The organism is Aeromonas sp. Y289-2, assembly GCF_027705925.1.
GTDB lineage: Bacteria > Pseudomonadota > Gammaproteobacteria > Enterobacterales > Aeromonadaceae > Aeromonas > Aeromonas veronii.
The window spans coordinates 278434-334749 of sequence record NZ_JAPDCH010000002.1 but is presented as its reverse complement, the minus strand read 5'-3'; the positions used below and the strand labels follow the sequence as shown (position 1 = coordinate 334749).

Annotated in this window: 53 protein-coding genes, 3 tRNA genes and 1 pseudogene (1 of these 57 only partly in view); 33 read left to right on the top strand and 24 right to left on the bottom strand. The window is 59.9% G+C overall.

All coding sequences use genetic code 11. From position 1 onward, the window contains the following. Positions 1–166 carry the 3' portion of a LysR family transcriptional regulator gene (locus OKC43_RS05850; RefSeq protein WP_270656678.1) on the top strand. Its footprint begins 677 nt before the window's first position, so 166 of the gene's 843 nt are visible here — the last part of the coding sequence; the start codon falls outside the window, past its left edge; its stop codon occupies positions 164–166. Positions 167–242: 76 nt separating this feature from the next. On the opposite strand, the gene rsmS is transcribed toward OKC43_RS05850, so the two are convergent. Both rsmS and OKC43_RS05840 read right to left on the bottom strand, forming a co-directional pair. Next, positions 243–398: a pleiotropic regulatory protein RsmS gene (gene rsmS / locus OKC43_RS05845; protein WP_270658412.1), complete on the bottom strand. Its 156-nt coding sequence runs from the start codon at positions 396–398 to the stop codon at positions 243–245. Positions 399–492: 94 nt separating this feature from the next. Beyond that, positions 493–960: an acyl-CoA thioesterase gene (locus OKC43_RS05840; protein ID WP_041208541.1), complete on the bottom strand. Its 468-nt coding sequence runs from the start codon at positions 958–960 to the stop codon at positions 493–495. 148 nt (positions 961–1108) lie between these two features. On the opposite strand from OKC43_RS05840, the gene OKC43_RS05835 reads away from it, so the two are divergent. Beyond that, a complete protein-coding gene (locus OKC43_RS05835; RefSeq protein ID WP_041208540.1) occupies positions 1109–1747 on the top strand; it encodes a tellurite resistance TerB family protein in 639 nt (212 codons plus the stop codon). A 69-nt stretch (positions 1748–1816) separates the two neighbouring features. On the opposite strand, the gene OKC43_RS05830 is transcribed toward OKC43_RS05835, so the two are convergent. After that, complete coding sequence (locus OKC43_RS05830; RefSeq protein WP_270658413.1) at positions 1817–3235, bottom strand: aminotransferase-like domain-containing protein; 1419 nt, start codon at positions 3233–3235, stop codon at positions 1817–1819. A gap of 122 nt (positions 3236–3357) precedes the next feature. Between OKC43_RS05830 and OKC43_RS05825 the strand changes: the two genes are divergently transcribed. From OKC43_RS05825 to OKC43_RS05790, 8 genes are all read left to right on the top strand, one after another. Continuing rightward, complete coding sequence (locus OKC43_RS05825; RefSeq protein WP_270658414.1) at positions 3358–4929, top strand: cytochrome ubiquinol oxidase subunit I; 1572 nt, start codon at positions 3358–3360, stop codon at positions 4927–4929. Continuing rightward, on the top strand, positions 4929–6068 hold the full coding sequence (cydB, locus tag OKC43_RS05820; protein ID WP_236271150.1) for a cytochrome d ubiquinol oxidase subunit II: 1140 nt from the start codon (positions 4929–4931) through the stop codon (positions 6066–6068). The genes OKC43_RS05825 and cydB overlap by 1 nt, the downstream gene beginning before the upstream one ends. 16 nt (positions 6069–6084) lie before the next feature. Continuing rightward, positions 6085–6195, top strand: a complete 111-nt coding sequence (gene cydX / locus OKC43_RS05815) for a cytochrome bd-I oxidase subunit CydX (protein WP_005337572.1) — start codon at positions 6085–6087, stop codon at positions 6193–6195. A 128-nt stretch (positions 6196–6323) separates the two neighbouring features. After that, positions 6324–7283 carry an MBL fold metallo-hydrolase gene (locus OKC43_RS05810; RefSeq protein ID WP_076493680.1) on the top strand — a complete coding sequence of 320 codons (960 nt, stop codon included), beginning with the start codon at positions 6324–6326 and terminating at the stop codon, positions 7281–7283. After that, positions 7276–7605, top strand: a complete 330-nt coding sequence (locus tag OKC43_RS05805) for a hypothetical protein (RefSeq protein ID WP_201906346.1) — start codon at positions 7276–7278, stop codon at positions 7603–7605. Before OKC43_RS05810 ends, OKC43_RS05805 begins: the two co-directional genes overlap by 8 nt. After that, positions 7593–8450, top strand: a complete 858-nt coding sequence (locus tag OKC43_RS05800; protein ID WP_236271151.1) for a DUF692 domain-containing protein — start codon at positions 7593–7595, stop codon at positions 8448–8450. The genes OKC43_RS05805 and OKC43_RS05800 overlap by 13 nt, the downstream gene beginning before the upstream one ends. After that, positions 8443–9237 (top strand): HvfC/BufC family peptide modification chaperone, encoded by a 795-nt coding sequence (locus tag OKC43_RS05795; RefSeq protein ID WP_236271152.1) that lies wholly within the window; start codon positions 8443–8445, stop codon positions 9235–9237. The genes OKC43_RS05800 and OKC43_RS05795 overlap by 8 nt, the downstream gene beginning before the upstream one ends. After that, positions 9234–9842 carry an HvfX family Cu-binding RiPP maturation protein gene (locus tag OKC43_RS05790; RefSeq protein WP_236271153.1) on the top strand — a complete coding sequence of 203 codons (609 nt, stop codon included), beginning with the start codon at positions 9234–9236 and terminating at the stop codon, positions 9840–9842. The genes OKC43_RS05795 and OKC43_RS05790 overlap by 4 nt, the downstream gene beginning before the upstream one ends. 114 nt (positions 9843–9956) lie before the next feature. Here the strand turns inward: OKC43_RS05790 and OKC43_RS05785 are convergent, their stop codons facing one another. Continuing rightward, complete coding sequence (locus OKC43_RS05785; protein ID WP_236271154.1) at positions 9957–10628, bottom strand: NAD(P)H-dependent oxidoreductase; 672 nt, start codon at positions 10626–10628, stop codon at positions 9957–9959. A gap of 167 nt (positions 10629–10795) precedes the next feature. Continuing rightward, on the bottom strand, positions 10796–11974 hold the full coding sequence (locus OKC43_RS05780; protein ID WP_204483780.1) for an MFS transporter: 1179 nt from the start codon (positions 11972–11974) through the stop codon (positions 10796–10798). A gap of 351 nt (positions 11975–12325) precedes the next feature. On the opposite strand from OKC43_RS05780, the gene OKC43_RS05775 reads away from it, so the two are divergent. Then, complete coding sequence (locus OKC43_RS05775; protein WP_236271155.1) at positions 12326–13336, top strand: HAD family hydrolase; 1011 nt, start codon at positions 12326–12328, stop codon at positions 13334–13336. Between the two features lie 161 nt (positions 13337–13497). Here OKC43_RS05775 and dkgB read toward each other — a convergent pair whose 3' ends face one another. From dkgB to OKC43_RS05750, 5 genes and pseudogenes are all read right to left on the bottom strand, one after another. Further along, positions 13498–14301 (bottom strand): 2,5-didehydrogluconate reductase DkgB, encoded by an 804-nt coding sequence (dkgB, locus tag OKC43_RS05770; protein WP_236271156.1) that lies wholly within the window; start codon positions 14299–14301, stop codon positions 13498–13500. Between the two features lie 65 nt (positions 14302–14366). Beyond that, a complete protein-coding gene (locus tag OKC43_RS05765) occupies positions 14367–14663 on the bottom strand; it encodes a putative quinol monooxygenase (protein ID WP_236271157.1) in 297 nt (98 codons plus the stop codon). A 199-nt stretch (positions 14664–14862) separates the two neighbouring features. Beyond that, a complete protein-coding gene (locus OKC43_RS05760) occupies positions 14863–15453 on the bottom strand; it encodes a HEPN domain-containing protein (protein ID WP_082044030.1) in 591 nt (196 codons plus the stop codon). Positions 15454–15717: 264 nt separating this feature from the next. Then, positions 15718–16080, bottom strand: a pseudogene (locus OKC43_RS05755) (VOC family protein). A gap of 389 nt (positions 16081–16469) precedes the next feature. Then, positions 16470–16838, bottom strand: a complete 369-nt coding sequence (locus tag OKC43_RS05750; RefSeq protein WP_076493666.1) for a DUF6404 family protein — start codon at positions 16836–16838, stop codon at positions 16470–16472. Positions 16839–17033: 195 nt separating this feature from the next. Here OKC43_RS05750 and OKC43_RS05745 point away from each other — a divergent pair, with 195 nt between their 5' ends. Beyond that, on the top strand, positions 17034–17936 hold the full coding sequence (locus OKC43_RS05745; protein ID WP_005350862.1) for a LysR substrate-binding domain-containing protein: 903 nt from the start codon (positions 17034–17036) through the stop codon (positions 17934–17936). 171 nt (positions 17937–18107) lie between these two features. On the opposite strand, the gene OKC43_RS05740 is transcribed toward OKC43_RS05745, so the two are convergent. The 4 genes from OKC43_RS05740 to OKC43_RS05725 form a co-directional block, all read right to left on the bottom strand. Next, the gene (locus OKC43_RS05740) at positions 18108–18341 is read right to left on the bottom strand and encodes a hypothetical protein (protein ID WP_159143940.1); all 234 of its coding nucleotides are present in this window, start codon (positions 18339–18341) and stop codon (positions 18108–18110) included. A gap of 193 nt (positions 18342–18534) precedes the next feature. Beyond that, a complete protein-coding gene (locus tag OKC43_RS05735; protein ID WP_236271158.1) occupies positions 18535–20511 on the bottom strand; it encodes a methyl-accepting chemotaxis protein in 1977 nt (658 codons plus the stop codon). A 225-nt stretch (positions 20512–20736) separates the two neighbouring features. After that, positions 20737–22239: a glycerol kinase GlpK gene (glpK, locus tag OKC43_RS05730; RefSeq protein WP_005337546.1), complete on the bottom strand. Its 1503-nt coding sequence runs from the start codon at positions 22237–22239 to the stop codon at positions 20737–20739. A gap of 54 nt (positions 22240–22293) precedes the next feature. Continuing rightward, complete coding sequence (locus OKC43_RS05725; protein WP_005337544.1) at positions 22294–23142, bottom strand: MIP/aquaporin family protein; 849 nt, start codon at positions 23140–23142, stop codon at positions 22294–22296. A 489-nt stretch (positions 23143–23631) separates the two neighbouring features. Between OKC43_RS05725 and glpT the strand changes: the two genes are divergently transcribed. The 9 genes from glpT (at position 23632) to OKC43_RS05680 (ending at position 33544) form a co-directional block, all read left to right on the top strand. After that, on the top strand, positions 23632–24990 hold the full coding sequence (glpT, locus tag OKC43_RS05720) for a glycerol-3-phosphate transporter (protein WP_005337540.1): 1359 nt from the start codon (positions 23632–23634) through the stop codon (positions 24988–24990). 102 nt (positions 24991–25092) lie between these two features. After that, complete coding sequence (locus OKC43_RS05715) at positions 25093–25851, top strand: DeoR/GlpR family transcriptional regulator (protein ID WP_005337538.1); 759 nt, start codon at positions 25093–25095, stop codon at positions 25849–25851. Positions 25852–26168: 317 nt separating this feature from the next. Continuing rightward, positions 26169–27656 (top strand): glycerol-3-phosphate dehydrogenase, encoded by a 1488-nt coding sequence (gene glpD, locus OKC43_RS05710; protein WP_236271159.1) that lies wholly within the window; start codon positions 26169–26171, stop codon positions 27654–27656. Positions 27657–27762: 106 nt separating this feature from the next. After that, on the top strand, positions 27763–28851 hold the full coding sequence (glpQ, locus tag OKC43_RS05705; RefSeq protein ID WP_236271160.1) for a glycerophosphodiester phosphodiesterase: 1089 nt from the start codon (positions 27763–27765) through the stop codon (positions 28849–28851). A gap of 218 nt (positions 28852–29069) precedes the next feature. Beyond that, entirely contained in the window at positions 29070–29552 is a 483-nt protein-coding gene (eco, locus tag OKC43_RS05700; protein ID WP_005337529.1) for a serine protease inhibitor ecotin, read from the top strand. Between the two features lie 298 nt (positions 29553–29850). Continuing rightward, positions 29851–30222 carry a DUF413 domain-containing protein gene (locus tag OKC43_RS05695; protein ID WP_005350885.1) on the top strand — a complete coding sequence of 124 codons (372 nt, stop codon included), beginning with the start codon at positions 29851–29853 and terminating at the stop codon, positions 30220–30222. Beyond that, a complete protein-coding gene (gene hdfR / locus OKC43_RS05690) occupies positions 30222–31094 on the top strand; it encodes an HTH-type transcriptional regulator HdfR (protein WP_005337525.1) in 873 nt (290 codons plus the stop codon). The genes OKC43_RS05695 and hdfR overlap by 1 nt, the downstream gene beginning before the upstream one ends. 172 nt (positions 31095–31266) lie before the next feature. Further along, a complete protein-coding gene (locus OKC43_RS05685; protein ID WP_236271161.1) occupies positions 31267–32208 on the top strand; it encodes a hypothetical protein in 942 nt (313 codons plus the stop codon). 145 nt (positions 32209–32353) lie between these two features. Next, complete coding sequence (locus OKC43_RS05680) at positions 32354–33544, top strand: amino acid aminotransferase (RefSeq protein ID WP_005347039.1); 1191 nt, start codon at positions 32354–32356, stop codon at positions 33542–33544. 114 nt (positions 33545–33658) lie between these two features. Here the strand turns inward: OKC43_RS05680 and OKC43_RS05675 are convergent, their stop codons facing one another. Both OKC43_RS05675 and OKC43_RS05670 read right to left on the bottom strand, forming a co-directional pair. Further along, on the bottom strand, positions 33659–34162 hold the full coding sequence (locus tag OKC43_RS05675) for a DUF2062 domain-containing protein (protein WP_005359699.1): 504 nt from the start codon (positions 34160–34162) through the stop codon (positions 33659–33661). Further along, a complete protein-coding gene (locus OKC43_RS05670) occupies positions 34156–34674 on the bottom strand; it encodes a DUF2062 domain-containing protein (protein ID WP_005350890.1) in 519 nt (172 codons plus the stop codon). Before OKC43_RS05670 ends, OKC43_RS05675 begins: the two co-directional genes overlap by 7 nt. A gap of 27 nt (positions 34675–34701) precedes the next feature. On the opposite strand from OKC43_RS05670, the gene OKC43_RS05665 reads away from it, so the two are divergent. The 11 genes from OKC43_RS05665 (at position 34702) to OKC43_RS05615 (ending at position 44907) form a co-directional block, all read left to right on the top strand. After that, positions 34702–36903: a DNA internalization-related competence protein ComEC/Rec2 gene (locus OKC43_RS05665; protein ID WP_236271162.1), complete on the top strand. Its 2202-nt coding sequence runs from the start codon at positions 34702–34704 to the stop codon at positions 36901–36903. 104 nt (positions 36904–37007) lie between these two features. Then, positions 37008–38771 (top strand): lipid A ABC transporter ATP-binding protein/permease MsbA, encoded by a 1764-nt coding sequence (msbA, locus tag OKC43_RS05660; RefSeq protein ID WP_236271163.1) that lies wholly within the window; start codon positions 37008–37010, stop codon positions 38769–38771. Then, positions 38771–39766, top strand: coding sequence for a tetraacyldisaccharide 4'-kinase (gene lpxK / locus OKC43_RS05655; RefSeq protein ID WP_236271164.1), 996 nt, complete (start codon positions 38771–38773; stop codon positions 39764–39766). The genes msbA and lpxK overlap by 1 nt, the downstream gene beginning before the upstream one ends. Before the next feature lie 120 nt (positions 39767–39886). After that, positions 39887–40075 carry a Trm112 family protein gene (locus OKC43_RS05650; protein WP_005347033.1) on the top strand — a complete coding sequence of 63 codons (189 nt, stop codon included), beginning with the start codon at positions 39887–39889 and terminating at the stop codon, positions 40073–40075. Next, on the top strand, positions 40072–40821 hold the full coding sequence (kdsB, locus tag OKC43_RS05645) for a 3-deoxy-manno-octulosonate cytidylyltransferase (RefSeq protein WP_236271165.1): 750 nt from the start codon (positions 40072–40074) through the stop codon (positions 40819–40821). The genes OKC43_RS05650 and kdsB overlap by 4 nt, the downstream gene beginning before the upstream one ends. A gap of 212 nt (positions 40822–41033) precedes the next feature. Then, positions 41034–41678, top strand: a complete 645-nt coding sequence (uvrY, locus tag OKC43_RS05640) for a UvrY/SirA/GacA family response regulator transcription factor (protein ID WP_005337448.1) — start codon at positions 41034–41036, stop codon at positions 41676–41678. A 127-nt stretch (positions 41679–41805) separates the two neighbouring features. Further along, a complete protein-coding gene (gene uvrC, locus OKC43_RS05635; RefSeq protein WP_236271166.1) occupies positions 41806–43659 on the top strand; it encodes an excinuclease ABC subunit UvrC in 1854 nt (617 codons plus the stop codon). Between the two features lie 199 nt (positions 43660–43858). Beyond that, a complete protein-coding gene (gene pgsA, locus OKC43_RS05630; RefSeq protein WP_031227442.1) occupies positions 43859–44413 on the top strand; it encodes a CDP-diacylglycerol--glycerol-3-phosphate 3-phosphatidyltransferase in 555 nt (184 codons plus the stop codon). Positions 44414–44594: 181 nt separating this feature from the next. Continuing rightward, positions 44595–44670 (top strand) — tRNA-Gly (locus OKC43_RS05625). Positions 44671–44705: 35 nt separating this feature from the next. Then, positions 44706–44779 (top strand) — tRNA-Cys (locus OKC43_RS05620). Positions 44780–44820: 41 nt separating this feature from the next. Continuing rightward, positions 44821–44907 (top strand) — tRNA-Leu (locus tag OKC43_RS05615). Between the two features lie 402 nt (positions 44908–45309). Here OKC43_RS05615 and OKC43_RS05610 read toward each other — a convergent pair. The 5 genes from OKC43_RS05610 to OKC43_RS05590 form a co-directional block, all read right to left on the bottom strand. Then, entirely contained in the window at positions 45310–45834 is a 525-nt protein-coding gene (locus OKC43_RS05610) for an acyloxyacyl hydrolase (protein WP_236271167.1), read from the bottom strand. A 247-nt stretch (positions 45835–46081) separates the two neighbouring features. Next, a complete protein-coding gene (gene asnB, locus OKC43_RS05605; protein WP_181224282.1) occupies positions 46082–47746 on the bottom strand; it encodes an asparagine synthase B in 1665 nt (554 codons plus the stop codon). 192 nt (positions 47747–47938) lie between these two features. Beyond that, the gene (locus OKC43_RS05600; protein WP_236271168.1) at positions 47939–48307 is read right to left on the bottom strand and encodes a cupin domain-containing protein; all 369 of its coding nucleotides are present in this window, start codon (positions 48305–48307) and stop codon (positions 47939–47941) included. Positions 48308–48437: 130 nt separating this feature from the next. Further along, the gene (locus tag OKC43_RS05595; protein WP_236271169.1) at positions 48438–50012 is read right to left on the bottom strand and encodes a cation:proton antiporter family protein; all 1575 of its coding nucleotides are present in this window, start codon (positions 50010–50012) and stop codon (positions 48438–48440) included. Between the two features lie 54 nt (positions 50013–50066). Next, entirely contained in the window at positions 50067–50816 is a 750-nt protein-coding gene (locus OKC43_RS05590; RefSeq protein ID WP_005337281.1) for an HAD-IIA family hydrolase, read from the bottom strand. Between the two features lie 197 nt (positions 50817–51013). On the opposite strand from OKC43_RS05590, the gene OKC43_RS05585 reads away from it, so the two are divergent. Continuing rightward, positions 51014–52078 (top strand): adenosine deaminase, encoded by a 1065-nt coding sequence (locus tag OKC43_RS05585; RefSeq protein ID WP_236271170.1) that lies wholly within the window; start codon positions 51014–51016, stop codon positions 52076–52078. Positions 52079–52178: 100 nt separating this feature from the next. Here OKC43_RS05585 and OKC43_RS05580 read toward each other — a convergent pair whose 3' ends face one another. From OKC43_RS05580 to OKC43_RS05570, 3 genes are all read right to left on the bottom strand, one after another. Beyond that, positions 52179–53165, bottom strand: coding sequence for a zinc-binding dehydrogenase (locus OKC43_RS05580; RefSeq protein ID WP_236271171.1), 987 nt, complete (start codon positions 53163–53165; stop codon positions 52179–52181). 146 nt (positions 53166–53311) lie between these two features. After that, entirely contained in the window at positions 53312–54433 is a 1122-nt protein-coding gene (locus tag OKC43_RS05575; RefSeq protein ID WP_236271172.1) for an alkene reductase, read from the bottom strand. A 195-nt stretch (positions 54434–54628) separates the two neighbouring features. After that, positions 54629–56164 carry a TerC family protein gene (locus tag OKC43_RS05570; protein ID WP_236271173.1) on the bottom strand — a complete coding sequence of 512 codons (1536 nt, stop codon included), beginning with the start codon at positions 56162–56164 and terminating at the stop codon, positions 54629–54631. Positions 56165–56316: the final 152 nt, after the last annotated feature.

The following is a 56316-nucleotide window of genomic DNA, read 5'->3' as shown; positions in this document are numbered from 1 at the left end:
GTTGCCCAAGCGGCTGATGCCCGCCGATCAGCTGGCCCTGACCCAGTGGCCCAAGGTGGCATCGGTGGAGCTGGCGCTCCATGCGGCAAAGGATGGGGGTGAACCGCTCAGCCGCTTGAGTTCGGCCCTGATCGCCCTCTGTGACGAGGTGATGGGGCCGCAGTGAGTGGCTATGTGGTGAAAAACTTCTGTGGGGAAAAACTGACGTCGGCAAGATAAGGCGGAAAACGTGCGGGGAGGGATCAGTGATCCTTCCCCTCCGCCAGCTTGCGATCGTAGTCATTTTTTACGATGGCCAGCGCCGCCAGCACCAGCTCGGGGGCCAGCTCATTGGTTTCCAGCAGTTCAATCAGATCCACCGCGAGTTTTATCTCGGGCGGGGCAGTTTCCAGTGACATGGGCAGGGTTCCGGTTGCGGGAAGAGGGGGGATTATACAGGGGCGCCGCCGTTGGCCGAAAGCGCCCGCTCTATCGGGCAGGGCGTCACCAAAATCAGAGGTGCTGACGCATCTCCTTGTCGATCTCCTCGCGCAGGGCGATGAGCTTTTTGGCGTACTGCTGCAACTGCAGATCGCTCTCGCTCAGTGGTTGCCACTGGGGCACCGGGGTCGGTTTGCCCTGCTCATCCATCGCCACGAAGATGATGATGCAGTGGGTGGTTTTGTGGCGCTCGGTCTCGGTGGGATGGCGGCTGTAGACATCCACCGCCAGATGCATGCTGGTGGTGCCGGTGTGGATCACCTGAGCGTGCACCTCCACCAGCTGGCCAATCTGGATGGGGCGCAAAAAGCGGATCCCCCCCACATAGACGGTCACCGCATAGCCGCCGCACCAGCCCGCGGCGCAGGCATAGCCCGCCTGATCGATCCACTTCATCACCATGCCACCATGCACCTTGCCGCCGAAATTGACGTCAGAGGGTTCGGCCAGAAATTGCAGGGTCAGTTCGCGATTGGGCACAGTCACATCCTTATTGCCTGAAGAGTTTCCCTGAGCTTTGCCCCATCGGCCTGCCCGGTCAAGGGTTCATCCCCGATTCAGGGGGGCGGGGTCACTATCTGGCTCTATTCATCCCGATTTCACTTTTTTGACCCGCAGGAGTGACACCATGAAACAGATGCTGGAACAGTTGCTGGGGGCTGGCAAAGGCTGGCTCAACGAAGGCGGAGACAAGCGCAAGGGGCAGATGCAGGGGGCGCTGGCCGGCGGTGCGCTCGGTCTGCTGCTGGGCAACAAGAAGATGCGCAAATATGGCGGCAAGGCCGCTGCCGTGGGCGGCGCCGCGGCCCTTGGCGGACTGGCCTACAAGCTCTATCAGGATTGGCAAGCCCAGCAGGCGGCGCCCGCCCAGCCGACCCATCCCGTCAGCACTCTGGAAGGCAATGCGCTGGATGCCCGCTCGGCTCTCTTGGTGCGCGCCATGGTGGCGGCAGCCCGGGCCGACGGCCATATCGATGGCGCCGAGCGCCAGAAGATTCAGGAGTACCTGACCGAACAGGGCCAGAGCGATGCCGCCCGCTGGATTGATGCCGAGCTGGCCCGCCCCCTCGACCCTCACGCGCTGGCGCGGGAAGTGACCGATATGGAGTTGGCCACCGAGGTCTATCTCGCCTCCCTGCTCGCCATCGAGGTGGATCACTTTATGGAGCGCGGTTATCTCGACGAGCTGGCGCGCGCCCTCAAACTCGATGACAACCTCAAGGGGAGCATCGAGCGGCAGGTAGCCCAGCTTAACGCCCCCGCCTGATACCCTCACCGCCATGGATTGCCGATAACGCCCCGCTCAAGGGGCGTTGTTGTTTCTGCGCTTTGGCGATCACCCCTCTGTTGCCAGCTGCCGGTTTATCAGGCCCGCAAGCTGGTGGAGCGCCTGCTCCAGCTGTTCGCTCCAGGGATGGGAGCTGTTGAGGCGCAGGCAGTGGTTGTGTTGCCCCTGACTGGAAAAGAGGGCGCCGGGGGCCACTGAAAAACCGCTGCCCAGAGCCTTGGCATGCAGGGCGCGGCTGTCGAAATGGGCAGGCAGCGCCAGCCAGAGGAAGTAGCCGCCATCGGGGGAGGAGATCCGCACCTCGTCCGGCAACAGCCGTTGCAGGGCCGCCCGCATCTGCTGCTGGCGCTGGGCCAGGGTGTGGCGCAGGCGGCGAAAGTGGGCATCGACCCCGCCCTGGCGCAGCATCTCGGCCAGCGCCAGCTGGCTCGGTACATTGGTGGAGAGGGTGGACATCAGCTGCAGCCGCTGCACCCGCTCGGCATGGGGCCCCGCCACCACCCAGCCGACCCGAAAGCCCGGTGCCAGACACTTGGAAAATGAGCTGCAGAGCAGGCTGTCGCCACGCTGATCCCAGTGGCGGATCGGCTTGGGGCGCTCGCGGCCGAAGTAGACCTCCGCATAGACGTCATCCTCCACCAGCGGCACCCCGTGGCTGTTGAGCAGTTCCATCAGTTGCGCTTTGTGACCATCCGGCATGGTGTGGCCCAGCGGGTGCTGTACATTGCCCATCAGCCAGCACGCCTTGACCGGAATGCGGGTGAGGGCGTCTTCCAATAGCGTCAGATCGATACCCACCCCCGGAATGACCGGGATCTCCACCGCCTTGAGTTTCAGCCGCTCGATGGCCTGCAGGGCGCCATAGAAGGTGGGGGACTCCACCACCACCCAGTCGCCGGGCTCGGTCAGCACTTGCAGACTGAGGGAGAGTGCCTCCATGGCGCCTGTGGTGATGATGATCTCCTGCGGATTGACCGCCACCCCGTCGCTGGCGTAACGCTGGGCGATGGCGCGGCGCAGCGCCTCGTTGCCGGGGGGCAGGTCGGCCACCGTGCTGAAGGGATCGAGCTTGCGCATGCAGCTGGCTAGGGCCCGCCCGAGCTGGGGATGGGGGAACAGGGTCGGATCGGCCACCGACATGCCAAGGGGCACCAGATCCCGCGATTTGCTCGCCTGCAACACCTCGAACACCAGATCGTTGATATCCACCGAGCCGCTGTAGTGGGTCTGGCTCGGCGTGTGCTGCACGAGCTGTGGTGAGGCGGCTTTGACGTAGTAGCCGGACTGGGGGCGGGCGAGGATCCGCCCCTGACTTTCGAGCAGTTGATAGGCCTGCAACACCGTCATGGGGCTGAGCCCGTGGGTCTTGCAGCTCTGGCGAATGGAGGGGATGCGCTCCCCCGGTTGCCAGATGCCATCGTCAATCTGGCTTTGCAGGCGGTCGGCCAACTGCTGGTAAAGGGACATGATCTGGATCAACTGTTATAGGTGTAATTCAATATAACTGCATCTGTTATAGGTGTCATGCTCCGTGATGTACTTGTCACGCACGAAACGTGCAAGGCAAATACAACAAAAGAGAGTGACGCATGATCAATCCGGATGACGTGGTCAGCCTGTCTCGCCTGCAATTTGGCGCCACGGCCCTGTTCCACTTCCTGTTTGTGCCCCTCACGCTGGGGCTGTCCTGGATCCTGGTGATCGCCGAGTCGGCTTATGTGATGACCGGCAAGGTGATCTATCAGGACATCACCCGCTTCTGGGGCAAACTGTTTGGCATCAACTTCGTCATGGGGGTCACCACGGGGATCACCATGGAGTTTCAGTTCGGCACCAACTGGGCTTACTACTCCCACTATGTGGCGGACATCTTCGGTACCCCGCTGGCCATCGAGGGGCTGATGGCCTTCTTCCTCGAATCGACCCTGGTGGGGCTTTTCTTCTTCGGCTGGGACAAGCTCTCCCGTGGCAAGCACCTGCTGGTGACCATGCTGGTGGCTCTCGGCTCCAACCTCTCGGCGCTCTGGATCCTGATCGGCAACGGCTGGATGCAAAACCCGGTGGGAGCCGAGTTCAACCTGCTGACCCAGCGCATGGAGCTGGTGGATATCGCCGCCGTGCTGTTCAACCCGGTGGCGCAGGTGAAGTTCGTTCACACCGTCGCGGCGGGCTATGTGGCGGCCTCCATGTTCGTGATGGGGGTGAGCAGCTGGTATCTGCTGCGCAAGACGGAAGTGCAGTTTGCCCTGCGCTCCTTCGCCATCGCCTCCGGCTTCGGGCTGGCGGCCATCCTCTCGGTCATTGTGCTCGGGGATGAGTCGGGCTATCGCACCGGCGAGGTGCAGAAGGTGAAGCTCGCCGCCATCGAGGCGGAGTGGGAGACCGAGCCGGCCCCTGCGTCATTCACCCTGTTCGGCTTCCCGGATCAGCAGGCGCAAACCACCCACGCCGCCATCAAGATCCCGTATCTGATGGGGATCATCGCCACCCGCTCCATCGACGAGGCGGTGACCGGCCTCAAGGATATCAAGGTGCAGAACGAGGCGCGCATCCGCAGTGGCATGGTGGCGGCCGAGGCCCTCGACCAGATCCGGCAGGGCGCTGACACCCCGGCCAACCGCGCCCGCTTCGAGCAGCACGGCAAGGATCTCGGCTACGGCATGCTGCTAACCCCCTATGCCAGCAATATCGCCAAGGCGGGGGAGGCGGAGATCGCCAAAGCGGTCGATGACTCCATCCCGCCGGTGGCACCGCTCTTCTGGGGCTTTCGGGTGATGGTGGGGCTTGGCGTCACCATGCTGGGGCTGATGGTGGTGAGCTTTGTTCAGCTCTGCCGCAACCGGCTGCAAGACTCGCCACGGCTGCTCAAGACCCTGCTCTGGAGCATTCCGCTGCCCTGGATTGCCATCGAGGCGGGCTGGCTGGTGGCCGAGCTCGGCCGTCAACCCTGGACCATCAGCGATGTGCTGCCGGTCTCGGCCTCGGTCTCTTTGCTTCAGCCGGGCCAACTCTGGTTCAGCCTCATCGCCATCTGTTCCATCTACACCCTGTTGCTGGTGGTGGAGCTGTTCCTGTTGCGCCATGTGATCCGCAAGGGGCCCGCCATTCTCCATACCGGCCGCTACAGCGGTGAACAACCCGAACTTGCGAGGATCGCCTGATGGATTACGCAACCCTGAAACTCATCTGGTGGGCGCTGGTGCTCTTCATGATGGTCGGTTTTATCGTGATGGATGGCTTCGATCTCGGCATCGCCATGCTGCTGCCGGTGGTGTCGAAAGATGACGACGACAGCCGTCTGGTGATCAACAGCGTGGGGCCGGTGTGGGAGGGTAATCAGGTGTGGCTGATTGCCGGTGCCGGTGCCCTGTTCGCCGCCTGGCCGCTGGTTTATGCCGCCGCCTTCTCGGGGCTCTACATCCCCATGGTGGTGCTGCTGCTCGGGCTATTTTTGCGTCCGGTCGGCTTTGACTATCGCAGCAAGCTGGCCGATCCGGTGTGGCGCCGCTGGTGGGATCGGGCGCTGGTGGCAGGTGGCCTGATACCGGCGCTCATCCTCGGTGCTGCTATCGGTCTGGTGATGGAGGGACTGCCGTTTCGCTTCGACACGGCGCTGCGTCTGCACTACGGCGCCTTCGACTTCCACTGGGGCTGGCTGCTCTCGGTGCTGGCCACTGCCATCAGCCTGTTGCTGCTGCACGGCGCCGGTTTTCTGCAAGCCAAGGTGACCGGCACCCCTGCGCTGCGCGCACGGGGGATCGCCATCCTGCTGGCCCCGCTGGTGACCCTCTGCTATCTGCTGGCCGGCTGGCATCTGGTGGATCTGCAAGGGTTTCAGCTGACCGGTGTCGGCACACAACCCTTTGACCCGAATGCCGCCATCAGCCCGCTGATGAAGGGAGTGATCCCGCACGCCGGAGGCTGGCTGCGCAACTATTTTGACTATCCGCTGCTGTGGCTGGTGCCGATCATCGGGACGCTGGCGCCGCTGGTGAGCGGGATTGCCTCCTGGCTGGAGCGGGGCCGAATTGCGCTGCTGGCCAGCGCCATTGCCTGCGTCGCCATGCTCTGCTCGGTGGCCATCGCCCTGTTCCCCTTCGTGCTGCCCTCATCCCTCGATGCGGTCAGCAGCCTGACCCTGTGGGACAGCACCTCCAGCTACAAGACCCTGGCCATCATGTTCGGCCTCGTGCTGGTGCTGATGCCGGTCAACCTGGGCTACACCGGCTGGGTCTATCGGGTGGTGCGCGGCAAGCTCGACCGTGCCCGCATCAAGCGCGACGGCCATAAACTCTACTGACCTCAAGGGATCTGCTATGTGGTACTTCACCTGGATTTTGGGCCTCGGATTCGCCCTGCTGCTGGGCTTGTGCAACCTGCTCTGGCTGGAAGCACGCTGGCAGGCGGACGAACGGGACGGTAACTGACGGCGGGGCTCGCGCCCCGCCACGGCCGGTGGTTGGCGTTCATACGTCGCCGTCGGCCCCTCTCTCCCCCTCTTTAAACGACACAAACGACACACTTTCAACCGACAACCAACCGACAGGTAATTGTGATGAAACAGAGATTGAAAGCGGTGGCGCTGGCCATCGGGTGCGCGCTCACCGTCGCCCCGGCCTGTGCCGAACCGGTGCAACTGACGCCACTGGATAAAACCTTCACCCTGCAGGTGCTCGGCAGTGGTGGCCCCATCTCCGACGATCTACGCGCCTCTTCCAGCGAGGTGATCTGGTGGAAGGGGAAATCCCGCATCCTGATCGATGCCGGTGGCGGCGTCTACCTGCGCTTCGGCCAGGCGGGGGCCAAGCTCGAAGAGGTCGATTTTATCGGCATCACCCACTTTCACACCGACCATGTGACTGACCTGCCCGCCCTGCTCAAGGGGGCCTACTTCTTCGAGCGCAGCGATCCGCTGGATCTGGCGGGGCCAGAGGCCGGCTCGGCCTTCCCCAGCATGAGCGGCTACTTTGATGCCCTCTTCAACAAAGACAAGGGCGCTTATGCCTACCTGAGCGGTTTCAAGGATGGCACCGATGGCCTCTTCCCCATCACCCTCCATGATGTGCCCTACCAGAGCCCGCAGCCTCACACCGTCTATCAGCAGGATGGGCTGACCATCACCGCGCTCGGCATCCCTCACGGTGACGTACCCTGTCTGGCCTATCGCATCGAGAGCGCCGAGGGGACCATCGTTATCTCGGCGGATCAGAACGGCAGCAACCCGGCCTTTGTGCCGTTTGCCAAGGGGGCAGACATTCTGGTGATGCCGCTCGCCATCCACGAAGGGGCCGACCCGGTTTCGGCGACGCTTCATGCCAAGCCATCTGTGGTGGCCAAGATTGCCGCCGAGGTGAACCCCAAGCTGCTGGTGCTCAACCACTGGATGGGGGTTGGTCTCAATCACAAGAAAGAGGCGATGGCCATCGTCAAGCAGCAGTTCCACGGTCAGATCGTAGCCGCCCGCGATCTCTCCAGCTATCCCGTTTCATCCGTCAAGGAGTCCGCTCATGAGTAACTCAAGCAGCAACAAAACCACCGGCAAACTGACCCTCTCCATCGCCATGACCAGCCTGATTGCCCTGACCCCGGGACTTGCGCTGGCGGCCACCCCGAGCGATGCGCCGGTCAAGGCCGCCCCCAGCGAACAGCACGGCGGCAAGTGCGCGGCGGGCAAGTGCGGCACCGAGAAGCGCTTTGAAAAGCAAGCCCTCGACAGTGATCCACAGGGGCGGCTGGTGCGCGCCCGCGATGGCAAGTGTGGCGTGGCGGGCGAGGGGATTGATGGCGACAGATCTAGCAAGAGCAGCAAGATGACGGAGGGGGTATGCGGCCAATAAGCTCCCGCAGTCGGGGGATCGGGCTGCGCCAGGAGCATCTGGATGCGCTCTGCTCCGGCCCCGTCCGCCCCGGCATCGACTTTCTCGAGCTGGCGCCGGAGAACTGGATGGCCATCGGCGGCGCCAAGCGGGCGCAGCTGCATCAGCTGGCCGAGCGTTACCCGCTGGTGGCCCACGGCCTCAGCCTCTCTCTCGGCGATTGCCAGCCCCTCAATCGCACTTTTCTCAGCCAGATCCGCACCTTTCTGGATGAGTTCGGCATCGAGATCTACAGCGAGCACCTGAGCTTTTCCCGCGACCAGCAGGGGTATCTTTACGAACTGCTACCGGTGCCGCGCCAGTGGGAGAACATCCCCTATCTGGCCGAGCGGATCGCGCAGGTGCAGGAGGCGCTGGCCCGCCCGCTGGTGCTGGAAAATATCTCCTACTACCACGGCTATGACCACGAGATGCCGGAGGAGGATTTTCTCGCCGAGCTGGTGGCGCGCAGTGGCTGCGAGCTACTGCTCGATATCAACAACGTCTTTGTGAACAGCCGCAACCACGGTTACTGCCCCAAGCGGATGATCGCCGGGCTGCCGGGCAATGCGATCCGCTACTTCCATATCGCCGGTCATCTGGAAGAGGCGGACGGCACTTTATTGGATACCCATGGCAAACCGGTGTGCGAAGAGGTGGTGGCGCTGGCCTGTTATACGGTGCAGACCCACGGCCTGCGTCCCCTGCTGCTGGAGCGGGATCACCATCTGCCGTCGTTGCCTGAGCTGGAAGCCGAGCTGGCGCGGGTGCACGGCGCCTGTTGCGAGGCGATCGACAGTCAGGTGCGGGAGGTGCGCTATGGATAGACGGTTATCCCTGATCACTGCGCCCAAAACGGCACCGCAGCGGATGCAGCAGCAGACCGCCTGGCTGGCGAGCCGGGTGCGGCTGCCGCAGGATGGCATCGCCAGCCACTATGCTCGCAGCGTGCGTGCCAATGTGGAGTCGGTGCTGGAGAGTACCTTTCCGCTTACCCACGCTCACTGGGCACCGGTGGACAGGTGGCAACTGGTGGAGGGCTTTGTCATCGCACACGGCGCCGAGGCCCCCGAGTTTCACCATATCGCCACCGAGTTTGTCCGCTATGTGCAGCATCGCCACAGTGAAGGCTCTCTCAACTGGCCCAAGCAGCGGCTGGCGTTGCTGGAGTACGAGTGGGCCTGCCTCTGTGTCGAGATTGATGAAGGGGTGGTGCCGCAAGTTTTGCCGGGGGAGGAGGTAACGGCGGAGAGTCCGCTTGTGCTCAATCCCACCCTGCAACTGCTTGAGCTCCCCTTTGCCATTCGTCGCAGCGGCGTGGTGCCGACCCGGCAGGGCAGCCACTTCTATGGCCTGTTTCGCAGCCCGGATCATCAGGTGGTGACCCAGCGCTTGCGCGAATGGGACGTGGCGCTGATCCAGTTGCTGCAACAGCAACCGGGGATCACCCAAGCCGCGTTCCAGCAACAGGTGCAACAGGTTCGCAGTGATTTTGATCTGAGCGAGTGGGCGCGCCATTTTCACCGGCTGGGTCTGCTTACCCTGCCCGTTGGTGAGCGCCAGCCCGGCGCCCCCTTGCCCCCATTTAGCAAACACCAAGGAGAATTCCCATGAACAACACCCTGATCCAGTGGTACGAGCGGGCGGTGGCCCAGTGCAAGCGGCTCGATTTTCTGGCCCTGCTGGCCATTCGTCTCTATCTCATTCCGGTCATCTATGTGGGGGCCCACTCCAAGGTGATGGGCTTTGCCGGCACCGTCGCCTGGTTTGGTGCGCCGATCTCGGAAGGGGGGCTCAACCTGCCGTTCCCGACCCTGCTCGCCTTTCTGGCGGCGGGCACCGAGGTGCTGGGCTGCATCTGCATTGCCCTTGGCCTCTTTACCCGCATCATGGCTATTCCCACCATCTTCCTGATGAGCGTGGCGAGCGCCATGGTGCACTGGAAGCACGGCTGGGATGCCATCGCCACCGGCAGCATGGAGGCTACCTTGCGCCTCAACGGCTTTATCGAGTGGCTGGCCGCCAACTTCCCCGGTCGCTACAACTACATCACCGAGCTCGGGGATCCCGTGATGCTCAACAACGGGATGGAGTTTGCCGCCACCTATTTCGTGATGCTGCTGGTGCTGCTGGTTTACGGCGGGGGCCGTTACGTCAGCCTCGACTACTGGCTCAAACGTGCCGTGACCGGCAAAGCAGGCGTGCAACAGGCGGCATAAGACCCGCCAACGGATAACAAAAACCATAACGACAGAGCGTGAAAAACAGCGAGCGGCCGGGGGCCGCTCGCTGTTTTTGTGCTGTGTAGGGGGGAATGTCAGCTGCGTCAGCCGTTACTGGTAGCGGCCGACCGCGATGGGGGACTCCTGCTCAATCTGGCCAAGGCGATCGGCCCACTGGGCGAGCCAGGCTTCCCGCTCTTCTTGCGAGACCCGCACCGGGGCATAGCAGATATGGGGGCGCAGCACGTCGAAGCCGACAAATTGCAAGATCCCGCGCTGGATGGGGCGCAGCACCCCGTCGATATCGCCGTTGAAGCCGTCGGACAGATAGGTCTCGGCAGGGCCGCCGGTGGTCAGGCTCAGCAGGGCCCGCTTGCCGCGAAACTTGCCGCTCTCGTAGATATGGCCCTGACCGTAGACCCGTCCCATGGCAAAGACTCTATCCACCCACCCCTTGAGGATGGCGGGCAGGCCAAACCACCAGAGCGGAAACTGGAAGATCAGCAGATCGGCCGCCTCCAGCTTTTGCATCTCCTGCTCCAGCTGCGGGGCGAAGCTGCCCTGCTCGGTGGCAGCCAGCTCTTCGAGTTGCAGCTTGAGAAAATCGGGATCGCTGGCGTCAGTGAAGTTGCGTCGATCCGAGACGGGATCAAAGCCCATGGCATAGAGATCGCTGGTCATCACTGTGTGACCCGCCTGCTCCAACGCCCTGATGGCGTGGCAGAAGAGGGCACCGTTGAAGCTTTTGGGTTCGGGATGGGCATAGACGATAAGCACCTTCATAACAGACTCCGTGGCAAAGGATGCGAGGGTGACAGGCTTGGTTGCTGAAAAAGTCACTGAAACAGTTGCTGAAATAGTTGCCGGGTTGGCGCTGTGTCACAGCATAGAAGCCTGCCGCGCCGATTGCAGCAGGCGCCACGTCTTTGCGTGACGCCTGCTGGCGCAGCTTATGCCTGACAGGCGGCGAGCCGGAGGGCTTCGCGGCGCTCGCTGACATGGGTCAGCCCGTAGGCCAGCAGCACAATAAGGGCGCCGATCCAGGGGGTGTGCATCAGGCCGAGGTGCTCTACTACAAAACCACCGACCACAGATCCCAGCGCGATGCCGACGTTGAAGGCGGCAATATTGAGACCCGATGCCACATCCACTGCCTTGGGGGTGTGCAGTTCGGCCTGCTTCACCACCAGTACCTGCAGACCCGGCACGTTGCCGAAGGCAAAGGCGCCCCACACCAGCACGGTCAGTACCGCCAGCACCGGATGGGGGGCGGTGAAGGTAAGGGCCAGCAGCACCAGCGCCAGACCGGCAAACAGCAGCTTCAGCGCGGGCAGGGGACCCATCTTGTCGGCCAGCTTGCCACCCCAGATATTGCCGACGGCAACCGATACCCCGTAGACCAGCAGGATCAGGCTCACCGCACCGGCGCTAAAACCGCTCACCTGCTGCAGGATGGGGGCGAGGAAGGTAAAAGCCGTGAAGGCACCGCCATAACCGAGGGCGGTCTTGGCGTAGACCAGCAGCAGCGGCTTTTTGGTCAGTACCGAGAGCTGTTCGCGGATGGTCGAGGCTGCTCCCTTGGGCAGGTTGCCCGGGATCAGTAGCAGGCTACCCACCATGGCGACGAGGCCGAGCAGGCTCACTACCAGAAAGGTTTCACGCCAGCCAAAGACCTGACCAATCCAGGTGCCGAGCGGTACGCCGGTTACCAGCGCCACGGTGAGGCCGCTGAACATGATGGCGATGGCGCTCGCCGCCTTCTCTTTGGCCACAAGACCCGTGGCGATGGTGCTGCCCACCGAGAAGAAGACCCCATGGGCCAATCCGGTCAGGATACGGGCCACAATCAGGCTCTCGTAACCGGGGGCCTGCCAGGCCAGCAGGTTGCCGGCGGTAAAGAGCGCCATCAGCCCCACCAGCAGCCACTTGCGCGGCACCTTGCCGGTGAGCGCCGTGAGCACGGGGGCGCCGATGGCCACCCCAAGGGCATAGAGGCTGACCAGAAGGCCCGCGGAGGGGAGCGAGACATTGAGCTGCTCTGCGATGGTGGGGATAAGCCCCACAATCACAAATTCGGTGGTGCCGATCGCAAAGGCACTCAGGGTAAGGGCAAATAACGCCAGTGGCATAACAACTCCTTGGTTAGGGACTCCCGACGGGAGAATGGCGCCAGTATGCCGATGGGTTTTGTTGGCAAAAATGACGGTGACATCAAATTACTTTTGCCAATTAAGCAGCAATAACGCTGAGTGGGAGGGGATTGTGCTGCCCGCTGCGTGAGCGCAACGCAGTGATCTGCCTCGCAAAACGGGATGAACGCTGCTCCTTTTCTGAGCTTGCTTAAGCTCCAGTACAAGCTGGCAGCCATAGGATTTTCCCTGTGAAACCCGTGTGTGTTGAACCCATGCGCGCCGGTGTTGTGATGGCCGTGCGCTTTCATCGACAGGCAATAGACAGGCAATATCCAGCTGACAGGTAACATGATGACATTGAATCGACTCTCCTCTCTTTTGCTGCTGTGCGGCGCCTTTGCGGTACAGGCTGGCCAGAGCGATCCCCTCTCTGCCTGGAACGACACGGCGGCCAAGCAGGCGATCACCCGCTGGGTGACCAATGCCACCGATCAGCAGCAGGCGACTTTTATTCCGCCAGAGAAGCGCCATGTGGTGTTTGACAATGACGGCACCCTCTGGCCTGAAGCGCCCATGACCTATCAGCTGCAGTTTACGATGGACGAGATCAAGCGCCTGGCGCCGGAACATCCGGAGTGGAAGGCCGACCCCATCGTCGCGGCAGTACTGAACAATGATCTCAAGGCTGTGGCCAAATCGGGGGAGAAGGGGCTCGCCAAGCTGGTGGGACTGACCCACAGCGGCATGACTACCACCGAGTTTGCCGAGCGGGTCACTCGCTGGATCAACAGCAGCAAGGATCCGCGTTTTGGCTGCCACTACGATCAGCTCGGTTATCTGCCGATGAAGCAGCTGCTGGGGTATCTGCGGGATAATGGCTTCCAGACCTGGATTGTCTCCGGCGGCGGCGTCGATTTTATGCGGGTGATGTCCGAGCAGATGTATGGCATCCCGCCCCAACAGGTGATTGGCTCCTTTACCCTCGGCGAGTTTGCCCTGACCGGGGAGGGCAGCGAGATCCGCAAGACCATGAACGGCGCCTATTTCGATGACAGCAAGGCGAAACCGGCCGCTATTCACCTCTTTATGGGGCAGCGTCCGGTCGGCGCTTTTGGTAACAGCGATGGCGACGTGCCCATGCTGCAATACACCTCGACCAACCCGGATTACCACACTTTTGGTCTGTTGGTGCACCACACCGATGCCAAGCGCGAATACGCCTACGACAGCCATCCGCCAGCCAGCGGCAAGCTGATCGACGGGCTGGCACAGGCAAAAGCGCGGGGCTGGGTGGTGGTCGATATGAAATCAGACTGGAAGCAAGTGTTCGATCCTGCCCTTTGCCAGAACGCGCCCTGATTGCGGCGCTGTATCTGGCATCAATGTGGCGACTGGACGTTCAGCAAGCGCGGCAAAGCGTGAGGCAAGAAAAGAGACAGGGAGAGCATGATGCTCTCCCTGTTTAATTTGGCTTGCTGGCGAGCCAGCCTTTCTTTCGCGTTAGTCTCACGCCTTTCGCGTCAGTCCCACGCGGGGGCAAAGTCGGGATTGGCGCAGCGCTCGCCCCGATCCAGCGTAGCGATGGCGGCCATCTCCTCGCTGCTCAAGGTGATATCGAGAGCGGCCAGATTGGCGGCCTGATTCTCCCGCTTGGTGGAGCTCGGGATCACTGTCATGCCCTGTGCCAGCAGCCAGGCCAGCGACACCTGCGCCGCCGATACCCCGTGGCGCTGGCCAATCTCCATCAGCAGCGGCTCGCTCAGCACCTTGCCATAGGCGAGCGGCATATAGGCGGTGACGGCGATACCCTGGGCTTTGCAGAACTCGACCACCTTGCGGTTTTGCAGCAGGGGATGAACCTCGATCTGCTGGTGAGCGATGGCCCCCGGCCCTAAAATCTCGATAGCCTGTTTGAGCTGGGCCACGGTGAAGTTGGAGACCCCGATCTCCCGGGTCAGGCCTTGTGTTTTGGCCTCGGCCAGCTGCTCCAGATAGACTGCCATCGGCACCTCATCCTTGGGGGAGGGCCAGTGGATCAGCGCCAGATCCAGATAGTCGGTGCCCAGTTTTTCCAGGCTCACCTCAAGGCTCGGGATCAGCTTGCCCGGGCCAAACTCGCTGGTCCACACCTTGGTGGTCAGGTAGATCTCGTGGCGGGCAACAGTGCTGCGGGTCAGCACGGCACCGACCTCGGCTTCATTGTCATAGATCTGGGCGGTATCGATATGGCGATAGCCCAGCTCCAGACCGTTGGTCAGGGTGGCAAGCAGCGGCTCGCCCTTCAGGCGGAAGGTGCCCAGACCCATGGGTGGCATATTGATCATCTCGTTCCTCAATGGGGTGGTGGTTGGCCCTTGATGGGCTGAACAGAAACAGGCTCTAGGGCCAGTCAGGCGCCCAGTGGCTGATAGCGGCGAATGGTGCTGCTGGCAAACCAGGGCTCGGCCTTGGCGACAAACTCGGTAAAGTGGGGTTGGCCCTGATGGGCGGTGAGGGCAGCTTCGCTCTCCCACACCTCGTAGAGCATCCAGCAGTGTGGATTGTCCAAGTCCTGATGTAGCTGATAGCGCTGGCAACCCGCCTCTTGCAAGGTGGCCGCAATCAGCGGCTCAAGGGCGGCGCGAAACTGGGCGGCGAATTCGGGTTTGGCTTCAAGCTGGGCAATCACAATCACGGGTGATGACATCTGAACCTCCTTGGCAAAAACGAAGAGTCAGTATGCCTGCCGTGACTTGCTGGAAACAGGGCGCTGGTCGCAAAACAGTATTGAGGGGAGAGCAGCAATGGGAACCGATAAATGACACCGACAAAGTCGGTGTCAAGTGATAGTTAGATTTGCGTAGTTAGTATGGAATCGCCAAGATACAGCACTATTTTTCAGTTGTTTAGCTTGATATCTGATGCTGTCTCTCAAAAACAGAAGCATGGTGCTGATCTATCTTTTCATTGACATAGTTGTCGGTGGCCTTCACCAAGTCTTTTATAAATCTGATTACTTTTTCAAGTTCGTCACGTTTAATCAAATGAGCTGATGGAATTCCTGAATTTATAGGTTTTGAGCGATGGGCTGCATCCCCACGCTTCTTAATCCATTGATTCAATGTTGATCTGGCTTTATCTGGCTCGTAATTTGACCACCGCCATCCTTCAGTGACATCAAACCCTAAATAGTCTTGAAAAATTCGTTTTGTTTTATCGGAGCTAGGGTTGTGGAATGTTTTCAAATCTGTATGAAGTTTTTTTAATATAAAATCACCAAGATAGCTACCTTGAACAATCGCAAGCTTTTTATGCATTTCTTCGACAACACGATCTTCTACATAGGTTTCCCATGCAGTGAGTGCCATTACAAGTCCTGCTCGTTTTAGTACTTCGCTGTTTGGTGGAGGTGGGTTTGCATTTACACTATCAAAATGGGCTAATAACTCTTCAGCATCCTTTATTGCGTATTCAAATCCTTGAATGGCTTTTGACATAATCCCTTCCAGATAAAACGGTATTTAAATATTGTATGGTTGGTATTCAATGTATGGATATGAAAAACATATATACAAGAGCAGCATCATGCTAATAACAGACATTAGCATTGAATGTCGATGATACTTCATTTTTTCCAAAAAATTGCATCGGCAAGATCACAAAACAAGTTATTAATTAGTATTTTTAGATATTTGTATGAGATCACGGCTGATTATGGATATTGTTGGGGCCATCGTGTGGATGCTTCTCCCACTAACCCATCACGCACAGGCCGGTTCAGCCCAGACTGCAAACTCATTGCCGCTGGGCTCAACGAAGTGGAAACGGCGGCCACCGGGGAAATCGAAAAGAGGGCGGTTGATGGTGCCACCGTGTTGGCTCACCTTGGCTTGAGTCGCTTCAATATCCGCGCTTTAGAACACCAGCAGGGCGCCGCCCTGAGCGGTCAGGTTGCACTGATCCGCACGATAGAATCCGCCATCCAGCCCTTCATCGGCAAAGGCGCAGTAGTCGGGGCCGTAATCGACAAATTGCCAGCCAAATACGGCCTGAAAGAATGCCTTGGTCGCGGCGAGATCCCTGGCCGCAAACTCCACATAGTTCAATTTTTCATGGGCTTTCATAAAGTTATGCTCCCTGCTGATGTATTGGGCATGATGGCAGAGATAGCTGCGCCAGCCTACTGACACCTCTTGCGTTTATTCTGGTCTGCTTCTCAAGAGAGCGCAGCCACGATATGTGGCTTGAGCAACAAGGCTGCGGATGTGCTGAAGGGAATAAAAAAAATCAGTGGAACCGGATCCTTGCTGCGTTGGAAGGTTCGCCAACTGCAGTTGTGGTGGCGAATTATACGGTAGCCGAGCAGTAGACTATGGATGAAAACAGTCAGAGTAAAAATGACGATAGATTCCAGCAATTGAAGACTCCATTCAGGTAAAAGGTGGGTTGTACAGGTATGGATTCGTCATGTCTAGACCCGTATGGAGATTCATTTTCGCTCAGCTTGTTCTTGTTACCGTTGATGTGGTTTTTGTTCCAGTTGCTCCCAAGGGGTCAGTTTAAGCTGCTTGCGCCGTAGCCAGAGCCAAGATGCCATGGTCAGGCCGCAGAATCCCGCAAACAGGGCTGTTTGGCGCAGGGCAAACAGCGGATCTATCCCCATGGGGTGCCAACTGAAAAACCACATCGCCATGCCCCATACCAGACCAATGCCTACCCCGAATACCAGAACGTTGGTTAGCCAGCCCTCATAGTGAGGCGGTTTAACTGGATAACCGAACCTGCGCAGCAGCCTGCACAGCGGGGGATTGTAGTTGGCATGCCATACCCCTTTGTTAGCCAGCTCCTGATGGGCGGCGGCCAGCCGCTCTTCAAATGTCATGGTATTCATCCTTGTGAAATAAGTGGTGCCATACGGTGCTTTTCTGGCTGCATTGTACTGACAAATCGCGGGTATGATGTGGGCTCGCGGTCACGTTCTTTCTCTGTAGAAAAAAAGAACTGGCCTCACCGTACGCTTGCCAATCCACAGCGGCTGCGCCTATAAAGGCCCATTACTCTTGTCCGGATAACAGCAATGAAGACCCATTCTGATGAACTGACCCTGTTTGTGGCGGTGGTGGAGGCGGGCAGTTTTCGCCAGGCGGCGGAGAACCTTGGCATGGATAACTCGGTGGTGAGTCGCGGTATCAAGCGGCTGGAGGAGAAGCTCTCAACCGTGCTGCTCAATCGCACCACCCGCCGGGTCAGCCTGACCGAGGAGGGGAGCTGGTTCTATCAGCGGGCGGTGAAGATCCTGACCGAGATGAGTGAGGCGGAGGGGCATCTGCTGATGCGCCGGGAACAACCCGAAGGGGTGTTGAGAGTCGATGCCGCTACCCCCTTTATCCTGCACCGGCTGGTGCCGATCATCGGCGAGTTTCGCCGCCGCTACCCCGCCATAGAGCTACAGCTGCACAGCTCGGAGGGCTTTATCAATCTGATGGAGCGGCGGGTGGACATGGCCATCCGCATCGGCGAGTTGACCGACTCCTCCCTGCGTGCGCTGCCCCTTGGTCGTTCGCGGTTGCGGCTGCTGGCCTCTCCCGGCTATTTGAGCGAGCGTGGCACCCCGCGCCAACCGGCGGATCTGCTGAGCGGTCACGAGCTGCTCGGCTTTTTGCATCCCGATCACCTCAACCACTGGCCGCTGCTCAGTGCCGAGCAGGGGGATCGCTTTGCCATTACCCCCAGCCTGCGAGCCAGCAGCGGCGAAACCTTGCGTCAGCTGGCGCTGGCGGGGCAGGGGATTGTTTGTCTGTCGGATTTCATGACCGGGCCGGATCGGGAGAGCGGCGCGCTGGTGGAGGTGCTGGCCCGCAGCAACAGTGGCGCCTCGCGCCCCATCAACGCGGTCTTCTACTCCGATGCCCAGCGGGATATCCGACTGCGGGTCTGGCTCGACTTTCTTAAAGAGCAGCTTGGCAGCCATACCCTGTAGTGCAGGTTGGTTTGTACGGTTTGTTTGAACGGTTAGTCGCTGCGGTTTGCTTGGCGAAGAACAAGCCGCGACTTCGTTGCGGCCAATCAGCATTAGCCAGTTGGCAGATAAACAGACGGCCGACTTGAGGGTCGGCCGCCGGTTCGGGAAGGTGTGTGAGGTGAAGCGCAGTTAGCGGGGCAGTTTGCCCCATATCCGGCTGAGCAGGGCGCCGCCGATCACCGGCGGAATGGCCAGCAGCAGGGTCCACTGCCAGGAGAGGCCGCCGACGGTGGCGGCCAGTACGATGCAGGTGAGCACCACTAGCTGGGCCACCATCATCAGGAAGGTGCCTTCGCGGGGGGTCAGGGTCTCTTTTTGAGTGGCGACGTGGGCTACGGGCGCTTGAGTGGTGGTCGGTTTCATGGCGATATCCCTCTGTTGAGTCTGATATCACTAAGCAATGGCTGTTCCACATTTTTTCATGTTAATTATCAATGTCTTGCGAGTTTTGTCGTCATTCCCGTTTCGAGAGCGCAGGCAAAATGATTTGCAAAATGAAAACGCCACCCGGTGGTGGCGTCTTGGTTATTGAGAGGGAGAGGGGGAAGCGCCGTGTCTAGCCAATCCGGTATTGGCGGATCTGCTCGTCGATGGCCTTGGCCAGTTCGAACAGTTCGCGGCTGGCGGCATTGCTCTCCTGCGCGTGTTCCCGCTGGTGTTCGGCCACCATGGCCAACTCGTCGAGCGCCGTTCTGGCTTGCCCCATCTGTTGATTCTGCGCCTGCGCCAGCGCGCTGATCTCGTTGATCTCGAGGGCGGTCTGGTTGATCTGGCTGGTGGCATCAACCAGCACCTCTCTGGCCTGATTCATCCGGTTGTATCCCTCTTCGCTCAGGTTGCGGGAGTCTGCCATCGAGCTGCTGGCCTGCCGGGTTCCCTCCTGCAGGCGCAAGATAAGATCCTGCACATCCTTGGTGGCAGTCTGGGTACGCACCGCCAGCTGGCGTACCTCGTCGGCCACCACCGCAAAGCCCCGCCCCATATCCCCTGCCCGGGCCGCTTCGATGGCCGCATTGAGGGCCAGCAGGTTGGTCTGGTTTGATACATCGCGGATGAGGTTCATGATCTGGGTGATGTTGTTGCTGTCTTTCACCACCTCATCGAGCAGGGCCGAGGAGCTGCCGATGCTGCTGCGCAAGGTGTCGAGTTGCGCGGCGCTCTGGGTCACATCCTGCTCGATGCTGAGCATATGGTTGGCGATGCGTTGGGTTACGTCGTTGACCCCTTCAGAGCGGCTGGCGATCTGCTCGGCGTTGTCACCGATGGTGGTGACCACAGTGGTCAGCTCCTGAATGCTCTGGGCCTGCTGACACGCTTCTCCTGCCAGTGCCTGGGCCTGCTGCATGGATTGGGACGACTGCGCTGAGAGGGCGCTGCCTGACTGCTGGAAGCGGGAGAAGCTCTGGTTCAGGCTCTGGATCAGCTGATTGAAACTCTGGGCCATCATGCCCAGCTCCGACTCATCAGAGAAGTCGAGGCGGGTCGCCAGATCCCGATCGGCGGTGATGTGGTGCATGCCATCGGCTGCCTGACGAATCGGGCGACTGATGGAGTGAGCCAGCCAGGCGGAGGCCAGCATGGCGATCCCGCCGATGGCGAGCGACACCATGATGATGAGCTGGCGGGATTCCTGCAGTCCCTCTTCCAGCTCGGCGCTGTTGATCTCGCCAATCAGCAGCCGGTTGAGGGTGGGGATGTAACGCACCGCGATGAGGTAGGTTTGCCCCTCCAGTGTTAGCGCCTCTACGGCCACCTGTTCCCGGGCATTGGGAATAAGCCGTTTGACGGTATCGAGGAAGGATTGCTGGTGGTGGGCGGCTCCCTCCACCTCCTGCTCGGGGTGGATCTCGATATTGCCCTCCATGTCCGCCAGATAGACCTGACCGCTCTTGCCGATCCGATAGCCGCTGATGAGTTTGCTCAGGGCACTCATGTCGATGGAGGTACCTGCCACCGCCAGGGTCTTGCCCTCGTGGGTGACGGCGGTGTTGATATAGAGGGAGGCGCGCTTGTCAAAATCCGAGATGTCGAGGTTCAGCTCATAGGGTTTGCTGCGTTTGAGAAAGCCGAAAAACCACCCATCTTTCGGGTCTGATTCGCTCAGCGATTTCTGGGCGATGGGGCCGCCGCTGAAGTTGATCAGGGTGTTGCTCTGGCGGGGGGCGATAAAGACGTTGCCGCCGATCCGCCGTTGCAGATCCTGAAAGTAGCGCTCCATGGCGGGCCACTCTTGTTCTGGCATGCCAGCGGTCAGCCAGTCGATGACAAAACGGTTGCTGGCTAGCGCCTGCGCCTCGGTCAGGTGCTGGATAAGCTGCGCTGTCAGCTGGTTGGCAATGCGATCCACGCTGCTTGGCAGCTCGTAGCGTTCGACCCGCTGCTGGGCCTGACTGTGGGATATCTGCTCGAGGATCAAGGTGATGCAGCTGATGGCGATGGCCATCAGTATCGCCACGCCAGCGAGGATCCGGGTGCGGATCCCGAGCCCTGACCAGAGTGAGTGCAGTGTAAAACGGTGTATCGTCCTCTCCATATCGCTCTCCTCATAAATAAGGTCGCATATGCGACCCAGATGATGATTATAGATAGAGAACTCAATTGCGTTGTGGCGGATGGTGACAACAGAGGGCGGCAGAAAAAGGGAGGGAGCAGTTAGCGGGGAAGGGGGCAGAAAGCGGCAAGGGAAAGCATAAAAAGAGAGGCCGACATTGTGGTCGGCCTCTTTGTTGTTTATCTCAACGGAATGTCGGGTGCCCGATCAATCCTCTTCAGCCCAACGGCGTGAACGTTCAACCGCTTTTTGCCAGCCGCTGTAACGTTTGGCGCGATCGTCTCTGTCCATCTGCGGGATAAACTCGCGGTCCACGCTGAACTTGTCTTCCAGCTCGTCCGAGCTCTTCCAGAAGCCGACGGCCAGACCTGCCAGGAAGGCGGCACCCATGGCGGTGGTCTCGATACGGGTCGGACGTACCACCGGGGTGTGCATCATGTCAGCCTGGAACTGCATCAGGAAGTCGTTAGCCACAGCGCCACCGTCTACTTTCAGGGCTGCCAGCTTGATGCCGGAGTCCTGCTGCATCGCATCCAGCACGTCGCGGCTCTGATAGGCGATGGATTCCAGCGCGGCGCGGATGATGTGGTTGCGGTTGGCACCACGGGTCAGACCAACCATGGTGCCGCGAGCATACGGATCCCAGTAGGGCGCGCCCAGACCAACGAAGGCCGGTACCAGATAGACGCCGTTGGTATCGCCCACCTTGGAGGCGAAGTAGTCGGTGTCGCGGGCATCGTGGATGATCTTCAGCTCGTCACGCAGCCACTGGATGGTGGCGCCGCCCATGAATACCGCACCTTCCAGCGCGTAGTTCACTTCCCCTTTCGGGCCGATGGCAACGGTAGTCAGCAGGCCGTTGCTGGAGCGAACCGGCTCGGTGCCGGTGTTCATCAGCATGAAGCAGCCGGTGCCGTAGGTGTTTTTGGCCATCCCTTTTTCAAAGCAGAGCTGGCCGAACAGGGCAGACTGCTGGTCACCGGCAATACCGGCGATGGGGATGCGGGAGCCGCCGCCACGGGTGGTGTAGCCGTACACTTCGGAAGAGGGTTTCACTTCCGGCAGCATGGACATGGGGATGCCCAGCTCGTCCAGCATCTTCTCGTCCCACTTCAGCTCGCGGATGTTGTAGAGCATGGTACGGGAGGCGTTGGTCGGGTCAGTGACGTGAACTTCGCCATTGGTCATCTTCCAGACCAGCCAGGTGTCGATGGTGCCGAACAGCAGTTCGCCGTTCATCGCCTTCTCGCGGGCACCTTCCACGTTGTCGAGGATCCACTTCACCTTGGTACCGGAGAAGTAGGCATCCAGCACCAGACCGGTGTTCTCGCGAACGTACTCTTCCAGACCGCGCGCTTTCAGCTCCTCGCAGATGGCGGCGGTGCGGCGGCACTGCCAGACGATGGCGTTGTAGATGGGCTTGCCGGTGGCCTTTTCCCAGACAACGGTGGTTTCACGCTGGTTGGTGATACCGATGGCGGCGATCTCTTCGCTGCGCAGGCCGGTCTTGGCCAGCACTTCGGTAAAGACGGAGGATTGGGTCGCCCAGATCTCCATCGGGTCGTGCTCTACCCAGCCCGCTTTCGGGTAGTGCTGGGTGAATTCGCGCTGGGAGGTACCGACAATGTTGGCATCCTGATCAAACACGATGGCGCGGGAAGAGGTGGTTCCCTGGTCCAGAGCGACGACATATTTCTTTTCAGCAGACATGATGTTCTCCACGTTTCAATTTTCCACGTTTTTATACGTTGGAGGGGGCCGCTCTTATGCGGCAGCCTCTTCTTTGGCGGTTTGGGTCGCTTGCTCGGTGGTGACGACACGGTTGCCCGGGACGCAGGGAGCCAGCACTTTGACATACAGAGCGGTACCAATCTGGGCGCCAACGATGGGGCCAAGGATCGGAACCCAGAAGTAGGGGTTGTCACGACCACCGGTCAGGGCAACATCACCCCAGCCAGCAAAGAACGCGAACAGTTTCGGACCAAAGTCACGAGCCGGGTTCATGGCAAAACCGGTTAACGGGCCAAGGGAGGCGCCGATCACCGCGATCAGGATACCGATCAGCAGGGCGGCCGCGAAACCTTTGGGGGCGCCATTGTTGTTGTCACCCAGCGCCATGATGCCCAGCATCAGGACGGCGGTGATCACCAGCTCGACGGCAAAAGCTTGCATATTGGTCAGCAGGGCATTGGGGTAGGTGGAGAAGATCCCGGCGGTGCCGAGGCTCTCGACGCTGCCGCGCACCACGTTATGGGTCACTTCCCACTGGGTGAAAAGGTTACCATAAAGGAAGTAGACAAGGGCTGCGAAGCAGAAGGCACCGGCTATCTGGGCGATGATGTAGGGCACCACCTTGCGCTTGTCGAACCCGCAGAAGGTCATCAGCGCCAGGGTTACAGCCGGGTTCAAGTGGGCACCTGAAATGCCACCGGTCACATAGATGGCAATGGCCACACCCAGACCCCAGGTAATGGAGATTTCCCACTGCCCGAAGTTGGCGCCTGCCAGCACCAGTGCCGCCACACATCCGACGCCGAAAAATATCAGCAGGCCGGTTCCGATAAACTCGGCGATGCACTCGCCAAGCAGGGTATTGGGTCTTTGTATGCTCATACTTTTGTTCCTTATATCCACCCGTAGAGGTTTGATGTTCCGTTTTATCTTTTTGTGTCTATCCGTTGCTGCCGAAAACGTTTCCTTGTTGTTTTTGCGTCTTGCGCAAACGTTATGCTCGTTTACGCTCGTTATCGGTCGTGACAGAAAATAACCCTTCCCAATAATTTCACCATCCCCCCTCCATAGGAAATGTGGACAAGATCCCACTCATTGCTAAGAAAATGTGACGTAAAGCATCTTGATAACCGCCAGTTACCACTTAGGGGGTAGCTCGCAACCCTTGCCACACAAGGGCTAGCGCTTGCTGAGCGATTTCTCATTTGGAGCTTTTATTTGTAATAAAACTGCAATATTTGAGCATGCATCACAGATTAAATGAGCGCATATGAGCACAATAGGCTCGCTTACGAATCAGCGGACTCACATGATTCGTCGGAATGGTCAGGGCATCCTCAACCGCCCATAACAACAATAAGGAAGCAGAACATGCTTAGTCTCTTCAGGCCTGCGGCGCACATCGACAGGCTCCCGGCTGACAAGGTCGACCCCTTCTACAAACGCATGCGTTGGCAGGTGTTTTTCGGGATCTTCTTCGGTTACGCCGGCTACTATCTGGTACGGAAAAACTTCAGTCTGGCGATGCCCTATCTGATCGAGCAGGGCTTCTCCCGTGGTGATCTCGGTTTCGCGCTCTCCGGGGTCTCCATCGCTTACGGTTTGTCCAAGTTCCTGATGGGGAACGTCTCTGACCGTTCCAACGCCCGTTACTTCCTCTCCGCCGGTCTGCTGCTCTCGGCTGCCATCATGTTCATGATGGGTACCATGCACTGGGCCACCTCCAGCATTGCCATCATGTTTGTGCTGTTGTTCCTGAACGGTTGGGCACAGGGCATGGGCTGGCCGCCCTGCGGTCGCACCATGGTGCACTGGTGGTCACAGAAAGAGCGCGGCGAAGTAGTTGCGGTCTGGAACGTGGCGCACAACGTGGGTGGCGGCATGATTGGCCCGCTGTTTATCCTCGGGATGGGCTGGTTCAACGACTGGCGCAGCGCCTTCTATGTGCCTGCGGCAGCGGCGGCCGCCATCGCGGTGATCGCCTTCTTCGTGATGCGTGATACCCCGCAATCGGTCGGTCTGCCTCCCATCGAGGAGTACAAGAACGACTATCCGAAGGATTACAACGAGAGCCACGAGCAGGAGTTCTCCGCCAAGGAGATCTTCGTCAAGTACGTGCTGCACAACAAACTGCTGTGGTACATCGCGATCGCCAACGCTTTCGTTTACCTCATTCGTTACGGTGTGCTGGACTGGGCGCCAACCTACCTGAAAGAGGCCAAGCACTTCACCGTTGACAACTCCTCCTGGGCTTACTTCCTCTACGAGTGGGCCGGTATCCCGGGCACCCTGCTGTGTGGCTGGATCTCTGACAAGATGTTCCAGGGCCGCCGTGCACCGGCCGGTATCCTGTTCATGGTGCTGGTGACCCTGGCTGTACTGGTTTACTGGTTCAACCCGGCCGGCAACCCGACCATCGATATGATGGCGCTGGTGGCTATCGGCTTCCTGATCTACGGCCCTGTCATGCTGATCGGTCTCTATGCTCTTGAGCTGGCACCGAAGAAAGCAGCCGGTACTGCGGCCGGTTTCACCGGTCTGTTCGGTTATCTGGGCGGCGCCGTGGCAGCCAACGCCATGCTGGGTTATACCGTTGACCACTTCGGTTGGGATGGCGGCTTCATGGTGCTGACCGTCTCCTGCGTGCTCTCCATCATCCTGCTGGCGATGACCCTCAAGCATGAGAACATTGCCGTTGCGGCCAAGAAAGCGGCTGCCCATAAGGCATAAAACGTGATCCTCAGCTTATTGATCCCAAAGGGGATCAGGTAAACTGCCAAAAGGCCCCGCATCTGCCGGGGCCTTTTTTTGTCTCATCATCGGAGTGCAAGCGTGAAGCAAACCCAACGACATCTGGAGATCCTGGACGTCCTGACGCGGCAGGGATTTGTCTCGACCGACGATCTGGTGACCCACTTTGACGTCAGCCCCCAGACCATTCGCCGGGATCTGAACGATCTCGCCGAACAGAACAAGATCCGGCGCCATCATGGCGGTGCCTCCCTGCATTCGAGTACCGTCAATACCGCCTACAGCGCCCGTAAAGTGATGCAACTCAAGGAGAAAGAGCGCATCGCCCGCGAGGTCGCGGCCAATATTCCCGACGGCTCATCGCTCTTTATCGACATAGGCACCACCACCGAAGCCATTGCCCGCGCCCTGCTCGATCACCGCGAGCTGCGCATCGTCACCAACAACCTCAACGTGGCCAGCATTCTGACGGCCAAGGATGACTTCACCGTCATCATTGCCGGCGGCGAGATCCGCAACCGCGATGGCGGCATCGTGGGGGAGGCGACCCGCGACTTTATCGGTCAGTTTCGCATGGACTATGGCGTTATCGGGATTTCGGGGATCGACAACGACGGCTCCCTGCTCGATTTCGACTATCACGAGGTGAAGATCGCCCAGGCCATCATCGCCCACTCCCGTCAGGTCTTTCTGGCCGCCGACCACACCAAGTTCGGTCGCAATGCCATGGTCAATCTGGGCAATCTCAGCCAGATCCACGCCCTCTTTACCGATCAGGAGCCACCGGAAAAGCTGGCGCGATTGATGGCGCAACACCAGATCGCCTGCCACATCTGCTGACGGCGAAACACGCCAAGGCTGTGCCGGTCGCCCGTCAGGGCGGCCTCCTTTCTCTTTCTCTCCCCCATCCCTGCACCCATCTCACCCCTTTATAGGTATTGCCAAAACCACTATTCAATCTGGTTTTTTTGGCTATTAACCCACCGATTTTGGCCCGACGCCATTTGCTCCGCTGACCAGTCCCCTTTGCCACCTCTGGCGGGCTGTGGCGATCACACTTTCATCATAAAATGTTCGTTTGTTGTATTTTCATGTTCTAAAATGAGCGAAATCAAACATTGCTGTTATAGCAATCATAAAAATGAAAGTAGGTGAACATGAGCGAACATTATGATCTGGTCGTCGTCGGTGGCGGCATCAACGGGGTCGGCATCGCAGCCGATGCGGCAGGACGGGGTCTGAAGGTTGCCCTGTTTGAGGCGCAAGATCTCGCCTCTGCCACCTCGTCCAACTCCAGCAAGCTGATCCACGGCGGTTTGCGCTATCTCGAGCATTACGAATTCCGGCTGGTGAAAGAGGCATTGGCGGAGCGTGAGGTGCTGCTAGGTATGGCGCCTCACATCGCCCGTCCCATGCGTTTTCGCCTGCCGCACCGTCCACACCTGCGTCCGGCCTGGATGATCCGCGCCGGTCTGTTCCTCTATGACAATCTGGCCAAGCGCGACAAGCTCAAGGGGAGCTGTGGCGTGCGCTTCCTGCCGCAAGATGGCTTGACCGCAGGGATCAACAAGGGGTTTGAATACTCGGACGCCTGGGTCGACGACGCCCGGCTGGTAGTACTCAACGCCATGATGGCCCGTGACAAGGGGGCCGATGTGCAGACCCGCACCCGCTGTATCAAGGCGGTGCGCGGTTCCAAACACTGGACGCTCACTTTGGAGCGGGAAGGGGGCGAGCAGTTCACCGTCACCTGCCGTGGTCTGGTCAATGCGGCGGGCCCCTGGGTTAAGACCTTCTATGACGAGAGCCTGCACGAGAAATCCCCCCGCGGCATTCGCCTTATTAAAGGCAGCCACATGATAGTGCCGCGCATCCATGAGCGCGAAGAGGCCTATATCCTGCAAAACGAAGACAACCGCATTGTCTTCGTCATCCCTTATCAGCAGGACTACTCCCTCATCGGCACCACGGATGTGGAGCACCACGGCAGCCCGAGGGAAGCTAAGATCAGCGAGGCCGAAATTACCTACCTGTGCAAGGTGGTCAGCGCCCACTTCACTCGCCAAATTGCGCCGAAAGATGTGATCTGGACCTATGCCGGGGTGCGCCCGCTCTGTGATGACGAGTCAGACTCGCCGCAAGCGGTGACTCGTGACTACACCCTCGAACTCTCTGGCGAGTCTGACGGTGCGCCGCTCTTGTCGGTGTTTGGCGGCAAGCTCACCACCTATCGCAAGCTGGCACAGGCCGCCTGCAACAAGCTCAAGCCCTGGTTCAGCCAGATGGGGGATGACTGGACGGCGACCAGCCGTCTGCCCGGCGGCGAGTTTGACTGCTCGGTACGCGAGCTGGCCCGCGCCTTTGCGCTGGAGTTTGACTGGCTCGATGATCGCAGCGCCCTGCGCATTGCCGAGGCCTATGGCGCCCATGCCCGTCTCTGGCTGAAAGAGGATCGCGGCATTCACTTCGGTGGTGGCCTCTACGAGTCGGAAGTGCGCTATCTCATCGAGCGGGAGTGGGCCTGTTCACTGGACGATATCCTCTGGCGCCGCAGCAAGCTGGGGCTGCGCCTGAACGACTCAGAACAGCAGATGTTGCAGATCTGGCTCGACCAATACCATCAGGCTCTGCGCAAGGCGAGCTGATGTGTGACGGTGGGCAGTGCGCTGCTGCCCACCGCTTTCCACCGTAAATATGCAACAAACCTCTGATAGAACAATTACCTACACACAATAATAAAGAGCATCACATATGAAAAAACTCGCCGTTTCCCTCATCGCCTTGAGCCTTGGGGCATCCCTCTCATTACCCGTGTTGGCTGCCGATGAAGGCAAGGTGGTGATCGCCCACCGTGGCGCTTCCGGCTACCTGCCCGAGCATACCCTGGAGTCCAAGGCGCTGGCTTATGGCATGGGGGCCGACTATCTGGAGCAGGATCTGGTGATGACCAAGGATGACCAGCTGGTGGTGATGCACGATCACTTCCTCGATGGTATCACCGATGTGGCGGCGCGCTTCCCCGGCCGTGCCCGTCCGGACGGCCGTTATTATGTGGTGGATTTCACCCTGGACGAGGTACGTTCCCTGCGTATGACCGAGCCGTTCCAGCTGGTGGATGGCAAGCAGGTGCCGGTCTATCCGGCCCGCTTCCCGCTCTGGAAGTCAGGCTTCAAGATCCACACCTTCCAGGAGGAGATCGAGATGATCCAGGGGCTCAACAAGAGCACCGGCAAGAACATCGGCATCTACCCGGAGATCAAGGCGCCCTGGCTATTCCGTCACGAAGGCAAGGATATCTCCAAGGCGGTGCTGAAGGTGCTCAAGGAGTACGGCTACACCGGGAAGGATGACAAGGTCTATCTGCAGTGCTTCGATGCCGATGAACTCAAGCGCATCAACAGCGAACTGATGCCCGCCATGGGTATGGATCTGAAACTGGTGCAGCTGATGGCCGAGACCGACTGGAACGAGACCATGGTCTACGATGCCAAGGGCAAGGCGACCCCCTACAACTATGACTGGATGTTCAAGCCGGGAGCGATGAAAACCATCGCCAGCTATGCCGAAGGGATTGGCCCGTGGAAGCCGATGATCGTCACCGAGCCAGGCACTTTGGGCAAGCCGGTCTTCACCGGCATGGTGAAAGAGGCCCACGCGGCGGGCCTGAAAGTTCACCCCTATACCTTCCGACAGGATGAGGGGCAGATCCCAGCCTATGCCAAGGACTTCACCGATCTCCTTAACATCTTCCTCTATCAGGCCGATGTGGACGGGGTGTTCAGTGACTTCCCCGACAAGGCGGTGGCCGTCATCAAGGCCCATCAAGAGGCGGCCAAATAGCACTCTGGCGCCATTTGAATGCAAAGCGAGGCCAATTGGCCTCGCTTTTTGTTTCAGGTTCCCGTAACGGGAGTGTGCGCCCTGTCAGAAAATAGCCAGATCACGTCATGGTGTGCCGGATCTGCATCATTTTACGCAGTTTTTACGTAGCAGATCGCTGGCATGAAATCGGCAGAGCGGTTAGTCTAGCGGCGTTGAACCAACCCCATGAGGTACAGATGAAAACCGTATTGCGTTTTAGCCTGCTGGGCGCCTTGTTGCTGGGTGGCCATGCCTTCGCCGCCGAGCCGAAAAAATTTGATATCAGCATGTTCCCAGCCGCTGACGTGAATCAGGAACGTGTGGTGATCCGCCTGCCTGAAGTCGAGAAAGAAGCTGACATGATGGTCGAGCTGCAGGTCGGCAAAAAGATGATGGTTGATTGCAACGTACCGCGTTTTGCAGGCAACCTGGAACAGCACAGCGTCAAAGGCTGGGGCTACAACTACCTGAAACTGGGCAAAGTCTCCGACCCCATCAGCACCCTGATGATGTGCCCGGATAACCAGCAGAAAGAGACCTTCGTCCAGATCTACGGTCAGGGCTTCTTCGTGAACTACAACTCAAAACTGCCGTTCGTGATTTACGTGCCGCAGGAGTATGAAGTGCGCTACCGTCTGTGGCGTGCCGACAACCTGGCCCAACCGGCCATGATTGAGTAAGCATGTTTGAACCAAAGGTTCAGCTGGTTCACCTGATGTGATAAATAAAGCGCCGTATGGCGCTTTATTTTTGCCTGCGCAGTCCAAAAAGTGACGTGCAAATTGGCTGTACGTTTACATAAGTTTATTATTTATCAACGTTTTTTGTGTGTTATGCCACAAAATCGGCGTCAGCTATGGGGCAAAGTGACATCGATAAAAGATATTTATTAACATAGTGAGAAAATTGATTTTGCACTCGGCGATGGCCTGATGATACTTGCCCGCAAAGGTCAAACTAACCAGAAAAAAGAGCACTATGAGCTTCGAATCAGACAAGCGTTTCAACGACTTCAAACATTTTCCCCGTGGCCTGCGTCGCAGTGGCGAATTCACTGTGGCCGAAGCGGACAGTCTGGAAAAATATGGTACCGCCATGCTGGCACTCTACCAGGGCAACCTTGCACCCCGTGACGATGTTGAGTCCGCCTTCGTCGAGCAGGTCAAATCCGGCGAAGCCGGTGCCAACCCCCATGCCAAGGTGTGGTTCAAATACCTCAAGGTGATCGGTCCCAAGCGCGTTCATCGCCTCTGCACCGTCGTTGGCGGCGCCAGCGAAGAGAGCAGCGGTGGCGGCAGCTTTGATGTCGGTGGTGGCAGCGGTGGTGGCAGTGACGAGTCCATCGATTAATGGATACCGAGCTGCTTCGGACCTTTATCGAGGTGAGCAAGACCCGGCATTTTGGCCGGGCTGCTGAAAATCTCTACCTGACCCAGTCGGCGGTGAGTTTCCGGATCCGCCAGCTAGAGCAGCAACTGGGTGTCAGTCTGTTTGCCCGTCATCGTAACAACATCCGCCTGACCGCCTCCGGTGAGCGTCTGCTGCCCTACGCAGACGCCATCTTGCACACCCTTGGTCGTGCCAAGCAGGATGTGGCGCTCTCGCCAGGATTCAGCCAGCAGTTGGCCATCGGCGCGCCCGCGGTGTTCTGGGAGCTCGATTTCAACGACTGGCTTAATCACATCTATGCGCTGGCGCCCGGTTTGGCGGTGCGGCTGGAAACAGCCTCCCGTGAGCATCTCTGCCGCCAGTTGCTGGAGCGCTCCCTCGATCTGGCCCTGCTCTCCGAACCCACCAAGATCGACGAGATTGCCCTGCATCCCATCGGTGAGCTGGTGTTCGAGCTGGTGAGCCGGGATCCGGCCGCCAATGCCGACAACCTGATGCAGATGCCGCACATCCACCTAGACTGGGGCACCAGCTTCGAGCCGCAACCCAGCCGTTTGCAGAGTCTGCAAAAGACCCCGGTGCTGCACTCCAGCTCCGCCAGCATGGCGTTGCAGTTCGTGCTGGCCAACGGTGGTGCTGCCTACCTGCCACGGCGGATGGTCAGCCCCTTCCTCGAGAAGGGGGCGCTCCATCTGGTGGAGGGGGGCCAGCCGCTGAGCCGTCCGCTCTATCTCGCCTATCTGGAGAAATCCGATCGCCGAGAGCTGATCGATCAGCTGTTGACCCTGCCACTGGGTTGGCACGACGCCGAACTGCGCCTCAACGTCGAATAAGCGTCGAGTGTTATCCAAGGAAGAGCCCACCCTATGGTGGGCTCTTCTGTTTGGGGAAAAATTGCAGGGAGCGGGGTCACGTAATTGGCGCGGGAGGCTTGGCGTCATCGGCCTGTAACGGTACCTTTTCAGGCTGTTTATCCGATTGAGCACTGACAGGGATGGATTGTAATTGATCGACTTTAGTCACCCCGAATGGCGGGCACTGGCGCAGCAGTTGCTGAGCCACTCACCTGTGGTGATCCGTGGCCGCCAGTGGCAACCGCTGGTGGGCCTGCTCAAGGATAACCAGCTGCTGCTCGCTCATGGCAGCCACAGCTATGAGCTCACCCCGGCCGGACGGCGCTATCTCACCCGCGAGCTGATGCTGGCCGAGATCGCCATCGCTCCTCCTGAGCCCGAGGAGTGGTTGCATGCTCAGGGCTGGCAATTGGGGGAGCAGGTCAACGAACGGGTGCTGGCGGCGCTCTATCGCAAGAGCGAGGTGAACTTCACCCCCAACGAGCAGATCGATTTCGAGGACAAGGGGATCCGGCTCTGCGCCGACCAGCTGTTGCGCTTGCGCGCAGCCCAGCCGTTCAGCCTTTTTTTCAGCGGCGGCACCCTGATCGACGCAGCCCCCTGGTTGCAGGCGCTGGGGGAGGTGGCCCTGCCCGAGCGCACCCTGGCGGGTCTTGGCAAGATCCTGTGGGGGGAGGGGAGTATCGAGCGGGTGATCACCACAGACAGCGTCGGCGCCTTTGCCGAGTTGCCCCTTGATGCTGGCACCTTGCTGGTGTGGGCTCCCCCATCGGCTCCCCTTGCCTTGCAGCAGGTGGTGGCCGCCTTGCCTCCCAATGTGCTGTGGAGTCATCTCACCGCTCTCGACCCCGCCGGGGTGGATCGGCTGCAGGCGCTGGCCCAGCGCTTGGGGCGTCCGGCCAGCTGGTGGTTGCCCCGTGATCTGGCCCCCATTCTCAGTGCGTATGCCCAACCTTTGACCGAGGCTAGGCCGTGGGAACCGAGCCGGATCCCCAAGTCATTGTTAGCAGTTTGTAGCGGTTTGGTTGAGTCCAATGGTGGCTTGTCGGCCGAGGTGTGCGCACTGGCGCCAGCGTGGCATGCCGTTGGTTGAAATTGGTCTGAAAGCGAGCCAAAAAGCGGTTTTCCCTCATTGAACGCGGTGATATAAAGAGTTGACGAAGCGCTCGCCAGATGAGCGCTTTTGTTTATCAAGCCGCTTTGCCACCCAACGAACTCAACGGAATACAGGGAATACCATGTTTGAAAAGGTTGTTGCCGCCCCAGCGGATCCGATCCTGGGCCTGACCGAAGCCTTCCGCGCTGACTCTCGCAGCCACAAGATCAATCTGGGCGTAGGGATCTACAAGGACGAGTCCGGTGCCACCCCCATTCTTCACTGCGTCAAGAAAGCCGAGCAGAAGCTGCTGACCGACGAGAAGACCAAGAACTACCTCGGTATTGAAGGCAATATCGAATATGGCCGCATCGTGCAGCAACTGCTGTTCGGGCAGCACTCTGCGCTGGTTGCCAGCGGCCGCGCCAAGACCGCGCAAGCGCCGGGCGGTACCGGTGCCCTGCGTATCGCGGCCGAATTCGTGGTGCGCAACGGGCTGGCCAAGACCATCTGGATCTCCGATCCCACCTGGGCCAACCACGTCAGCGTGTTCCAGGCCGCGGGCCTGACCGTCAAGTGGTACAAGTACTACGACGCCGCCACCAAGGGGCTCGACTTTGCTGCCATGCAGGCCTCGCTGGCCGAAGTGCAGCCGGGTGAGCTGGTGCTGCTGCACGGCTGCTGCCACAACCCGACCGGTATCGACCCCACTAGCGATCAGTGGCGCGCGCTGGCCAAGCAGAGTGCTGCCGCCGGCTGGTTGCCGCTGTTTGACTTCGCCTATCAGGGTTTTGCCCGTGGTATTGAAGAGGATGCCGAAGGCCTGCGCATCTTCGCCGAGTGCCATGACGAGCTGCTGGTGGCGAGCTCTTTCTCCAAGAACTTCGGCCTCTACAACGAGCGGGTCGGCGCCTTCACGCTGGTGAGCGCGACCAAAGAGATCGCCGATGTGGCCTTCACCCAGGTCAAGACCGTCATTCGTGCCAACTACTCCAACCCGCCGTCACATGGCGCCGCTGTGGTCACCGCCGTGGTGAGCGATCCGGCTCTCTATGCCGAGTGGGTCGAAGAAGTGGCCGCCATGCGGGTGCGTATTCGCGAGATGCGCGAGCTGCTGGTAGAGAAGCTGGCTGCCCTCGGCGTGAGCCAGGATTTCAGCTTTATCCGAGAGCAGAACGGCATGTTCTCCTTCTCCGGCCTCTCCAAGGATCAGGTTGAGCGCCTCAAGAGCGAATTTGCCATCTATATCGTCGGCTCAGGCCGGATCAGCGTGGCCGGGATCACCCGCGCCAATATCGATCCCCTGTGCGAGGCGATCGCCAAGGTGCTGTAATCGCATCACCTTGCGCTCTGGTTCTATGCCATGAAAAAGCCCGTCACCTTGGTGACGGGCTTTTTTGATCGCCAACGGCTGATCGTCAAACAGTCAAACAATGGGAAGGGGGACTCACTGGTGGCGGGCACCTTGCCACAGCTTGCGCAGTTGCAACAGCAGCGCGGTCAGGGCGCCGCCGCTTAGGGCGGTGAGTACCGCCAGCAGCAGGCTGCCGAGCAGGAAGGGAGGCACCAGGGTGGCAGCCTCCTGCTCCAGCCAGTGCAGGGTCCAGCTGAGGTGGAAAGGCTCCGGCGTCTGGTGCAGTACCAGACAACCGGTGCGATAGGCGTAGAGATACATGAACGGCAGGGTCAGCGGATTGTTGAACCAGACCGCCAGCAGTGCCAGCGGCAGGTTGAGGCTGAATGCCAGCGCCAGACCGACTGCGATGAGCGAGTGCATCGGGATGGGGAACCAGCAGGCGAAGATCCCGGCCGCCACCGCGCCACTCAGGGCGCGAGTGCCCCCTTGCCAGAGGGCTGGGGCAAGCAGCCGTTCACCAAACAGGGCAAACCACTTCTGCTGGCGCAGGGTGTCGGGATCGAGCTTGAAGCGGGCAAACCAGCGACTCAGCATGGGCGGGCCATCTTGCGTTTTTGCCACTGGCGCACCGTGCTGATCCGCCAGAAGGTGCGGATCAGGGTGTAGCCGATAAGGGAACTGAGCAGGGCCAGGATCAGCGAGCCCAGCAACAGCGGTGGTGCCACTGTGCCGAGTACCGAGACCAGCCACTCCCAGGTGAACTCAATCTCTATCTGCTGCGCTGAATGTCCCAGCAGCTGGCAACCCACCAGATAGGCACCATAGAGCAGGGGCGGCATGGTAAAGGGGTTGGAGAGCCAGACCAACGCCACCGAGAGCGGCAGATTGACCCGGCACAGGATGGCGCCACCGGCGGCCAGCAGCATCTGGCAGGGGAGCGGCACCCAGGCCATGAAGAGGCCCACCGCAAAAGCCCCGGCGGCTGACCGCCGGTTGAGGTGCCAGAGGTTGGCATCGAGCAGCAGTTTGCCGAACAGCCGCAGGTGCTTGTGTTCTTTCAGGGTTTGCTGATCGGGCATCCAGCGTTTAATGAGTCGTTTGGGCATATTGAAACCTTGCTAAATACTTGCTCCATGGATCTGCGTCTGTTGTCGTTTGCCCTGGGGGCAAGCTCCTCACTGTTCTGGCCATGGTTACCTTCACTCGCATGGGGGGGCCTGTTGCTGTCCCTGCTGATCCCCCTTGCATATTGCCGTACCTGGCGGTGGCTGTTTCTCCTGCTCGGCATCCTCTGGATGCAGGCCAATCTTGCCTATCGGCTGGCCTGGCTGGAGCGGTTGGGCGATCAGACGAGCCACATGATAACCGCACAGCTGCAAAGTGCAGAGCCCGAGGGGGATAAATTTGTCCGGCTGTTGCTGCGGGTGAGCATCCTCGACGAGCAACCGGTGACACCTGAGCCCCTTATCCGGGTCAATGCCTATCAGGCATTGCCCGCCATGACGGTAGGTAGCCGGATCACCCTGGTGACCTCGTTGAAACCGGCTCACGGTCTGGCCAACGAGGCGGGGCTGGATGGGCGGCGTCTGCTGCTGGGCAAGGGGATCACCGCCACTGGCAATTTGCGGCGGGTGATCGACATTCAACAGGTACCTGCGGGTTGGCGCGAACGCTGGTTGGGGGCGGCGACCGAGAGTTGGCGCCCGCTTGACCATACCTCCTTGCTGGCGGCGCTCACTTTTGGCGAGCAGAGTGGCATTACGGATGCCCAGTGGGAGCTGTTTCGCGGTAGCGGCCTGACCCATATCATCGCCATTTCAGGGCAGCACATTGCGCTGGTAGCTGTGCTCGGGTGGTGGTTGGGCAGGCTGTTTGGCCTGCGTGGCGCCATTATCACCTCCCTGCTGTTTGCCGCCGTCTACAGCGCGTTGGCAGGGTTTGCGGTAGCCACCGAGCGGGCCCTGATCATGGTGCTGGTGTGGAGTGTGTTGCGCTGGAGTCGGCGAGAGTGGCCGGCCTGGCGCATCTGGCTGTGGGCCTTTGTTGTGCTGACCCTCTGGGATCCCTTCGCACTCTATTCGGCCGGCTTCTGGCTTTCGTTTCTGGCGGTGGCCATCTTACTGCTGGTGGGATATCTCCACGACAAGCCGGGACTGTGGCAGATCCAGCTCTGGCTGCTGCTCGGTCTGCTGCCGCTGCAGCTGGCGTTGTTCGAGGGGATAGCGCCCCTTGCCATGGTGATCAACCTTTTGGCGGTGCCGCTCTTTTGTATCGCTATCATTCCGCTGGCTCTGATCGGTGTGCTGCTGGCGCCGCTCTCCACCTCGCTTGCCTATGTCCTGTTCTGGCTGGCGGATTTGGGGCTCGGGTGGGTGCTGACGCTCCTGAACTGGCTGGCCGATCAACTGCAACTGTGGTGGCCACTGCCCGGCTGGTGGCTGCCGCTCTGCACCCTGCTGTTGCTGCTCTGGTTTGCCGCAAAGTGGCGCTCGGCACGCTGGCTCTGGTTACCGGGCTCCCTTGCGCTGGTGTTGGCGTGCTGGCCAGCTCCGGTCCGCTGGCAACTGCGGGTGCTGGACGTGGGACAGGGGCTGGCGGTGCTGATCAGCAAGGGGGAGCGTGCCATCCTCTATGACACCGGCGATCGCTATCCCGGAGGCTACAACATGGCGGATGCGGTGATCCTGCCCCAGCTGAGCCATCTGGGGATCCGGGTCATCGATCGCCTCATCATCAGCCACAAGGATCGGGATCATGCCGGCAATCGCAAGCGACTGCTCAGCGCCATGCCGGTGCGCCACGAGCTCTCCTCTTATCCCTTCAGTGAGGGAACGACGCTCTGCCAGCGTGGGCAACAGTGGCGCTGGCAGGGGCTCTCGTTTGCAGTGCTCTGGCCCGAGCGCCCCGGTGGCGGGCGCAATAACGATGGCTGCGTGGTGCGTATCAGCGATGGGCAGCGCAGCGTGCTGCTGAGCGCCGATATCGAGCGGCAGGCCGAGCAACGGCTGGTGGCGCTGGAGGGAGAGGGGTTGGCCAGCACATTGCTGGTGAGCCCCCATCATGGCAGTCGCACCTCCTCCACGCCCCCGTTTGTCGCGGCGGTGGCGGCAAAGGATGTGATCCACAGCGCCGGCTTTATGAATCAGTGGGGCTTTCCCCGTCCCGATGTAGTGGCCCGCTATCGGGATGCCCGCCAGTGGATCACCGGTCAGCAAGGGGCAGTACTGGTCGAACCCACTGCTGCGGGCTTGAGCGTCACCGCCGAGCGAGATCTGGGGCCTTGGTACCGGCGCAGTGGCGAGTGGTGGAGACCGCGAGTGTGGTTTGAGCAATAATCGGCCATTTCTGCCGTGTAGGAATGCGATATAGGTGGCGGCGCTTGGTGTAAGCCTGCGCTTTGGCTAGAATAGCCCGTCATTTCCATTACTAACGGCTATTCATGCAACAAGAAACCTCACAAGAGAGCTGGCCAGTATTCAAACGCCTGCTTGGTTATGTCCGTGATCGCAAGCTGGGCCTGGTCGGTGGCATCATCGGGATGCTGGGCTACGCCGCCGTGGATACCACCTTTGTCTACTCCATCAAGCCGCTGATCGATCAGGGCATCAATGGCAACGACAGCACCGTTCTGAAATGGATGCCCTTCTTCGTCCTCGGCATCGTGGCCCTGCGCGGTGTCGCCAACTTTCTCTCCAATTACTGCATGGCCTGGGTCGGCAACCACGTTGTGATGCGTCTGCAACAGCAGGTGTTCAATCACATGGTGGCAATGCCGATGAGCTTCTTCGACCGTCAGAACACCGGTCATCTGCTCTCCAAGGTGACCTATGACGCCAGTCAGGTCTCCTCGGCGGCGAGCACCACCCTGGTGACCCTGGTGCGGGAAGGGGCGACCGTGGTCGGCCTGCTCGGCCTGATGTTCTGGCACTCCTGGCAGCTGTCAGTGATCTTTTTGGTGGTTGGCCCGCTGGTGGGCATCATCATCGGCCTTATCAGCCGCCGTTTCCGCCAGATCAGCCGTCACATCCAGCAGGCGGTAGGGGATATCACCACCTCCACCGAGCAGATGCTCAAAGGGCACAAAGAGGTGCTGATGTTTGGTGGCCAGAAGGTGGAAGAGAAACGCTTCTTCCAGGTCAGCAACAACATGCGCCAGCAAACCATGAAGATGGTCGCTGCCGATGCCATCGGCAGCCCGGTGGTGCAGATGGTGGCCTCCATCGCGCTGGCTGCCTTCCTCTATGTAGCTACCATCGACAGTGTGCGCAGCGAGCTGACTGCCGGTACGTTTACCGTCATGATCACCTCCATGATGATGCTGCTCAAGCCGCTGAAAAGCCTGACCGACGTCAACAACCAGTTCCAGCGAGCCATCACCGCCTGTCACAGTCTGTTTGGCCTGCTCGACACCGAGCCGGAGCAGGATACCGGCACCCGCACTCTGGAGCGTGCCCGCGGCGAGATCGAGTTTCGCAACGTCACCTTCACCTACCCGACCAAGGACACCCCGGCGCTGCACAACGTCAGCTTCAAGGTGGAGGCGGGTAAATCGGTGGCGCTGGTGGGCCGTTCCGGCTCTGGCAAGAGTACCATTGCCAGCCTGTTGACCCGCTTCTACGACATCGATCAGGGCGAGATCCTGCTGGACGGCATCAACATCCGCGAATACAAGTTGAGCGAGCTGCGCAAGCAGTACGCGCTGGTCTCCCAGCATGTCCACCTGTTCAACGACTCGGTGGCCAACAACATCGCCTACGCCGCAGAAGACAAATACAGCCGCGACCAGATCGTGCAGGCCGCCCGTATCGCTCATGCCGACGAATTCGTCAGCAAGATGAGCAATGGGTATGACACTGTGGTTGGCGAGAACGGTGCATCCCTCTCCGGTGGTCAGCGCCAGCGTGTGGCCATCGCCCGCGCTCTGCTGCGCGATGCGCCGGTTCTGCTGCTGGATGAGGCCACCTCGGCTCTCGATACCGAATCCGAGCGCCACATTCAGGCGGCCATCGACGAGCTTTGCAAGGCGCGTACCTCGCTGGTGATCGCCCACCGTCTCTCCACCATCGAGAAGGCAGACGAGATCCTGGTGATCGACGAAGGCCATATCGTCGAGCGCGGGAACCACGAAGCACTGATGGAGCAGCGCGGCACCTATGCCCAGCTGCGCGCCATTCAGTTTGGCAACGCGGGAAGCAAGGTCTGATGCTGGAACGGCTCTGGTATCGCAAAAGTGGCTGGCGCTGGTTGCTGGCCCCCTTTGCCCTGCTGTTTGCCATCATCAGCGGCACCCGCCGCTACGCCTATCGTCACGGCTGGCGCAAGGGGTATCGCGCCTCCTTGCCGGTGATCGTGGTGGGCAATATTTCGGTGGGGGGCAACGGCAAGACGCCGGTGGTGGTCTGGCTGGTGGAGCAGTTGCAAGCCCGTGGCTATCGCCCCGGGGTAGTGAGCCGTGGTTATGGTGGCAAGGCGCCCCATTACCCCTATCGGCTGGATGAGACCAGCACCACGGCGCAGGCCGGAGATGAGCCGGTGCTGATTGCCCGGCGCTGCGGCTGTCCGGTGGTGGTAGCCCCGAAACGGGCCGATGCGGTCCGACCGCTGGAGCAGAGCGGTGAGGTGGATATCATCATCACCGACGACGGTCTGCAGCACTACGCGCTGGCCCGTGACATCGAGCTGGTGGTTGTGGACGGCGCCCGCCGTTTTGGCAATGCCTGCCTGCTGCCGATGGGGCCGCTGCGCGAGCCGGTCACTCGTCTCAAACGGGTGGACGCCATCATTTGCAACGGCGGCGAGCCGGGCAAGGGGGAGTACCCCATGCAACTGGTCGCCGACACCCCGCGCCGGGTGCGCGACGATGCCCCGCTGGCCGCCCCCTTGTCGGGGCCGGTTGATGCGCTGGCGGGGATTGGTCATCCGCCCCGCTTCTTTGCCACCCTGGAAGGGCTCGGCTACCAGCTGGATCAGCAGGCCGCCTACGGCGATCATCACCCCTTCGATCGGGATGAGCTGGTGGGCCGCTTTGCCAGCAAGCCGCTGCTGATGACCGAGAAGGATGCGGTCAAGTGTCGTCCGTTTGCCCTCGAAAACTGGTGGTATCTGCCGGTCAGCGCCGAGTTGCCCGCCTCCCTGCTCGATGCCCTGCTGCACAAGCTGGGGGCGAAGGCGAAGGGCGCGACCAAGGCGCAAGATTAATCTCTCTCGCCTCGGCGGGGGAGCAGGGGGGAGTATGCCCCGCATGGAATAGCTGGTTGCTCGACATCCATCGCTGGCGTGATGAAGCCGCCAGCGCGACATCGTTGAAGGAGTATCGTTTTGGCTTTGGACATCAAGTTGCTCGACATCATCGCCTGCCCGGTCTGCAAGGGTAAGCTGCATTACAACAAAGCAGTTCATGAGTTGGTCTGCCGCTTCGACAAGCTGGCCTATCCGCTGGAAGAGGGGATCCCGGTACTACTGGAGAACCGTGCCCGTCCGCTCAACAGCGATGAGCTGCCGTCATGAGTTTCGTCGTCGTCATTCCTGCCCGCTATGCGTCAACTCGTCTGCCGGGCAAGCCGCTGGCGGATATCCATGGCAAGCCCATGGTGCAGCACGTGGTGGAGAAAGCTCTGCAATCGGGGGCCGATCGGGTGATCGTTGCCACCGATGACGAGCGGGTACAGCAGGCACTGCAGAGCACCGGCGTCGAGGTGTGCATGACCTCACCGGATCACCAGTCCGGCACCGAGCGTCTGGCCGAGGTGTGCCGTCACTACGGCTTTGCCGCCGATACCATCATCGTCAATGTGCAGGGGGATGAACCGCTCATTCCGCCCGCCATCATTCGTCAAGTGGCGGACAATCTTGCCGCTGCCACGGCGCCGATGGCGACCTTGTCGGTGCCGATCCAGGATGCCGAAGAGGCGTTCAACTCGAACGCAGTGAAAGTGGTGACTGACAAGGATGGCTACGCCCTCTACTTCAGTCGCGCCAGTATTCCCTGGGATCGTGATCGCTTTGCCAAGAGCCATGAGCAGATTGGTGACCACTACCAGCGTCATATCGGTATCTACGCCTATCGCGCAGGCTTTATCCAGCGTTACGTAGACTGGGCACCGAGCGTGCTGGAGCAGGTCGAGGCGCTGGAGCAGCTGCGGGTGCTCTGGTACGGGGAGAAGATCCACGTCGCCCAGGCCCTTGAAGCGCCGCCGGTCGGGGTGGATACCCAGGCCGATCTGGAGAAGGTGCGCGCCTTTTTGGCCAAGTGATGGCCACAACACTCAAGTCATGAAAAACGGTGTCGCAAGGCACCGTTTTTTGTTTTGAAAATTTATATAATTATTTGATTTTAAACGCTAAACATGGGTTTTCTCAAACTTTTGGCGTGCATGGTTTGCCAAAGCGACGAGTTTGGTTATGATGCAAGACGCCCTGTTAACCCTAACCGGGCGGCTAAAACGAGATAAAACGGGGTGTTTGGGTGATAAATGTATTCCTGGTCGATGATCATGAGCTGGTGCGTACAGGGATAAGACGCATTCTTGAAGATGTGCGTGGGATCAAGGTGGTGGGCGAAGCACAGAGCGGCGAGACAGCAGTCACTTTCTGTCGCCAACACCATCCGGACGTGATCCTGATGGACATGAACATGCCGGGTATTGGTGGTCTGGAAGCGACCCGCAAAATTCTGCGGATCCGCCCCGATGTGCGCATCATAGTGCTGACCATTCATTCAGAAAATCCGTTCCCCACCAAGGTGATGCAGGCCGGCGCCGCCGGTTACCTGACCAAGGGGGCAGCCCCCGATGAGATGATCCAGGCGATCCGGCTGGTGCACTCCGGTCAGCGCTACATCTCCCCGGAGATTGCCCAGCAGATGGCCCTCAGCCAGTTTGCCTCCGCTGACGAGAATCCCTTCAAGTCCCTTTCCGAGCGCGAGCTGCAGATCATGATGATGATCACCAAGGGGCAGAAGGTGACCGATATCTCCGAGCAGCTCAACCTGAGCCCGAAGACGGTCAACAGCTACCGCTATCGGCTGTTCAGCAAGCTTGGGATCAACGGTGACGTGGAACTGACCCATCTGGCCATTCGCTATGGCATGCTGGATGCCGATACCCTCTAATCGGGTGGCGTGTGGTCTCAAAGGCGGCGAGTGCCGCCTTTTTGCTTTTTTGCCCCTTTGCTTTTCGGGCGGAGGGGGCAGTATGCTCTGCCCGTCAATTTTTGCCTTTGTGTGAGCCGAGTAGCTGATGACCTTCTCTCCCGAACCTCTCTTCGACAGCAAGGCGTTTCTGAGCGCCGTCACCCATCAGAGCGGCGTTTACCGCATGTATGACAGCAGTGGCACCGTGATCTATGTGGGCAAGGCCAAGGATCTGAAAAAGCGGCTCGCTTCCTACTTTCGCACCAACGTCGACAGCATCAAGACCCGCACCCTGGTGCGCCAGATCGCCGATATCCAGGTCACCGTCACCCACACCGAGACCGAGGCGCTGATCCTCGAGCACAACCTGATCAAGCAGTACCAGCCCCGTTACAACGTGCTGCTGCGGGACGACAAATCCTACCCCTGGATCATCATCACTGCGCACCAGCATCCACGCATCGGCGTCCATCGCGGTGCCCGCAAGGTGAAGGGGGAGTACTTCGGCCCGTACCCCTCTGGCGGCGCGGTGCGCGAGAGTTTGCATCTGATGCAGAAAATATTTCCGGTACGCCAGTGCGAGGATGCGGTCTATGCCAACCGCACCCGTCCCTGCCTGCTCTATCAGCTCAAGCGCTGCGCCGGCCCTTGCGTACCTGGATTGGTGAGCGAGGCCGAATATGCCCAGCAGGTGGAGCTGGCCAAGCTGTTTCTGGCGGGCAAGAACCAGCAGGTAATAGGCGAGCTGGTGGGCAAGATGGAGTCCGCCAGCGGCGATCTGCGCTTTGAAGAGGCAGCCCGCTATCGGGATCAGATCCTGGCGCTGCGCCGGGTTACCGAACAGCAGTCGGTGAGCGGCAACGTGCTGGACGAGCTGGATGTGGTGGGGGTCGCCTTCGAGCAAGGCGCAGCCTGCATCCACGTGCTCTTTATCCGTCAGGGCAAGGTGCTCGGCTCGCGCAGCTACTTCCCGAAAGTGCCGGCCGATACCCAACTCGACGAGGTGGTGCAATCCTTCCTGCTGCAGTTCTATCTGTCGGGGCAGGGGGGGCGGCAGATCCCGAGCGAGGTGCTGCTCGATGTGGCCCTTGAGGACGAGAGCGTCATCGCCGAGACTCTGAGCCAGACCGCAGGCTACAAGGTGCGGGTGGTGAGCCGTACCCGCGCCGAACGGGCCCGCTTTATCAAGCTCGCCTCCATCAACGCCGAGACGGCGCTGCGATCTCGGCTGGCTCACAAGAGCACCATCACCGCCCGCTACGACCAGCTGGAAGAGCTGCTGGAGCTGGAGCGCCCCATCGCCCGCATGGAGTGTTTCGATATCTCCCACACCATGGGGGAGCGCACCGTGGCCTCTTGCGTGGTGTTCAACCGGGAGGGGCCGCTCTCATCGGAATATCGTCGTTTTAATATCGACGGTATCACCGGCGGCGATGACTACGCGGCCATGGAGCAGGCGCTGGAGCGCCGCTTTGGCAAGCAGCAGGAGCCGGACAAGGTGCCTGATGTGCTGTTTATTGACGGTGGTCTCGGCCAGTTGCGCCGCGCCGAAGAGATCCTGGCCCGTCAGCTGGAGTTCCTCGGCGGCAAATATCCGCTGCTGGTGGGGATTGCCAAGGGGGTCACCCGCAAGGCGGGGTTGGAAACTCTCATTATGGGGGAAAGTCACGAAGAGTTGCATTTGCCGGCAGATATGCCCGCTTTGCACCTTATTCAGCATATTCGCGATGAATCCCACCGTTTTGCCATTACCGGCCACCGGGCCAGACGGGCCAAGGCCCGCACCAGCAGCAGTCTGGAGGATATTCCGGGGGTGGGGCCAAAGCGGCGGCAGGCACTGCTCAAATATCTGGGCGGCCTGCAGGAGGTCAAAAAGGCGAGCGTGGATGAACTGGCCAAGGTACCTGGCATCAGTCAGGAGCTGGCCCAGACCATCCACGATGGCTTGCACAGCGCCTGAGCAGGATTTGCGGCATGGCAAAATCGCTAACTCCTTGATGCACAAGAGCCGTGACGCGGGGGGGCCGTAAATGCCATAATGGCCCTCGCATTTTGAGAAGATTGATGGATTAAAAAGACCAAGACGGGCGCCAGTGCGGTTGCATCGCAAATCGGCTTTGGCGCACTATGTAGCGACGTACAAGAAGTGGCTGAAAATAATGACAAACATACCTAACCTGTTGACGTTTTTCCGGATTTTGCTCATTCCCGTCTTCGTCATCCTGTTCTATCTGCCTTATCAATGGTCCTATCTGGCTGCCGCCATCATCTTTATTCTGGCCGCTGCCACCGACTGGTTTGATGGCTATCTGGCTCGCAAGCTCAATCAGTCCACCGCCTTTGGCGCCTTCCTTGACCCCGTTGCCGACAAGATCATGGTTGCCGCCGCGCTGGTGGTCATCGTCGAACACTACAACACCATCTGGGTTACTATCCCCGCCATGACCATGATTGGCCGCGAGATCATCATCTCCGCCCTGCGTGAGTGGATGGCCGAGCTCGGTAAACGCTCCTCGGTGGCGGTCAGCTGGATTGGCAAGTGGAAGACCATGATCCAGATGGTGTCGCTCACCGGTCTTATCTGGCAATACAACGTCTGGATGGTGTGGCTCGCCTATGTGATGCTCTATGTCGCTACCGTGCTCACCTTCTGGTCGATGTTCCAGTACATGAAGGCCGCTTGGGGCGATTTGACCCACCACGCCAACCTGTGAGTCACTTGCGCCGCAAGGTGAGGTTTCCGCTGATTTGAGACAGGAAATGAGCAAAGGCGCTAAAACTGTTCAAAAAGGGCAAAAAATGCCCGAACGATCAGGTAATTAAATATTTCTGGTTGACTGGACGAGGAACATCGCTAGAATGCGTCCTCGTAGTCAGGCAGTCAGCCAGACCAATGCGGGAATAGCTCAGTTGGTAGAGCACGACCTTGCCAAGGTCGGGGTCGCGAGTTCGAGTCTCGTTTCCCGCTCCAAATTCAGACAATAGAGAGCCAACTCTCTTTTGCATGGCGCGTTAGCAAAGCGGTTATGCAGCGGATTGCAAATCCGTTTAGTCCGGTTCGACTCCGGAACGTGCCTCCATATTGACAAGCCCGCCACGCGAGCTTGATACCGATTGCGGTGCCCGAGTGGTGAAATCGGTAGACACAAGGGATTTAAAATCCCTCGACGTTCGCGTCGTGCCGGTTCGATTCCGGCCTCGGGCACCATTAAAATCAAAGAGTTACGAAAGGCCACTAGAAATAGTGGCCTTTTTCTTTTTCCTAAATGGCGCCAAAGTGGCGACAGCGCTTTTATAGGCGGTTCACCCTTCCTGTAATGTTGAGCAACAGGATCTTCTTGTATGATGCCGCTCTGCCTGACGGCGCACTTCATGCGGCGACTTTCCCTGGCCATGTTTCGGTGTGCTGTCAGACAGAAATGAGAATGGCCCCACATTGTGGGGCCATTCTCGGATGCAGTTATCACTCCTGCGTTTCTTCTAGCTGCACGTCGATATTCTTCTTCTGGGTGGCATCGCCGTTGGTGAACGATGTTATCGTCTGGTCGTTTTGGACCATGCACACCTGTATTCCGTTGCGTAGTCTACAGACCAAGGCATAAGCCTGTAATCAGAACCGGTACTCGATATGGAAGGTATGGCTGTCCAGCCCCGGGTTCTTGTCATACATATAGGCGTTGGACATGTGCTCATACTGATAGCCAATCAGCCAATTCTTGGTGATGGCGTAACCGAGGCCGATACCCAGGGCGAACTGGAAGGGGCCGCCGTAATCCTTGTAGCCGTGGCCGCGAGTCCCAAATTGGTACTGATCGAGCCAGACCATTTCGCCGGGGAGCCAGGTCACCCAGTTACCCCATTGGCATTCGATACGGGCGCCGCCCCCCAGTCTGGCGGTCTCTTCATCTTCTACCTTGAGCGTACCCCCACGTACCCCCAGTCCAAATTGGCAGCCGGAGTCTCCCCAACGCCAAAACATATGGTGGAACTTGGCATCGGCAATTTTTATGTCGAGCTTTTCATTGCTGAAGGCGTTGCCAAGTTGCAGCACCACGATATTGTCATTGGCCATCGCAGCCGGGCTGACAAGCAGTGTTGCCAGCAGGCCGATCCTTGATAGAGTGTTAGCGTCCATGCCCCCTCCCGATCCTTGTTGTCATCGTGGTGATCCTGTTGATCACCCTTCAGGCATAGTCAATCGAAGCACACCCTGTCAATGAATGGTCAGCAGGTAAAAAAATTAAATATTTATGAAAAATCAACTATCTGCATGGCCTGATGTGATTTGGCGGGCGTGGCAATGGGGACATGAAAAAGCCCTTCACCATGGTGAAGGGCTTTTTGCTATCTGACGTTATCCGCTCGGGTGAACCCGTTCGGGCTTAGTAGCCTTGCTGGTGCACGTCCATCACGGCGCGGCCTGACGGGTCGGCCATCTCCTTGAACTTGGCATCCCACTCCAGCGCGGTGGGAGTGGAGCAGGCGACCGACTTGCCGTAGGGCACGGTGCGGGCGGCAGCTTCCAGCGGGAAGTGCTCGTCGAAGATGGTGCGGTAGAAGTAGGCCTCTTTGGTGAGCGGAGTGTTGATGGGGAAGCGGAAGGCGGCCGCCTCGAACATCTGATCCGTCACTTCCTGTTCCACCATGGCTTTCAGGCTGTCGATCCACGAATAGCCCACGCCGTCGGAGAACTGCTCCTTCTGGCGCCACGCCACTTCGTGGGGCAGCAGGTCCTCGAACGCCTCGCGCAGGATGTGCTTCTCGATCTTGCCCTTGCCACACATCTTGTCGGCGGGCTGCAGGCGCATCGCCACGTCCATGAACTCCTTGTCGAGGAAGGGCACGCGACCCTCCACCCCCCAGGCGGCCATCGACTTGTTGGCGCGCAGGCAGTCATAGAGGTGCAAAGAGGCGAGCTTGCGCACGTTCTCTTCGTGGAACTCTTTAGCGTTGGGCGCCTTGTGGAAGTAGAGGTAGCCACCGAACAGCTCGTCGGAGCCTTCGCCGGAGAGCACCATCTTGATCCCCATCGCCTTGATGTAGCGTGCCATCAGATACATCGGCGTGGAGGCGCGGATGGTGGTGACGTCATAGGTCTCGAGGTGATAGATGACGTCGCGCAGGGCATCGAGACCCTCCTGCACGGTGAAGTGGATCTGGTGGTGGATGGTGCCCAGATGGTCAGCCACTTTACGGGCGGCGGCGAGATCAGGTGAGCCTTCGAGCCCGACGGCGAAGGAGTGCAGTTGTGGCCACCAGGCTTCGCTCTTGCCATCGTCCTCGATGCGGCGTGCCGCATAGAGCTTGGTGATGGCGGAGATGACGGAGGAGTCCAGCCCGCCGGAGAGCAGCACGCCATAGGGCACGTCACACATCAGCTGGCGCTTGACCGCCGCTTCCAGCGCCGCTTTCAGCTCGGCCTTGTCGCTGACGTTGTGCTCGACCGCGCTGTATTCCATCCAGTCGCGCTTGTACCACTGTTTGAGCTCGCCATCCTTGCTCCACAGGTAGTGTCCCGGCGGGAAGGTTTCGACGCTCTTGCAGACCGGCACCAGCGCCTTCATCTCGGAGGCGACATAGAAGTTGCCGTGCTCGTCGCGACCGGTATAGAGGGGGATGATTCCCATGTGGTCGCGACCAATCAGGTAGGCATCCTGTTCGGCGTCATAAAGAATGAAGGCAAAGATGCCGTTGAGATCGTCGAGAAACGCCGGGCCCTTCTCCTTGTAGAGGGCAAGCAGCACTTCACAGTCAGATTTGGTCTGGAACTGGAAGTCGACCTTGAGGGTCTTCTCCAGCTCTTTGTGGTTGTAGATCTCGCCGTTGACCGCCAGCACATGGGTGCGCTCGGGGTTGTAGAGCGGCTGGGCGCCATTGCCCGGGTCGACGATGGCCAGACGCTCGTGCACCAGAATGGCTTTGTCGGAGCTGTAGACGCCGGACCAGTCAGGCCCGCGGTGACGAAGTCGCTTGGACATCTCCAGCGCCGATTTGCGCAGGGCTACTGCATCGGACTTGATATCCAGAATGCCGAAAATTGAACACATTGGCGGTAATCCTCTTGATTTTTATATGAGCCCCCCACGTTTGGGCTCGAAATTCCATTTACATTCCTCGTCAGACACAATGCCTAGCGGAAAAACCTTTTGCAAGCGGGAAAACCGCAGAAAATCATGCCGTAAGCGTCAAGCGGAACAACAGGATAAGGGCTGCTGCAACGGGGCAGGGTGACGTGAACGTCAAGCCGAGGCGGGTTCGAAGATGACGTAGACCTTGCGACAGGGGGTGAGGGTCTCCCACTCTCCGACAAAACCGGCGGGAATGACGAATTGATCGCCGGGTTTGAGGGCCAGCTGGCCGCCCAGACTGTCGTGGATCACCACATCCCCCTCCAGCAGCTGGCAATACTCGTGCTCGGTGTAGTGGATGGCCCAGCGGCCCGGCTCGCAAGCCCAGAAGCCTACGTGAAACTGCTGGCTGGGGTCGGAGTAGTGGTTCCACACCGTCTGACTCGGGTTGCCCGCTTTAATGCGCTCGGGGGCAGGCATCAGCGGGGTGGGGGCCGCCTCATGGCGATCGAGCAGGATCCAGTCGTTGAGGGTCTTCATGGTGCCTCCTTGGCTTCGGCAGATAGGAAAGCGGGGCCATCCCGGCCCCGCGATTGTTCGTTTTATTAAACGAGGTTGTGCATAACTTAAACGATGTGCATTCCCTTGCCAAGGGCTGCTGGCCGATAACTCAAAGCGGCTGCAAGCGGCGGATCACATGACGGGCAAAGCCGCTGCCCGCTTCGTTGTAGACGTTGAACACCGCATCCACCCCCTGCTCCTGCAAGGAGGCGATATCATCCTCGAAGCGGACGATGGCGGCGATCTTGCCGTTGAACCCGTGGCTGCGCAGCTTCTCGATGGCATAGAGATTCCCCGAGTGGTGGGGCATGGCCAGCAGCACCAGATTGACCTGATTGGAGAGCAGCACCTTGTCCCAGAAGTCGGTATCGGTGGCATCCCCCTCGATGACGTTCATCCCCTGGGCACGCAGGGTGGGTAGCTTCTCGCTGTCGTTCTCCACCCCGAGGATGACGTTGCCGTACTTGTTCTCCAGCTCGAAGTAGGCTCCCTGACCGATCCGCCCCATACCGAGGATGATCACCTCGGCATCGCCAAGCTCGATGGGTCTGTCTTCCGGATGAAGGTTGCTCGCCTGCAATCCCCGCAGCCAGTGGCCGATGCGGTGATAAATGCGCTCGCTCTGGGCATTGAGCGGGGCGGAGATCATAAAGCTCGCCGCTAGCGCCAGCGAGACCGCCACCAGCCACTCGTGGGAGAGCCAGCCCGCCTTGGCTGCGATGGCGGCGACGATCAGGCCAAACTCCGAGAAGTTGGTGAGCGCCAGGGTCGAGAGCAGGGCGGTGCGCACCCTCAGGTGAGCGCCGCTGTAGACCAGATAGTAGAGGACACTTTTGAGCGGCAGGGCCAGCACCAGCGTCAGTGCCAGCAGCATGGTGTCGTGGGTCGGCAGGCCGTTGAGGCCGATGGTGAGAAAGAAGCAGACCAGAAAGAGGTCTTTGAGGTTGAAGAGCGCCTTGGCCAGCCCCGCCGCAGCTGGGTGGGAGGCGAGCATCATGCCGATGATGAGGGCGCCCAGATCCGGCTTGAGGCCGACTACTTCAAAACCGGCGGCCCCGACCACCAGCGCCAGAAAGACTCCGAACAACACCTGCAGCTCGCCGTGACCGGCCCGCTCCAGCAGCTTGAAGAGCAGCGGGCGCAGCAGCGGCAATCCCAGTACCCAGAGCGCCCAGATACTGGGCCACTTGCCGCTGGAGAAGGCCAGAAACGCCACGGCGAACACATCCTGCATGACCAGCACGCCGATGGCGATGCGGGCGTAGAGGGCGTTCATGTCGCTGCGATCTTCCAGCACCTTGACCGCAAAGACGGTGCTGGAGAAGGAGAGGGCAAAGCCCAGCAGCAGCGCCAGTTTCCAGTCCAGCGAGAGGGCAAGTTCAAGCCCCAGTCCCTTGCAGACCAGCAGCACTACGGTAAAGAGCAGGGTGGAGAGTAGCAGGTGCAGGCTGGTGGTGCCCCACACATCGCGCCGCATCAGGGTCTTGATATTGAGCTTGAGACCGATGGTGAACAGCAGCAGGGTGACGCCGAGATCGGCTACCTCGCTCAGGGCGGGAGTATTTTCATATCCCATGCCGTTGAGGATAAAACCGGCGGCCAGAAAGCCGAGCAGGGGGGGCAGGCCAATCAGATTGACTACCATGCCGCAGCCAAAGGCCACGGCGATCAGAATGGGTTCCATAACAGATCCTGCAGGGGCAGGAGAGACCTGCCCTGTTTAACGCTTGGGTGGTGATTAGACGATATCGATGTCGACCACGGAGTCGAAGATGTGGTTCGGTCTGAACGGCATGCGGTCGATATCGGCGACCTTGCTTACCCCGGAGAGCACCAGCACCGTCTCGAGACCGGCCTGAAAGCCCGCCAGAATGTCGGTGCGCAAGTTGTCGCCGATGATGATGGTGTCGTCGGAGTGGGCCTCCATCCGGTTGAGCGCCGCACGGATGATCCAGGCGCTCGGCTTGCCGACATAGAACGGCTTCTTGCCGGTCATCCGCTCGATGGGGGCGCACAGGGCGCCGCAGGCCGGGTGCATCATGGGGCCGTGGGTATCGGGGTTGGTGGCGATAAAGCGGGCCCCCTGATCGACGAACTTGGCCCCCTGTTGCATCATGGTCCAGTTGTAGTTGCGGGTCTCGCCAACCACCACGAAGTCCGGGTCTATGTCGGTGATGGTAAAGCCGGCCTTGTAGAGCTCGTGGGTCAGCGCCCCTTCACCGATCACATAGGCCTTCTTGCCATCCTGACGCTTGAGAAAGTCGGCGGTGCCCATGGCGGAGGTGTAGAAGCACTCCTCCGGCACTTCGATACCTGCGGAACGGAAGCGGTTTTGCAGATCTTTCTGGGTCTGGGCCGGGTAGTTGGTGAGGAACAAGAGCTTGCTGCCCTGCTCCAGCAGGCGATGGACGAAACGGTCGGCACCGGGGATGAGATCGTTGTTGTGCAGGATGACACCGTCGATATCGCAGATGACGTTCTTCTTCATGAAAACTCCTTGTCAGGGCGCAGGCGAGCCGCCAATCGTTAAGATGTTCAATCATTTATGATTTTTGTGACGCCATTATAAGTCTGTTTGATGACAAGTCTCCCCTGTCTCGCCACTTCGGTGCACAATAAAGCTGCCGTCGGGTCAGTCTGGTGGAGGGGCTGACGCCGGATCACTTTGCTGATGGAGCCGTCGTTATGGACACCCCGATTCCCAAGCCAGTCACACCCGAACACCTCACCGCCGCGCAATTTATCGCCGGACTGCCGAAACTGGAGCTGCACCTGCATATCGAGGGCAGCCTCGAACCCGAGTTGATGTTTGAGCTGGGCCGCCGCAACGGTGTGCCACTGCCCTGGCCCAATGTCGCCAGCGTGCGCGCCGCTTATGACTTTGACTGCCTGCAATCTTTTCTCGACCTCTACTATCGCGGTGCCAGCGTGCTGATGACCGAGCAGGACTTCTTCGACCTCACCTGGGCCTATCTTGAGCGTTGCGCCGCCGACAAGGTGGTGCATGTGGAGATCTTCTTCGACCCGCAGACCCATACCGCCCGCGGTGTCCCTTTTGCTACTGTGCTGAGTGGCATCGAGCGGGCGTTGCAGAGCGGGGAGAAGGAGTTTGGCATCAGCTGGCGCCTTATCATGAGCTTTTTGCGCCACCTGAGTGAGGATGAAGCGTTCGCTACGTTGGAGGAGGCGGAGCCCTTCCTGTCACGGATTCACGGCATCGGCCTCGACTCCGGGGAGAGGGGCAATCCGCCCACTAAATTTGCCCGGGTCTTTGCCAAATGCCGCGAGCTGGGGCTGCCGGTGGTAGCCCACGCAGGTGAAGAGGGCCCTGCCGACTACATCTGGCAGGCGATCAACGAGCTGCAGGTATGCCGCATCGATCACGGGGTGCGCTCGGCAGACGATCCCGAGCTGCTGCGCTATCTGGCCGATACCCGGCTGCCGCTTACCGTCTGTCCCCTCTCCAACACCCGGCTCAAGGTGTTCGGCGATATGGCCCAGCACAATGTGTTGCGGCTGCTGGAGCAGGGGCTCTGTGTCACCATCAACTCGGACGACCCTGCCTACTTTGGCGGCTATATGAATGCCAACTTTGTGGCGCTGGCCGATGGCCTTGGCGCGACCATGAGTCAGCTCTGCCGCTTGTCGCTCAATGCCGTTGAGGCGAGCTGGCTGTCTCTGGCCGACAAGGCGCGGCTGACCCGGGAGATCCGCAGTTATGCCGAGACCCACGGGGTGCAGCTGCACTGAGTCAGGCGCAGGTTAATCCCGGATGCAAAGAGGCCCGCTATCACGGGCCTCTCTTATTTTCAGTTGCGAGCGTTTCTGCTGCCGGTGGATGACGCCCGCGCTATGCCACTCGCACCAGAAACTTCTCGCCCTGTCCTTCGCGCTTGAAGCGCTCGAGCAGGGTCGGCAGCGCCTCAAAGTCGCCCACCACCAGCGGCGGCAGGGTCAGCTCGCCGCTCGCCATCTGCTCCATCATGGCGACACCGGCGGCCACCAGTCGGCTCCACTGCTTGTCGGTGCCAAAGGCGTGCTGAGCGCCCAGCGCAATCTCGTGTAATGAGTGGCAGTGGGCAAAGGCAGGAAGCGGATTGTGCGGGATGCGCCCGAGCACAGTCACCATATGGCCGTAGTAACCAAGGGCGGGCAGCAAGCTTTCTGCCTGTTGGCTGGAGACCAGATCGATGATCCCCTCAAACGGCTCGTTGCCGTTGGCGGCCTGTAAGGTGGCCAGCCAGTCGGGATCCCGATAATCGGCCACTCCCTGCACACCTATCTGTTTGAGCCACTGATGGTGGCGTAGGCTGGCGTTGGCAAAGACCCGAGCCCCCTGCTTGAGGGCGAGCTGCACTGCAAAGCGGCCGACACTGCTGCCAGCACCGGTGATGAGCAGCGCTTCCCCGTGCAGGCGCGGCAACTTGGCCAGCGCCTGCCATGCGGTGAGGCCGGGACAGGGCAGGGCGGCGGCCGCCTCGTCACTCAGGGCATCGGGCACTGGCAGCAGGGCGCGGGCCGGTACTCTAGTGTGGCGGGCAAAGCTGCCGTGGTGGCGCAGGTCGGTGTGATAGGCGACCCGGGCACCGAGGCGCAGATGGCTGACGTTGGCGCCGAGGGCCACGATAGTGCCCATGCCATCGACGCCGGGCACCTGACCGTCCTGCCAGTTGGAGTGGCCATATTCGATCAGCTTCCAGTCCACCGGATTGAAGGCGATAACCCGATTGGCTACCAGTACCTCGTCAGGGGCGAGCGGTGCCAGGGGCAGATCGGCGAGGGTAAGCTGGGTCGGTTCACCGGGGGCATGCCAGCACCAGGCTTGGGTGTGATTCATGATGACTCCTTGTGAAAGCGAGGGGAGAGAACAACGAGGTCATTGCAACAGCAATACAGAGAAACTGCCACTGCTGCGAATGGGCAACAATACGACAGGCCCCAACCTGTGGGGCCTGCGTTACGTGGCCGGTTGGCCATCGACAATCAGCGGCTGGCTGCTGCGTCATCGGCCTGATAGGCGGGGTAATCGGTCAACCCCTTCTCGCCACCGCCAAACAGGGTGGTCGGATCGTGGGGGGCCAGCGGATAGCCGTGGCGCAGCCGGTTCGGCAGGTCCGGGTTGGCGACGAAGGGGCGACCAAAGCCAATCATGTCGGCCCAGCCCGCTTCGAGGGCGGCGCGGGCGCGATCACCATCATATTTACCGGCGTAGATCAGGGTGTTGGGGAAGGCATCCCGCAGACCCTGCTTGAAGTTTTCCGGCATCAGGGGGGCATCGTCCCAGTCCGCTTCGGCAATGTGCAGGTAGGTGACATTGAGTTGGCCCAGCAGGCGGGCGGCCGCCAGATAGGTCTCCTGCGGGTTGGCATCTACGGTGCCGTTGAGGGTGGTGAGCGGCGCAAGACGCACCCCGACCCGATCGGCCCCGATTTCGCTACTGACCGCCTCGGTCACCTCTTTGAGGAAGCGCAGCCGGTTTTCCAGCGATCCGCCGTAATTGTCGGTGCGGGCGTTGGATTCGGAGTCGAGGAACTGGTTGATCAGATAACCGTTGGCGGCGTGCAGCTCGATGCCGTCAAAACCGGCGCTGATGGCGTTGCGGGCCGCCTGACGGAACTGTCCCACTACCGCATCGATATCGGCCTGGGTCATGGCGCGCGGGGTGACGGTCTCGACAAAGCCCGGAGCATCGCTGCCGTTATCGACGAACACCTTGACGCCCACTGCGGGCAGGGCTGAAGCGGAGATGGGCTGGGCGCCGCCGATGTTGTCCGGATGGGTGACCCGGCCCACGTGCCAGAGCTGGGCGAAGATGGTGCCCCCCTTGGCGTGTACGGCATCGGTCACCAGTTTCCAGCCAGCGATCTGCTCGGCGCTGTAGATGCCCGGCGTCCAGGCGTAGCCCTTGCCCATGGGGTCGATTTGGGTGCCTTCGCTGATGATCAGGCCCGCCTCGGCGCGCTGGGCGTAGTAGCTCGCCATCATGGCGTTGGCCACATCACCGGGCTGACTGGCACGGGAGCGGGTCATGGGGGGCATGACGATGCGGTTGGCAAGGTGCAGCTGGCCGAGGCGCAGCGGGCAGAACAGGTGATCGTGGCTCATCTTGAGTTCCTCATGGTGGAAGTGAGGCCACTTTATGCCGCCATCTTGTTGTGAAAAAGAGGGGTAATTGCACAAGAGAATTGTGCTTGATGCAGCAATCAGTGCAAACTGTCGGGAAAGAGGCGTTGAGGCATAAAGTTGAAGCATAAAAAAGAGGGCCGTCTGGCCCTCTTCTGTATTCTGCTGGTGGCAGGCTCAAGCCGCGGCGGGCATCACTTTCACCCGCTCGATGCGCCGCTCGCTCACCTCGATCACCTCGAAGTTGAGTTGCTGCAGTTGCAACTGCTGGCCCGGGGTGGGCAGGGTGCCGAAGTGGGAGAGCAGCATGCCCGCCAGGGTCACGTATTCATCGCTCTCGCTCACCAGTCCCTCGTGCTCCAGCACCTGCTCCACATGGTGGATGTTGGTGCTGCCGTTGATCAGCCACCCTTCGCCATCGCGCACGATATCCGGGGTTTCGTCCTCGTCCGGCAGCTCGCCGACGATGGCCTCCAGCAGATCGTGGGTGGTGACCAGCCCCTGGATCACGCCAAACTCGTCGGAGACCAGAATAAGGCTCCCCTTGGCTTTGCGCAGCTCCGCCAGCAGACGGATCACGTTGATGGTCTGCGGCACGATAATGGGATCGTTCTGCTTGGCCAGTTCACTTAAGGATTGCCCTTCGTTCAAGGCAAACAGCAGATCGCGCGCCTTGACCACCCCGAGCACCTCGTCCAGATCCCCGTCACAGATGGGGAAGAGGCTGTGGGGCTCGCGCTGCAGCAGGGCGCGGATCTCGTCGCTGGAGTCGTTGATATCGATCCAGGCCATCTCCGAGCGCGGGGTCATGATGGTGCGAATGGAGCGCTCGGCCAGCGACAGCACGCCGGTCACCATATAGCGCTCCTCCTCGCCAAAGCTCACCGGCGCTACGGCCGGGGCATCCAGATCGTCATCCGGCTGATCCTGATAGGCCTTGCTCCCCATCAGCTTGAAGATGGCGGCAGTGGTGCGCTCGCGCAGCGGCTGCTTGGATTCGTGACGCATGGCGCTGCGCTGGGCCAGCTGGTTGAAAAACTCGATCAGCACCGAGAAGCCGATGGCCGCGTAGAGGTAGCCCTTCGGAATGTGGAAACCGAACCCTTCCGCCACCAGGCTGAAGCCGATCATCAGCAGGAAGCTCAGACAGAGCACCACCACGGTGGGGTGGGCGTTGACGAAGCGGGTCAGCGGCTTGGAGGCGAGCACCATCACCACCATGGCGATGGTCACGGCGGCCATCATCACGCCCAGGTGTTCCACCATGCCTACGGCAGTGATGATGGAGTCGAGCGAGAAGACCGCATCGAGCACCAGAATTTGGGCGATCACCACGCCAAAACTGGCGTAGGCGCCGACAGGGCCGTCATCCTGAGGTTTGGCTTCCAGCCGCTCATGCAGCTCGGAGGTGGCCTTGAACAGCAGGAACAGGCCGCCCCCCATCAGGATCAGGTCCCGACCGGAGAAGGGGTGATCCCACAGGTGCAAAATCGGGGTGGTCAGGGTGACCAGCCATGACATGACGCTCAAGAGCCCAAGTCGCATCAACAGGGCCAGCGACAGGCCGATGACGCGGGCCTTGTCCCGTTGGGCGGGGGGCAGTTTTTTCACCAGAATGGCGATAAAGACCAGGTTGTCGATCCCCAGCACGATTTCCAGAATGATCAGGGTAAACAGACCGATCCAGATGTGGGGATCCAGCAGCAATTCCATTGTGACGACCTCAATAAAAACAGACAGAGCAAACAGTGATCACGGCGCACGATGGCCGCAGTAACAGCAAGGCAAAGGTGTTATTCAGAGGCGCTGATTAAGCAGAAAAAGATAGGCTTTGACAGAGAGAGACGAAGGGCAACTTCGGGGAT

Excerpts from the sequence above, each read along its gene's own strand:
- rsmS (WP_270658412.1), bottom strand. The coding sequence starts at position 398 with ATGTCACTGGAAACTGCCCCGCCCGAGATAAAACTCGCGGTGGATCTG.
- OKC43_RS05835 (WP_041208540.1), top strand. The coding sequence starts at position 1,109 with ATGAAACAGATGCTGGAACAGTTGCTGGGGGCTGGCAAAGGCTGGCTC.
- OKC43_RS05830 (WP_270658413.1), bottom strand. The coding sequence starts at position 3,235 with ATGTCCCTTTACCAGCAGTTGGCCGACCGCCTGCAAAGCCAGATTGAC.
- OKC43_RS05825 (WP_270658414.1), top strand. The coding sequence starts at position 3,358 with ATGATCAATCCGGATGACGTGGTCAGCCTGTCTCGCCTGCAATTTGGC.
- cydB (WP_236271150.1), top strand. The coding sequence starts at position 4,929 with ATGGATTACGCAACCCTGAAACTCATCTGGTGGGCGCTGGTGCTCTTC.
- cydX (WP_005337572.1), top strand. The coding sequence starts at position 6,085 with ATGTGGTACTTCACCTGGATTTTGGGCCTCGGATTCGCCCTGCTGCTG.
- OKC43_RS05810 (WP_076493680.1), top strand. The coding sequence starts at position 6,324 with ATGAAACAGAGATTGAAAGCGGTGGCGCTGGCCATCGGGTGCGCGCTC.
- OKC43_RS05805 (WP_201906346.1), top strand. The coding sequence starts at position 7,276 with ATGAGTAACTCAAGCAGCAACAAAACCACCGGCAAACTGACCCTCTCC.
- OKC43_RS05800 (WP_236271151.1), top strand. The coding sequence starts at position 7,593 with ATGCGGCCAATAAGCTCCCGCAGTCGGGGGATCGGGCTGCGCCAGGAG.
- OKC43_RS05795 (WP_236271152.1), top strand. The coding sequence starts at position 8,443 with ATGGATAGACGGTTATCCCTGATCACTGCGCCCAAAACGGCACCGCAG.
- OKC43_RS05790 (WP_236271153.1), top strand. The coding sequence starts at position 9,234 with ATGAACAACACCCTGATCCAGTGGTACGAGCGGGCGGTGGCCCAGTGC.
- OKC43_RS05785 (WP_236271154.1), bottom strand. The coding sequence starts at position 10,628 with ATGAAGGTGCTTATCGTCTATGCCCATCCCGAACCCAAAAGCTTCAAC.
- OKC43_RS05780 (WP_204483780.1), bottom strand. The coding sequence starts at position 11,974 with ATGCCACTGGCGTTATTTGCCCTTACCCTGAGTGCCTTTGCGATCGGC.
- OKC43_RS05775 (WP_236271155.1), top strand. The coding sequence starts at position 12,326 with ATGATGACATTGAATCGACTCTCCTCTCTTTTGCTGCTGTGCGGCGCC.
- dkgB (WP_236271156.1), bottom strand. The coding sequence starts at position 14,301 with ATGATCAATATGCCACCCATGGGTCTGGGCACCTTCCGCCTGAAGGGC.
- OKC43_RS05765 (WP_236271157.1), bottom strand. The coding sequence starts at position 14,663 with ATGTCATCACCCGTGATTGTGATTGCCCAGCTTGAAGCCAAACCCGAA.
- OKC43_RS05760 (WP_082044030.1), bottom strand. The coding sequence starts at position 15,453 with ATGTCAAAAGCCATTCAAGGATTTGAATACGCAATAAAGGATGCTGAA.
- OKC43_RS05750 (WP_076493666.1), bottom strand. The coding sequence starts at position 16,838 with ATGACATTTGAAGAGCGGCTGGCCGCCGCCCATCAGGAGCTGGCTAAC.
- OKC43_RS05745 (WP_005350862.1), top strand. The coding sequence starts at position 17,034 with ATGAAGACCCATTCTGATGAACTGACCCTGTTTGTGGCGGTGGTGGAG.
- OKC43_RS05740 (WP_159143940.1), bottom strand. The coding sequence starts at position 18,341 with ATGAAACCGACCACCACTCAAGCGCCCGTAGCCCACGTCGCCACTCAA.
- OKC43_RS05735 (WP_236271158.1), bottom strand. The coding sequence starts at position 20,511 with ATGGAGAGGACGATACACCGTTTTACACTGCACTCACTCTGGTCAGGG.
- glpK (WP_005337546.1), bottom strand. The coding sequence starts at position 22,239 with ATGTCTGCTGAAAAGAAATATGTCGTCGCTCTGGACCAGGGAACCACC.
- OKC43_RS05725 (WP_005337544.1), bottom strand. The coding sequence starts at position 23,142 with ATGAGCATACAAAGACCCAATACCCTGCTTGGCGAGTGCATCGCCGAG.
- glpT (WP_005337540.1), top strand. The coding sequence starts at position 23,632 with ATGCTTAGTCTCTTCAGGCCTGCGGCGCACATCGACAGGCTCCCGGCT.
- glpD (WP_236271159.1), top strand. The coding sequence starts at position 26,169 with ATGAGCGAACATTATGATCTGGTCGTCGTCGGTGGCGGCATCAACGGG.
- glpQ (WP_236271160.1), top strand. The coding sequence starts at position 27,763 with ATGAAAAAACTCGCCGTTTCCCTCATCGCCTTGAGCCTTGGGGCATCC.
- eco (WP_005337529.1), top strand. The coding sequence starts at position 29,070 with ATGAAAACCGTATTGCGTTTTAGCCTGCTGGGCGCCTTGTTGCTGGGT.
- OKC43_RS05695 (WP_005350885.1), top strand. The coding sequence starts at position 29,851 with ATGAGCTTCGAATCAGACAAGCGTTTCAACGACTTCAAACATTTTCCC.
- hdfR (WP_005337525.1), top strand. The coding sequence starts at position 30,222 with ATGGATACCGAGCTGCTTCGGACCTTTATCGAGGTGAGCAAGACCCGG.
- OKC43_RS05680 (WP_005347039.1), top strand. The coding sequence starts at position 32,354 with ATGTTTGAAAAGGTTGTTGCCGCCCCAGCGGATCCGATCCTGGGCCTG.
- OKC43_RS05675 (WP_005359699.1), bottom strand. The coding sequence starts at position 34,162 with ATGCTGAGTCGCTGGTTTGCCCGCTTCAAGCTCGATCCCGACACCCTG.
- OKC43_RS05670 (WP_005350890.1), bottom strand. The coding sequence starts at position 34,674 with ATGCCCAAACGACTCATTAAACGCTGGATGCCCGATCAGCAAACCCTG.
- OKC43_RS05665 (WP_236271162.1), top strand. The coding sequence starts at position 34,702 with ATGGATCTGCGTCTGTTGTCGTTTGCCCTGGGGGCAAGCTCCTCACTG.
- msbA (WP_236271163.1), top strand. The coding sequence starts at position 37,008 with ATGCAACAAGAAACCTCACAAGAGAGCTGGCCAGTATTCAAACGCCTG.
- lpxK (WP_236271164.1), top strand. The coding sequence starts at position 38,771 with ATGCTGGAACGGCTCTGGTATCGCAAAAGTGGCTGGCGCTGGTTGCTG.
- kdsB (WP_236271165.1), top strand. The coding sequence starts at position 40,072 with ATGAGTTTCGTCGTCGTCATTCCTGCCCGCTATGCGTCAACTCGTCTG.
- uvrC (WP_236271166.1), top strand. The coding sequence starts at position 41,806 with ATGACCTTCTCTCCCGAACCTCTCTTCGACAGCAAGGCGTTTCTGAGC.
- pgsA (WP_031227442.1), top strand. The coding sequence starts at position 43,859 with ATGACAAACATACCTAACCTGTTGACGTTTTTCCGGATTTTGCTCATT.
- OKC43_RS05610 (WP_236271167.1), bottom strand. The coding sequence starts at position 45,834 with ATGGACGCTAACACTCTATCAAGGATCGGCCTGCTGGCAACACTGCTT.
- asnB (WP_181224282.1), bottom strand. The coding sequence starts at position 47,746 with ATGTGTTCAATTTTCGGCATTCTGGATATCAAGTCCGATGCAGTAGCC.
- OKC43_RS05600 (WP_236271168.1), bottom strand. The coding sequence starts at position 48,307 with ATGAAGACCCTCAACGACTGGATCCTGCTCGATCGCCATGAGGCGGCC.
- OKC43_RS05595 (WP_236271169.1), bottom strand. The coding sequence starts at position 50,012 with ATGGAACCCATTCTGATCGCCGTGGCCTTTGGCTGCGGCATGGTAGTC.
- OKC43_RS05590 (WP_005337281.1), bottom strand. The coding sequence starts at position 50,816 with ATGAAGAAGAACGTCATCTGCGATATCGACGGTGTCATCCTGCACAAC.
- OKC43_RS05585 (WP_236271170.1), top strand. The coding sequence starts at position 51,014 with ATGGACACCCCGATTCCCAAGCCAGTCACACCCGAACACCTCACCGCC.
- OKC43_RS05580 (WP_236271171.1), bottom strand. The coding sequence starts at position 53,165 with ATGAATCACACCCAAGCCTGGTGCTGGCATGCCCCCGGTGAACCGACC.
- OKC43_RS05575 (WP_236271172.1), bottom strand. The coding sequence starts at position 54,433 with ATGAGCCACGATCACCTGTTCTGCCCGCTGCGCCTCGGCCAGCTGCAC.
- OKC43_RS05570 (WP_236271173.1), bottom strand. The coding sequence starts at position 56,164 with ATGGAATTGCTGCTGGATCCCCACATCTGGATCGGTCTGTTTACCCTG.